The sequence below is a fragment of the Glaciecola punicea ACAM 611 genome (assembly GCF_000252165.1).
GTDB classification, from domain to species: Bacteria; Pseudomonadota; Gammaproteobacteria; order Enterobacterales; family Alteromonadaceae; genus Glaciecola; species Glaciecola punicea.
The window spans coordinates 1-57,671 of the sequence record NZ_BAET01000022.1; the positions used below are offsets into that span (position 1 = coordinate 1).

Sequence of the window (57,671 nt, forward strand, 5' to 3'; positions counted from 1 at the left end):
GGGCGGACACTAAAAATCTGCACTTAATATCCCGTCAACTCAATAAATCCCTCACCTCTATGACTACCCTCAATCCTAACCATTCCCTCATAATAGGGAATAGAAGCATCATTGTATTGATCATCTTTAATAGAAGTAATGGTAATGTCAATACTTTTACTAGGGATCGATAGGCGCCATTTCAACGGAAACTCTTTCTCACGAACAATAGTAGTATTAACAGGCCTCAAATCCAAATCGCTAGGTAATAAGGTGGTCTGCTTACCAGCAGCATCCATATACGAGCCTGTAATATAATCTTTTTGATCATTTAAACGCATTCTAAAAGCCATAACCTTCTCACCGCTATCTAGATGTAAAGAAACCCAGTCCCAACCTAAGGTATTGTCATCTAAGAGTTGCGACGTCCATTCTTGATCAAACCAAGCCTGTCCACTGACCTCCACCTCTTTTTGAGGCGCTCCTTGAGTACTTATTACAAGCTTTCCGGCTATATCTATAAATGGCGCACTATAATAATGAGATGCATGGCCAGCGTTGGATTTAATGCTATAGCCATTATCTCCGTGCAGAACAAATGGCCCTGTCTGCTGCAGATTTAACGATGCGGTAATTGTCGAATTTTGCTTTGATTTACCCACTGCAGAAAAATTGAGTGCAGCAGGCAATAAACCACTAGTGTTAATAGTATTAACCCAAGACCAATCATCAATAGCTAAGGTAAAAGGGAACGAAGATACCTCAGCATTGCCTACTCCACCACGGGCAAATTTTTCGGAAAACCAATGATCTTGCAAAGAATGAACAGACGCATGCGCCATAAACATTTGATCGTTATGCCAAGTAGAAATCTCACTTGCCTCATTATTTACCGGCGCACTTGGATTACGAAACCTAAACAAAGTCCACTGCAGGCCATAGGGATTGCCTTCAATATCCCTCAAGTTAGCAGTTAAATACCACCATTCAATATCAAATAGTGCATGTGAACCATGATCTTGCGGCAAATTAATAACATAATCTGGATCAGCAACTTGTCCTATTTGACCATCAGCGCTATAAACGTTACGCCCAAAAATCGAAGAAGTGGCCTCATCAACTAAGGGCTTATAAGTGAAAAGCGCGATTAATATTAATATTATTAGCGCACAGGCAAATAACAGCCATGTTGTTCGTGTTAATTTAACCATCGAATATCCTCAATAAGCGGCCGTTTGCCTGCACGTATAATAGGAATACAAATAACTACTATCACCACTGCTAAACTCAAGGCATAAATGAACGCAATTTTGAAAAAGTTAATTTGCAGTGGGTAAGTCCACTGAAAAGCGGTGAGGTTGATGTCATAAATTAACACCCAGCTAAGCAGTATCCCAAAGGGTGTGGCAAAAATAAGGGCTATTAAACAAAGTAGCAAATATTGAAACAAGGCGAGGACCTGTGTCTTAAAAGCGGACACGCCTAAGCTTCTAATTAACATATTTTGTGGTCTTACATCATTCATTAATACAACAATAGCGCATGCCAATGACAATGCAGCCACTAGCAAAGTAACGATATTTAGGCCATCGGTTATCACAAAAGTACGGTCGAAGGTCTCTTTGGATATTGCTAATAATTCTGCACTGTTTAATAAAGAACGCTCATAGTCAATATTCGCCCCAGCCAAGACAATTTTAAAACGCTCTAGACCGAGTTCATCTGTGTTAATAGAGTAAATTGAGCTTTTAGCTATAGCACTATCAAACGAGGACAGTGGAAATAAAACCTGCTTGCTAGGATTTCCAAAGTCATAAAAAATCCCCCGTATAGAATACGATTGCATAAGTCCCGTTGCGGGATTAGCCATACTAACGGCATCACCAAGACTATAATCAAATGCGAAAGCGAACTGCTGATTAACCAATATCGCCTCTTGTGCTTCAAACTGTTGCCATAAAGCATCTTCATTTCCTAACTGATAAAAAACCATCGCCTGCTTAAATTGCTGAGTCGTTGGGTAACTATACTGCTGTAGTTTTTGCCCCCTAAAGCTAATTGTATTTTCAAAGCGTTGATAAATTTCTACATCAGCAGTATTAGCCAGCGCTACGATGTTCTCTTTGCCCTCGTAATACAAATAATAATCGGTAGTCAGGCGCGATTCTAGCCAGTTTACTGTTGCCCCTCTAAAACTGTCGACCATTAAATTCATACCAATATTACTAGTGGCGGCAATAAAGAATGCGCAGCAAGCTACTTTCGTTTTTCCTGACAAGGCAATGCTTTGTTTTGTGCTTAATCTTAATAAAACAAAACGCGTGGGAATTAGCCGGTATAGGCCATTTATCACCTGCGGATAGTTGGCCAGCAATAAGCTACATCCTGAAAGTATCAATACCGCCGTGGCGACTAGTAGTAACCATAAGGTGGACGAGAAATGCAAGATTGAAAAGGCTAATAATGCAAAACCTACGCTCAAAAGCCAAAAGGTGCGATACCACATTCTTTCATTTTGTTTGAAATTATCACTGCTTTTTGTGGTGCTAAGTGACTTGTTGCTGATACTAAAAGGAGCAAGCGTTGCCAATAAACTTCCGCATAGGCTAATGCCAAATACTTTTACAAAGAGAACCACTAAAGCGCTGCTTCCATAACCCACTTGTACACCATAAAGACCTTCAAGAGTCGCTTGAATTGATGGAGCAACTAGGTTAGATAAATGAATGCTAGCATAAATGCCTAGGCAACAAGCGATAAATGTAATGAGCGAAATTTCTACTATTTGGCTTATGAATATTTTATATCGCGATATGCCCAATTGACGACAAATTTTAAACCATGGCATGCGCGCATTTATCACTAAATTAACTGCATTAATGACGATAAATAGGCACACAACAAACATCAACAGCGCCATAGCAAGTAAGTTCATATGGAAACTATCGGTTAACTCTCCTTGTTCATTATTGTTGCTTAACGGCATCAGCGTTAAATGAGCAGGCAAATAGCCTTTAATCATATTAACTAATTGTTCAAGCGACTCGCCTGATGCATCACTTACCAGCAGTAAACTGCTTAGTTTACTAGCTGGGAACAGTCTGAAGTATTCACCAATATCGGTAATTACATCATTGCCTAAGCTTGGATCTTCAAAGGATACCAAGTCAGGCAAGAATGTAGTAGCTGCACCTTGCTGACTATTATCGCTACTTTGTCTATCTATATAAATAGACAGCTTGTTTGTGCCGCCAACCTGCCTACTGCTTCTTGCATCATCATTTAGCTGCTTTAGTAAACTAGGATGAACAATACCCACAGGTGCAGAGAAAGGCATTGCACCAAGAAATGGGGTTGATTGATTTACTGTAGAGTTCGCGTTATTTGAATTTTGCGCAGAATTATCATTTAACGCCCCCAATAAAGACACGGTATCTATACCTGTAATCATCACGCGCCTTGAGCTCAGCCTAATATCGTCTTGATAAATATGCGCAGAAGACTGTGCAATGGCAATCAGTTGACTAAAACCTTGCCGGCGAAGTGTCACATAATCTTGCTTGGTCAGCGGTGTTTTAGGGTTTTCTGCCAGTACCTGATACTGCACGTTATCAATTAATAAGGTGTTGGTATTGGAATAACTTTGCTTAGCGCTGGCATTAATAATAAGCACGGTTGACAAACCACAGCTTGCAATGATCAACGATGCTATCAGCATAAGCACACTAAACTTTGTGGCTTTGTAGCTTTGCATGAGTAAAGTAAAAAATAAGAAGTGCGTTTTCACAGTATCGTTAACCACTTGTTGAGACCAAACGGCCTTGTTCTAAAAAGACCTGCTGGGAAGTCAGCGCTGCTACTTTTTCACTGTGAGTGACTAAGATTAAGGTGGTGTTGTGCTTGCTGCAGGTATCTATCAATAAGCTGCTGACTAATTCAGAATTGACGCTGTCAAGATTGCCCGTAGGCTCGTCAGCGAGCAGTAACCTTGGCTTGTGCGCGAGTGCTCTAGCAATTGCAACGCGCTGCTGCTCACCTCCTGAAAGCTGATGCGGCAGTTTGTCGGCGTGTTTTAATACACCCAAGTCGGCCATTAATTTTGTAATGTAGTCTGTATCTAAAGGTACGCCTTTTTGGGCATTGAGTTTTGCTGGCAAAAAAATGTTTTCTTTGACTGAAATTACATCAATTAAATTATATTTTTGAAAGACAATGCCTATAGTAGACATTCGATAAGCGTTGGCTTGGGCTTCTGAAAATGACGCGATGTCTAGCTTGCTGGCTTGTATGGTGCTATCGCTAAACCAAATACGCCCTTCGTCGGGTGTATCAAGCGCCGCGAGTAAATGCAATAAGGTTGATTTTCCAGAGCCTGATGCGCCTCTTATACTCACGCTTACACCACTTTCAATTGAAAAGGAAAGTTGGCTCAGGATATGCTGCTGTACTGTTCCATCTAGGTAAGATTTTGAGATAGCGTCTATTGTTAACATGACTCATTGCCGCCTTTTAGTTAAAAGCCATGCTAAATATAAGCCGCTTACAAATCCGAACAAATGCGACTCCCACGATATGTAAGGCTGGTTTGGCAACACTCCCCACACCATTGTGCCGTAAAAAATGGCAACCAACACTGAAATAAGGATTAGCACGAGTTTCTTACTCAAAAACCCCGCCAGTAATAGAAATCCAAAGTATCCGTAAATTACGCCGCTTGCACCAAGATGAAAGGCATTCCTGCCGAATAGCCATACCAATAGTCCAGTGCCAATAACGAGACCAAGCGATAGCGTGACAAATTTGCGTTCGCCAAACTGCAGTACTAAAAAGACAAATACACACAAGGTCGCTATGTTTGATAAGAAATGTTGTAGGGTTGCGTGTAGAAGGGGCGCCGTAAATATAAAAGGCAGTGAATAAAGCGCGCGCGGTACTATGCTAAATTGATTTAGCAGTCGGCCTGTGAAAATGTTGATTACTTCTATTATCAGCAGCGCTACAAAAATGTAGCCCACAATAAGAAGGCGTTTTTTTAATAAGGACTTTGACTGTGGCATTGAGTAAAAAGGCATGCGGTGAGTGAGCGTAGACACACTTTACCTCATTGGGCATAGCATCGTCATCTCATTTGCCTAACCAAGCACGATAAGCCATTAATAAACGTGCGTCTGTGTAAACCTAGTGATAAGTTAATCAAATAAATTCTGTTGGATAGAAAATAAACCTTGTAGATGATTAACTACATGGCTTATAAGTAGTATCTGCTTAGCTGAGGTATTTAGAGGCTTGTGTGGTATTTCACATAAAATCACAAGAGATTATCTTGATTCTAGCGTGATGGAAGTGAAAATAATGAGGCGGGTGTTCAATGTCTATTCTTAGCCTACAAAACAAAATCGCGGGCTTTTTAAACTGTAAGCTTGATTGCAATTCGGGCCACTTGAGTGTGGATGGCGATGCGCAAAAATTAGAGCCTATGGTGCATCAATTTTTGTCATTGCTGATTCAGCATCAGGGCGAGTTAGTCAGCAAAAAAATAGTAATAAAAACACTCTGGCCGGACAAAGAACCTAGTGATGACACTTTACGTGCAATGGTCAAAAAAGCGCGCAAAGCACTTAAAGATAATGCACGTAAACCTCGCTATATTAAGACTGTGCCTACCAAAGGATATTTGTTCATTCCACCTGTTAACTTGGTTTCTCCAGGACCTAAGTTCTGGTGGCAACTACACGCTAAACTGGTCGGTTCAATAGTGGTACTGGTAACTTCAATGTTATTGCTACTGCTTTGGTATACCTTAATTTATTCAGGTGCTAGTGACATAGGTAAAGCACCCATTATAAAAAAGACTGAATTAAGCGTGCTGAAAAACAATGACGTGAGCACTCACTATATTAATAAGGTTGTAAATAACGTTTGGGTTGAAAGCGCCGATACTCATGATGCAAGCCAGATTATAATTGAAAATATTGAGCAAAAATCTCAGCAGAAAATAGTTTTCCCTGCGCCACTGCAGCGTAAGTTTTGGTATTCACAGGGTAGCCAGCGACTGTTAGTGCAGCGCATAGACAAGCAAAGTTTCTATGCCATTACGTTTATGGCGCAAGACAATGAACCCGTTATTAATGAATACAAAACAAGCTTGCCAAGCGATAGTGAAATACTGGCACTGGATTTTACAGGCAATATGCTATTTGTTGCGCTTAATGCATTAAATCAAATCGGTATGTTTGATTTAGAGAATAGCGTATTAATTGCGCCCGCTTTGCTGCCACCCGCGCTGTTAAATATTTCTCAGCAAATGGAACAATTGTTAGAGCAAGATGAAAACGCCATACCAGACTTGTCGGTGCAAATTTGGCCGTCGCCTGTGTCTAGTGCTTTTATAGTAAATTTAAGCAGTGAAGCTCATAGCTCTCTTATTTATTATAAATCATCCCTTGATGAAGTAGCGTCAAGCGAGCTTACTCTTCCTAATGGCCTGAAAAGCGGGGTGTGGAATACCCGAGGCGATCGCTTTAGTTTTACCGACAATAACGCTGGGCTTATTGCTTTTCAGGCAGAGGAGGGACGACTTACAACCTTTAATACCAACGGTGAGCTAATTAATCAAGTCGTGGCTGACTGCGGTCCTAATTGCTTTGTGATTTCAAACACCCAAGGTATGCCTAAACTTAATGAGATTACCTTTACTTTTGATGCACTGCACAATGAGACAGGCTTTAATCTAAATGTTTTTGCTAGTGAGCAGAATGCGCAAGTAATAAGGACTAACTTAATGGTAAGAAACGAATCATTACCGCAGTATACGCAGCGCGGATTATATTTTGTGAGTCAGCATAACGACAGCGCCAGTATTTTATTTAGAGACAACAAAAACATTGAAAGTACACTTTATACATTCGCTGAACAGGCAAGTGTAGAGGAACTAACAATTGATGCTGATGACAGTCTAATTGCTGGCATTGTAAACGAGCGTCTTTTTGTACTGGACTTGAACACCCTGAAAATGCAGTATATTTTGCTTAAGTTTCCAAAGCTTAGCCACATAGCCTTTAGCCAAGCACTAAGCAGTGATGCCAATAATGCTAATAATGAGTCAAATAGCACGAATATTGTTTTTTATGCGCAAAGTAATGTGTTTGGGGAAGCCACTAATGCACGCCAGCCAAACGGACTTTATCAGTATAATATCAACACGCAGCAAATTAGCCTGCTAAAAGAAAACGTTAAGGCGCAAGTATTGTTGGCCTTAGTGGATGAGACTAGTCAGGGTGCAACTCGCAACCAAGGACTGTTCACCTTGTATGATAACGATGTTGCAAGCGTCAATTTTCAAAGCAATAAGCCTGCGATTAAGGTGAATATGCTTGATTGCATTAGCTGTTGGCGGATCAAAGGCAATTATTTATATCAGTTACAGCCAAATAAAAACACGAAAGCATCGGCACAAATAGTGCAGACCAGTTTGCTAACAGGCCAGCAGCGAAAGCAATCACTGTTGTTTAATGACGTGGAGAACCACTTCAGCCTGCATCCTTCATCCAATCAAATGGTGCTGACGTCACGCCAACAGCTGCAAACGCAATTGACTAAAATTGAGGGCTTATCACAAATATATTAATCTAAGCGCTATCTGAATTCACGGGCGCTCACATCGAGCTTTTGTAAAAGGGGCGTTAAATCGACCAGTTTACCGGCAATAATATGTTCAACACCGCCGTTGCCGCGTTCTAAAATACCTTTCACTTGGAGTATTTTGGCGTTTAAGTAAGCTTTCTTTTGCGCGCGTGCGCTGCGCTGCCAAATGACTACATTGGTATTGCCAGTATGGTCTTCTAAAGTAATAAAGGTAACGCCTGCTGCAGTGCCAGGACTTTGCCTGCAGGCTACCACGCCAATCACGCAAATATATGACTGATGGGCTACAAGTGCGATTTCTTTAGCATGCGTAAATTTAGGTAATAAACCCGCATTGCTTAGCATTTCAACGGGATGGTGCTTAACCGATAAGCCTGTACTTGCATAATCTTCTACTAGGTCATCGAAAAGAGTAGGCTGACGTATAGCAACAGGCCTATTAGGTGTTTGAACTGTGCTTGAACCTTTATGTATTGCCTGATTAAACAAAGGCAGATCGGGAATATCATTCATAAGCTCCCATCGGCTGTTAAACCTGTCTTGCCCAAAGCAAGCAAATGCGTTGGCACTGGCTAGCGCCTGTAAACACGGCTTTGGTATTTTTAAACAGCGAATATCTTGAATACTGGTAAATAGTTTCGCTTGTCGAGCGCGCTGTAGTGTGTCAATTGAAGATGATTTAAGTCCTTTAACTAGCCTTAGTCCCAAACGGATGCCGTAAGTACTACTAGCAGCTTGTTTTTTAGTCGCAGACGCGCGCGATGTAATTGTGTTATGAATACTGATGAGCGTGTGATCGTAGTTAGATTGATTAACACACACCGGCAGTATTGCAATGTGGTGGCGTTTCGCATCTTGAATAAGCTGGGAAGCAGTATAAAAACCCATAGGCAAACTGTTTAATAAGCCTACATAAAACACTGCGGGATAATAATGTTTAAGCCAAGCAGACACATATGCAAGTACCGCAAAAGACGCCGAATGAGATTCTGGAAAACCGTACTCGCCAAAGCCACATATTTGCTCAAATAAGCGCTCGGCGTAGGCTTGACAATAATGCCGTTTAGTCATACCGCTGATGAGTGTTTGCCTGAATTTGTTTAACTCGCCGTTTTTTTTCCAACTTGTTATTGCACGACGTAGTTGATCGGCTTCGCCACCGCTAAAGCCCGCGGCAACCATGGCAAGCTGAATCACTTGTTCTTGAAAAATAGGCACACCCATGGTGCGCTCTAATACGTTTTTTACTTCTTGAGAGGGATAGTCTATTGCCTCTAATCCGTCGCGGCGCTTTAAATACGGATGCACCATGTCACCCTGAATGGGCCCAGGCCGAACTATCGCAATTTGCACCACTAAGTCATAGTAACATTTTGGTTTCAAGCGCGGCAGCATAGACATTTGTGCGCGTGACTCTATCTGGAAAAGCCCCACGGTATCGGCGCTTCTTATTTGTTTATACACCTGTGGATCGTCGCCTAATGCGGTAATAAAAGCGATACTACAGTCTTGCTTATATTCGTCTTTAAGCATGTCGAAACATTTTCGAATGGCGCTTAACATCCCTAAGGCAAGCACGTCGACCTTGAGTAATTTAAGGGTTTCAAGATCGTCTTTATCCCATTGAATCACTGTTCGCTGCGCCATGGCGGCATTTTCAACGGGCACTAATTCGTATAAAGGCCCCTGTGAAATAACAAAGCCGCCGACATGCTGTGATAAATGCCGGGGAAACCCAATGAGTTGTTCCACCAGGTGCACAAATTTATTGCCCAATGACGAGTCGGGATCTATGCCTAACTCTCCAAGCTGTGACTGCCAGCTAATTGCTTTGTCGCGCCGGTTTACATTTTTGATGAAAAAATCTAGATCGGTCGTGTTTACGCCCAACACTTTGCCTACTTCACGAAGCGCACTTTTAAAGCGATAACATACCACGGTAGCGGCAATTGCGGTGCGTTCACGGCCATACTTGTTATAAATATACTGGATGATTTCTTCGCGACGTTCATGTTCAAAGTCAACGTCTATATCGGGCGGTTCGTTGCGTTCCTTTGAAATAAACCGCTCAAACAAAACGTTTATTTGACGGGGATCTACCGCTGTTATTTCTAAGCAGTAGCACACCACAGAATTTGCTGCTGATCCGCGTCCTTGGTATAGAATATTTTGGCTTTTGGCAAACATAACAATGTCATGAATGGTTAAAAAGAAATGCTCATAGCGCTGTGATTTTATAAGCAGTAGCTCTTTTTCTATAATGTCTCGAATATTGTGAGAAACGCCATGAGCAAACCTGTTTTTGATACCTTGTTCAACCAGCAAGCGTAAATATTGGGTAGGAGTCATGCCTTTTGCGACCACTTCACTTGGATATTTATAAGACAGGTCGCTCATATCAAAAGTGCAGGCACTCGCTAATAAACAGGCATTGTTTAACCACTGCACAGGATACAAAGATTTAAGTTTATTGATAGAGCGCAGGCTTGCCTCGCCGTTAGCTTGGGCGTGCCTGCCAAGCTCGTTAATACAACAGCCCATACTAATGGCTTGTAAACAATGCTGTATTTCAAGGCGAGAAGCGTCGTGCATAAGTGCATTTGAGCTTGCAATAATGTCTAATTCAAAGGTCTCGCTAAGATCTTGGCAGTGAGCAAGGTAGTCAAGCTCGTTTGCGCCTAACCAACGCTTTACCACTAAGAAAAGTCGTTCTTGAAAATGCTTGCATAGCCAGCTTGCAAAACCGTGGTTTGGCTTGGATAAAGCGCCATCACTGCTAGGCTTTGCGCTTTTCGTATGAGCAGGCAGCGCAGGTATCCATAAACAAAAGCAGTGCTTTATAGACGTTAAGTCCCATCTAGATAGCGCATATTGGCCTTTTTCAGCACGCCTGCGGGCATTGGTAATGACACGGCAGCATTCTTTATAAGCGTCATGGGTAGGGCAAATGAGCACAAGCTCTTGCTCCTCAAACACAAATTTACTGCCGACTATTAGCTTAATCGGCAGGTGGTTGTTTTTGATTTCAGCATATGCACGCACCACGCCAGCCATGGAGCATTCATCGGTAATTGCAATAGCTTGATAACCTAAGAAGTAAGCTTGACGCACTAGCTCTTCAGGATGCGAGGCACCTTTTAAAAAAGAAAAATTAGATTGGCAAACCAATTCTGCAAAGCCCAATAAGGACGCATTATCGGTAGGCGAGCCGTTAAATGAAATAGCCATGTAAAAACCATTCCTGCGTAGGTGTCTTGAATATCCATACCTGTTGACCGTCTTCGCTTTGGCCTATGTAATAATCCCTATTGATAGGGCGGTCGTCCCACCAGCCCGTTTGTATCCGCTCAGGCCCTTTTATAACCTGCACTTTTAAGCGTAAAGGCTCAGGCGTAGGCAACAGCAGGCCTGGCCTATCAGCAAATATGCTTGTAGAAGAATAATCGTTCTTATATTTTTGTGCGCTGTTTTGTGCGTTTTTGTGACGATTTCCAGAATCAATCGCGCAGGTCTCGGTGTTATGCTCTGGCCTAAAGTCGCCCACAAAATGAAGGTGATTAACGCCCTTACTGCCTAATTTACTTTGCAGGCGCGAGAGTAAAGTAAGCGACGCCAAATGTGTCGATTTTTGCGCAAACATGTCGTCGTTTGCCACTTCCGCTATTTCATACTGCTTGCAGCTCAACGATAGCGCGTACACCGGTGACTCAAATTTGACCGACTCAAGCCCCAGGCCAATTATATCGAGCCAGTCTTGGCTTTTGTATATGGGCCTAATACTGGCAAAAGTATGCGTTTGTGGCGCGTGATCGCGCTGGAAAAACTGCATGTCGATAGATAAACAATGCGCGTTTCGTAAGCGTAAAAACTCGCTTAGCTTGTCAATGCATAAACCTATTACGGGCAGTAATTTTGCCGTAAGACTTATTTCGTAAAGCAGCTCCATATAGTCATAGTAGCGTGTTTTAGGCTGGTAGAAGCTAACGCGCGCGGCTTGTTTCCCCTGCAGCTCATTTATAATACTCATGCTAAAACGTGATACGCGGTTGGCTAATTCAGCTACCGCAAGGGCGCGCATATCGGCGTATGTTTTTACCCCAATACGCGCGAGTTTTGTAAGATCTTTGGGGTCAATATCGCTGTGGCTTAACGCGCACACATCAAGCTGGGTGGCAATACATTTACGATCATCGCTTATTATCGCCCTATTATTTAGCGCAAGTACCTTTGCGCCTTGCACTGAGTAACTTGCTGCCGCAGTAAATTGCACTTGCTGAGCAATAAGCACTTGTTTAATAATTTGCCAATATTGGCCTAAGCCCCCATATAAGCTCAGCATGTTTTGCACTCTTAAAATAATCGCTTTAGGCGGCGCTAACACAATGTCAGACGTGACTAAGTACAAATTATCGGCAATATTGACAATATGCTTACTTTCTATGTTTTCACTGTATTCATGCAGTTGAAGACTGCTGCAGCTTAAACTGGCACTTGCTAAGCCCATATTCACATTTAAACCTTGTTCAAGCGCTTTTTTATTGAGTTGACATAGAGTATTTGTGCGCGCATCTACTATGGCTCTTGGGGCATCATTCGCTTTATTTGAGGTGTCCATTTGGGAATTTCGCTTGCTCTGCGGTAAAGCCTGGGCATGCGAAGATTTAGCCACATTGAAAGACTTAAGCTGCGCAGCCTCAATTAAATCGAGCTGTAGCCTAGGAAAATGCAGGTAAATCCATAGTGAGCGAGTGTCAAACTGCATACTTTAGCTACTGGCTTGAATAGGCACAACTTTATCGCTGCCGTGCACATCATATTTACGCTGCTTAATCGAATTATGTGTGCGACAAGCAAAAGGTAAGGCTATATTAACGGCCTTTTGCGCCCAGCCTATTTTTTGTTTATTAACGGTAATACTTAAATTGTCGGCCCGCCTAGTAATACTTAAGGATAGACTGAGCGGTAAATTGCTCAAATGAGCGCTGTTATTTCCCTCGTTTTGGGCTTTTGAGCTTGCCGCTTGTGAAGCATTGTGCAGCCAAACACAGTAAGCGCCTCCTTTTTGCGCGGCATGTTCAAGCTTACGCACTTGAATGTGGCTAAGTTTTTGCTGCCATATAAACACAGCGCAGCAAGCACCGCTTTTAGCAGACTGTTCAGCGCTCCATAGCGCGTCATCTATCCTATTCGTTCTTACAACCACCAGTTGCGCCAGTGAAATGTTTTGCGCCAGCAAAAACTCGGCGTTCAGGCTAAATGGCGGATCAATAAACATATATATTTTATGCGGGCCATTTTCGCTGTGCTGGCGCTGTAAAATAGACAGCATGAAGCGTATTTCACCGCAGCCTAGTGCACTTTGTAGGTGGATCATACCTGCAGGGGGAAACCCACTTGATAGCACATTATCAAGGCTTTCATAGCCTGTGCCTAGCCTGTTAGGGCTAGCTTGATGCTTAGCATTTGCGGCTGTCCATATCCATTGCTTATTTTGTAAGTCATGCAAAATAGGATTCATAATTAGCTTAATTTATACTGTATGGATATACAGTATAAATACAATTAAAATAGACGCAAGCGCGAAATGTACCCCTTGCTGATGTGGCTGTTTAATTGTTTGTTTTGGAATGGGTTTTTGTGGAAGCCTGAGCGTAATGAGACATAATGGTGGCCGTCGTTCACGGCTGAAGGTGACATGTGTTTAGTAGAGTCATTAATAAGCTACTAAGAACAGGCAGAATAATAAGTCATTGCCAAGGTGGTCACTAAGCTTGAGCAATGCGTGTATTTTCTGTGATAAAGAGAACAGTCAAGCGGCTGCATAAAATGACCCAAGTACAAGCTAAAAAAGAAATGAGCCCTGTCGGCTTAACGTGGGTACGTACCCACGACTATTTACCGCAGCAGCACGTCATGGCGTTCACCAAAGAGTAAGAAAAACTGTTACCTTATTCGATAGTATTAGCCCAAAGGAATTTGATTATCATTTAACATTGCCACGCCTTCCTGCAGGCTAAATGCTATACGATAGTTTTCGCCCTCACGTGTCACCATACCTTGCTGCACCAGTCCTTCTAATGTGCCTTGTACCTGCTGGCTTATTATAGCGGCTTGTTCCTGTTCACTTAAGGCGGCAAAGTTGGGATTCATCGATAACTGCCTAGCCATCATGGTGGCCGCAATAAATTCAGCCGCGTTTTTTTCTATTAGCATGGCGCTAGTGACGACGGCATTTTGCATCCAAAAGGCAGTGTCTTCTAATGATCTAGGCAGTTGGGTAAGCTCAGCTATGGAGACTAGAATGTTACCGCTAAATTCACTGTCGTTTATCTTACCGCTAATGTTACTGAAATTATATTCCGGTTTTGCTGTGAGTTGGTCTAGTAAATAAGTGCTGATAAACGTGTCCAAATCAATTTGTACCTGCTCTGGGTTTGAAATATTTTCTATCATTTTGTTTGAGAAATCTTGGTAGGCGAGCAAAAATTTAGCTTGGATATTATTAATTTCAATCACGCTTAACAAATCGCTAAGCTGTATTTTCGTCGCATCAATTTGTGCCACTTTGCTGGTGATTGTTATGCCGCCTAAGTCACTGCTTTTGTCGTAGCGGGTAAGACCTTCTAATTCAGTATCAGTAACGCGCACCTGTGTGCCTTTACTTAAATCGTCAAAGATCATGGCACTGGCTGATATACGCGAATTTGAATCGTATAAGCCTTGAGACATCATAGTGGCAATAGATTCACCCGACTCAATGCTCAGCGCTAGGCCTTGAATGTCAAAATTTAAGATGTTTTCTACATTCATACTTAAGCCTCGCGATACGGCGTTGTACATTACTTTGCTATTTGACAGTTCGCCCTTACCTTGCAAACCGGTAAAGTTGACCTTGCCTTGGGTCTCAGGATCGATGTAGGTCAGCGCCGCTATCGCGTCTTGATAGGTGGTGGTGCCAAATATGCCGGTTAAACCCTCAAACTTATACAGATTCTCAGCATTTGATAATACTAAGCCTGCTGGCAGCTCGCTTGATTGTGTTTGCACAACACTGCGCAGCCAGCCAATCGCAAATCCGTCGTTTATAATGAAAGGACCGTGACTGCCTGTTACTTCTATATTGACTGAAAAAACGGGTGGTGATTGGCCAGTCATACCAGACATATCAGGTATATCCATACCCACGGTGACTAGTGCTTGCGTGTTAAACCAGCCGCTTTGAATACTGATCACCGAGGCTGTATAAGCCGGGTTTTTATTCACCGCGTTCACCGCGTTTTGAATACCATTTGCAAGCTGTACGCTCACAATTTTAGGTCCAATAAGTACTGTGGCAAGCACAAGTACTACTACGAATATAAGGACTTTTTTCATGAGTATTCCTTGTTTAACTTAAATGATATAGGTGTCGCAATACAGCTTTGGCCTGCATCACGCAGCGCGTATAGTACCCAAGTCGATACACAAACAAAAGCGCTGCTTATATCTCACTATAACGCAGCGCCTTAAGCGCAAGTTTTTGCGTCTTCTCTTGCGCCCTTTATTGCGATATTTCTTGCGACACTATAAAGGCCTCAATTTTTTCTTCGAGTATAAAAAGAGGGATAGAACCGTTCGCTAACACAGCGTCGTGAAAAGCGCGCAGGTCAAAAGCATCACCTAGTCTAGACTCTGCTTTTGCGCGTAGCTCTTTAATTTTAATTTCACCAATTTTGTATGAAAGGGCTTGCCCAGGCCAAGAAATATAGCGGTCAATTTCGGTGCGTACATTATGTTCAGATAAGGCGGTATTTTCAAACATATAGTCTAATGCGCGCTCCCGGCTCCAGCCAAATACATGCATACCGGTGTCGACCACAAGGCGAGCTGCACGCCACATTTCGTAGCTTAGGCGGCCAAAGTCATCGTATGGGTCTTCATACATACCAACTTCTAAGCCTAAAAACTCTGCATATAAGCCCCAGCCTTCTCCGAACGCTGAAATATAGGTTGAGCGGCGGACTTCTGGTAGTTCAATCATTTCTGCTGCTAGTGAGATTTGCAAATGATGGCCCGGCACCGCTTCGTGTAAAGTAAGCGCGGGAATGGCGTAAAGTGGGCGTTTGTTAAGCGCATAAGTATTCACCCAATAATAACCAGGCTGGTCGTCGCGTCTTGGTGAAATATAACGGCCGGTGGTGTATTTAGGCGCAATTTCGTCAGGAACAGGGGCAACCCCATAGGGTGTACGAGGCAGTTTATAAAATAATTTCGGTAGCTTTGCATCCATCTTTTTTGCCACATAAGACGCATATATAATAAGGTCTTTGGGTGTTTTTGCATAAAACTGCTCATCAGTCCGTAAAAACGCAATAAACTCGTTTATATCACCCGAGAATTCGCCTTTTGCAATTAAGCTATCGACTATGCTTTGCATGTCGGCGCGAATACGTGCCACTTCTGCAAGACCAATGTCGTGAATTTCTTGCGCGTTTAACGAGGTGGTTGTGTAGTGCAGTATGCGATTGTTATAAAACTCCATGCCCATGGGCCACGTATTAACCGCTATGTCGGTTTTGGCATTAGGTACATATTCTTGTGTAAAAAAGGTGTAGAAATCTTTATATACATCATTTGCTTGCATAACTAAGCTCGCAAGTGTGGCTTTATCCGTGGCTGACATCACACCTTCTTTAGCGTTAGCAATTGGCTTATAAAACGGATGCTGTTCGATGTTAGCAGCACTAAGGCCCTCAATAATATAGGCGCTAATAGTGTCTTCGTAGCCTTTAAGCACTACTTGGGGCTGAGTGTGGCCTAGGCTAATGCCTTCTTTCATATACATAATATTATGCGCAAATTGCTCGGGCAGCTCTTGCAGCATTCGTTTATAAACGAGTACATCGCTTGCGTTATTAATACGCGTACCGCCCACTGATGAGCCTAAGCTACTATGAAAACCAAATTCTGACGTGATAGGCACTCTGTATTCTTTAAATTCAAACTGAGCAATGGTGTTGTCAAGTCGATACATTTGCATTAACAGCGTAATACGCTCGCTTTTATTTAATGTATTTTCATCTATTTTTGCAAGTGCTTCACGAAAACTCACAAAGCGAAGGTGTCTGGCCTGTAGGGCAGGTAGGCTAATATCGGTAAATTGTCTGGTTAACTCAAGGGCCTTTTTTCCCTTCGACTTTGCTAGGCTTGGGTATTGGCTAAGCTCATATTGCCAGATTTCGTCAATCAGCTTGGTAAATGCTGCTGACTGAGGCGCTATTTGGTTTGAAGAAAGGCTAAGCGCTGGACTTGTCGAGGCAGTAGATGACACATTTTGCTGTGCACATCCCATCAGCGCTAAGGTAAAGGCGGTAAAGGTGAGTGTTAAAGGAAAGGTTTTGAACATGCTTTTCTCCATGGTAATTAACTGACGCTAGGCTGAGCGGCTGCTTCTTTGTTACATCAATCGCGATTTCGTAGCATTATTTTCTGGGGGTGTAAATCGGACTGTGAATAGATATGACTTTGCCTGTCTTATCTGTAAAAGGTCGAATTTTGGCGCTGCCTTTTTCTTTTACTTGATCTATTCTAAGCACATTATGCATCGGAATAAAGGTTCGGTCTACGCCGAGAAACTCATCTTTTAGCCTCTCGTGGCTTGGATCTACTACTAATCCGGTGCGGGTGTCCCACACAAAATCGGCTATTTCGATGAAGCCAAAAATAGAGCTGCTCATTAACTCCTTTACATATAGCTCGTAGCGTTCGCCGCCACTGATAAACTCTACTCTATAGAGCGTGCTTTGCTTATTCATGATAGGTTTGTACTTCTGGGTAAAAGAAAGTATTAATAGCATTAATTAGGCGAGTTCAGCAAATAAAGTTTCAGGCACAATTACGTCTCAAGCACTTTGCAGCGAGGACTTTCTTGCTCATGCTCTTTTAGAAGGGCGTGACACTGGTTCATGAGGCCATGAAATGCGCAGACTAGTGCATCGGCACTGTTAGTATTTTGCAGATGTAATTGCCTTTGGCGTGAGCCACAGCACAATGAGTGAAAAAGTAGCGGCAGCGGAGGGCAATGCCGGCACAACATTAAATAGAAACCCTAAAAATACCCTTCGCGTTTTTTCTTTTCCATTGAGCCAGTTTGATCTTTGTCTAAAAGACGCCCCTCTCGTTCACTCGTTTTACTCAAGATCATCTCTGTGACAATTTCTTCTCGCGTGATGGCCTTACTTAATACGGCACCGGTTTGCGGATAACAACCCAAAGTTCTAAAGCGTATCCAGCGCTTTTGTAAACTGTCTTTTTCTTTTGCACTTAAGTGGGGCAGCATTCTATCGTCGTCTAAGCCAAGAATTTGCCCGCTGTCTCCATCTATCCAACTCATGCGTTCTTGCGCGAAATAAAGGGGCACTATGTCAATTTGCTCCTGCAGTATGTATAGCCAAATGTCTAATTCAGTCCAATTAGACAATGGAAACACACGTATCGATTCTCCCTGGTCTACTTTAGTATTGTACAAAGACCATAATTCAGGGCGCTGTTGTTTGGGGTCCCACTGATGGTCTGCGTTTCGAACGGAAAACACACGCTCTTTCGCACGCGACTTTTCTTCATCGCGACGTGCGCCGCCTAGCGCGGCATCAAACTTATATTTGTCAACCGCTTGCTTTAGCGCAATGGTTTTCATATGGTCATTGTATTTGACCGAACCTGAGGTAATTGGGTGAACCCCTAAATCGAGCGCTTCTTGATTAATATGCACAATAACATCTACGCCAAGCTTTTTTTTCAGCTTATCGCGAAAAGCGCCCATTTCGTGAAATTCCCATGTGGTGTCTATATGCAGAAGAGGAAATGGCACTTTGCTAGGGGCAAATGCTTTGCGGGCTAAATGCAGCATTACCGTGGAATCTTTACCAATAGAATAGAACATGCACGGGTTTTCAAAGCTAGCGGCTACTTCGCGCATTATATGGATTGCTTCTGCTTCTAAGAGTTGAAGATGGTTCATGTGATCCCTTTACCGGTAAGTTATAAAAACATAAGGCAATAATATAAGTAAATAAAGTCTTTAGTAAGTCGTTATTTTCACCATTGTTGTTCCGCTTTCCCAGACAAAGTATTTTTACCCGTTTTTTTCTTATGTAACGCCCAATATATCGCACTAAATAACAAAGAACTTTCAATTGCTCAGTCTACCGCGCTACAGCTACGAGCGACTAGTTCGGAAATTAAATACTGCACCACCGGTTCGCGCCAAGGCACTCATAAGGTGGCAGCATCCTGAGTTAGGTTTTATGATGCTGAATGACTTTATCCTCAAGATTGGCCAATGGGTAATTCAGGGGTCGTGCGCAGTACTAGCTAGGTTTGACAAACTGCACAGCACAAAGCTAGCACTAGCCCTTAACCTATTTACAAAACAAATTGAAAATGATCAACTGTTTGACCAAGTTAAAACGGCTATTGCGCTTAATAATATTGACACCGTCAGTTTTGGTATAAATAATACTTCGCCCATTCTTAAATACTCACAGGGACTAAAAAGCGATGTCTATTATCACTTTAGCGCTAGACTGGACACCCAACATCAATCATATTGGATTTTTTATTGCCCAAGCCAAAGGCTATTATTCTGAACATGATTTACAGGTAACTATTACCGATCCCCGTGAAGATAACTATGCAATAACGCCGGCTAAAAAAGTAGAATTGGGGCTAGCCGATTTTGCGCTGTGCCCAACTGAAAGCGTGATTAGCTATCGCACCAAGTTAGTGCCCTTTAACCTCAAAGCTGTAGCGGCAATTTTACAGCAAGATTTAAGCGCCATTGTGGTGAAAACAAGCAGTAATATTGTGACTCCCAAAGATTTAGACCATACCTTATATGCCTCATACGAAGCCAAGTATGAAGACGAAATTGTGCGTCAAATGATCCGTAACGACGGTGGGCAAGGTGATATTAAGATCAGCTACCCTGACAAACTAGAAATTTGGGAGCACCTGCTCGATAACCGCGCAGATTCCACATGGATCTTTTTGAATTGGGAAGGAGTGTCGATAAATAACAGCAAGTACGATATGCGCTATTTTAAACTGGAAGATTACAACATTCCTTACAGTTACTCGCCCGTTCTGGTTGCCGATGAAGCCCTCATTACAACAAAAAAAGATGCGTATCGGCAGTTTCTGCATGCTACCGAGCAAGGTTTTTTGTTTGCCTGCAAGCATCCTGAGGAAGCGGTCGATATTTTTGCTCAATTTGTGCCAAAACAAGATGCCAACATTGATCTAAAAAAAGCCTTAACGGCGTCATCTAGTGCATTTACCGAAAAAGGCCGGTGGGGCCTTATGGATGAAAAAAAGGTAAGTGCTTTTTTAGATTGGCTTAGGTTAAGAAGCTTAGAAATAGCGCCATTTACTGCGGCCGACATCTGCACAAACGAACTGCTGAACGTTTTTGACACAAAGTCTATCCACTGAGGGGTGAACAATATCATGGCTAAGAAAGGTAAAAGAGTCTTAATGGCGAGTTTGAATGCGCTTCTTCCAATTTCCTTCATGCTCGCGTTCACACGCTTGTTCAGTGTCAAACAGCACATGTTTTTTCGGATTTTGCAGCAAAATGCCGGCGTTCAATAAGGCCTTGTGAATGCACCTAATAATAGTTAGGTCGTGGGCTGAATCTTTAGCTTTGTGCAGTGATGCGTCATCATCAAAAATGCATCGTATCAGTAAGCTCTTAGGAAAATTCGAGTATTCGGCGGTATGAGTTAGCCATTCGAAACCGCTTACCTCTAGCTTTGCTTGCTCGCAGGCTACAGTGAGCGCTCGCACTAAGTTACTTTCCAATTTCTTAACTGTCTTATTCATATTGCCTGCCTTTGAGATGTAAGGAGACGGTGCTCATTTCGCTGGTTGATGTGCTAAGTGAAGGGTTCAAGACTAATAGATATTAAGTAGACCTGCTCCCATTAGTTTTAGCCTAGATAGTGCTCACGAATATGGGCCCAGTGCTCGGTAAATTGTGCTGTAGGGCGGCGTTGGAATTGGCTGCGTACGTATTGGTTAATTTTGCCGTCAACGAAGCAAATTAGCATGTTAGCCAGCAGGGCTTCATCTACTATGGCTTCTTTACCTTCGCGCAGTTTGCGTTCTCGTAGTATTTGCTTAATTTGTATTTCTAGACGGTCAAAGAGCTGCGCGATGCGTTCGCGTAAGCGTTCTTGTTCGCCCATAAGCGCATCACCGTTTAGGATGCGTGTTATGCCGGGATTTTTTTCTGCAAAGCCCAAAATAAGATGTAGTACCAGTTGGCAGCGGTTAGCGGCATCTTTTTCATCCGCCATAATTTTATTGATGCGTGAAAAAAGCGTTTCTTCAATAAAGTCAATCAAACCCTCAAACATACGCGCTTTGCTGGGGAAGTGCCGATATAAAGCGGCCTCTGACACGCCTACAGTAGCGGCTAGCTTAGCCGTGGTGATGCGTTGACCGTGGTGGGTCTCTAACATTCCCGCCAGCGCCTCCAGAATTTGCGCTTTGCGATTAGTTTTTTTGGGTGCTGGCATGATAAAAGTCTTCTTCTTATGTGCGTCACGGCGAGCTTTTACGCAAACCTTAAACAGTGGTATTATTTATTAAATAGACAACATGACGTTAGCTACGGCTGTATTCTTTATGTACTAGTTTCATCAATTCCATTGCCAGTAAGCTTTTATTATTTGGCGCTAAATGCTGTGTGCTGCTACTCGTTAAAACTATAAGCGCGTTTCGATCAGAATTAAAGCCTAAAGTAGAATTTGATACATCATTTGCGGCAATCATGTTCAATTTTTTCTTTTCTAACTTAGCTCTTGCGTAAGATTCAACGTGCTGTGTTTCTGCAGCAAATCCTACTGTGAACGGTGGTTTTTCTAAAAACGCGACACTACTTAATATATCAGGGTTTTGGCTTAAGGTTAACGTAATATTTTGGCTCTGTTTTTTTAATTTTTGCGCGCTTATCTTATTTACTTTATAGTCAGCAACTGCTGCGCAAGCGATAAAAATATCCTGCGTAGCAATGGTTTCGTGTACTGCATTTAGCATGTCTTGTGCGCTGTTTATGTCTTTGCGAATGACATTTGGCGGCGTAGGAAGCGACACCGGTCCAGCAATCAAAGTGACCTTCGCGCCCAGCTGTTGTGCAACTGCAGCAATGGCAAAACCCATTTTGCCCGAGCTGTGATTACTTATATAGCGCACGGGGTCAATTTCTTCACGGGTAGGACCTGCAGTTATCATGATGTGTTTATCTTTGAATAAAGCTTCAACAGCGCGATTAGCGTCGGCAAATTCTCCAATGGCGTCGGCTAGTTCGTGTGCTTCAAGCATACGCCCGTAGCCTATGTCGCCGCAGGCCTGTTCGCCAGCCGCTGGGCCAAGAACATGAGCGCCTCTGAGTGCTAGGGTGTTCATATTGTGCGTGGTGGCGGCACTTGCCCACATTTGTTGATTCATGGCCGGAGCAATAAACACAGGGGCCGTGGTAGCGAGCGCTAAGGTAGTGAGTAAATCGTCTGCTAAGCCCAAGGCCAATTTAGCGACAGTATTGGCTGTGGCGGGCGCGACCAAAAAGTAATCGGCCCAGCGTGCTAGCTCTATATGGCCCATGCCGTTTTCGGCGTCTTCGTCTAATAAGTGGATGCTTACCTTGTTGCCTGAAACAGCCTGCAGTGACAAGGCACTTACAAAATGCGTGGCAGAATTGGTAAGTACGACTCTTACATTTGCACCCTTAGCGGTTAATTTACGCACTAAATCGGGGGTTTTATATGCCGCTATTCCGCCACTTACCCCTAATAAAACATTCTTTTGTACAAGTTGCATATTGCTCATAGATAAGTATTAATAAACGAGGTTTAATGCTGTTATTAAACCACTGTTAACCAAGGAATGGAAACATGAAAATTCAAGATTGGCCCTTACATGAGCGCCCGCGTGAAAAATTATTGCAATTTGGCTCACAAACACTCTCCGACGCTGAACTTTTAGCGATATTGATTAATACCGGTATTAAAGGGCAGTCGGCAGTAGAGTTGGCGCGCAATGCCATTAATCAGTTTGGCAGCGTGCAGGCTTTGCTGTTTGCCTCACAGCCACAGTTGCTTAAATTACCGGGTTTAGGCAAAGCCAAGTTTGCGCTACTGCAGGCATGCACAGAGCTTTTTAAGCGGGGTCTGGCCGAGAAACTGCGCCAGCAAGACAGCTTCACCAGTGCCGACACCGCATCTGACTATTTGCGCGCCCAGCTTTCGCAGCAAAAGCGTGAAGTATTTGCCATGCTCATGCTTGACAGTCAGCACCAGCTAATTGCGTATCGAGAAATGTTCAAAGGCACTATTAACAGCGCAGCTGTTTATCCGCGAGAATTAGTCAAACAAGCTATGGATGATAACGCCGCAGCTGTTATACTTGCACATAATCACCCCAGCGGCGTTGCTGAACCATCCCAAGCCGATATTCAAATAACGCAAAGAATAAAGCAGGCTTTCGCGCTGGTTGATGTGACCGTGCTTGACCACTTCGTGATTGGTCATTCGTGCGCGGTGTCTTTCGCTCAAAGAGGATTACTATGAAAATAGTTACGCCCTTGTGATCGAAAGTGTTTGTATTTTGTGCTTATTTACTGTATAAAATGCGCCCTCTTAATTAACTACGTTTAACTGCAATTTCTTTGCAGATGTTAAACGGAATAACAGCTGTTCTGGAGACTAAAATGTCTAAAATTTGTATAGTAACCGGTAAGCGTCCAATGGTTGGTAACAACCGTTCACACGCTAGAAACGCGACTCGTCGTCGCTTTTTACCAAATCTTCACACACACCGTTTTTGGGTTGAGAGCGAAGAGTGTTTTGTTAAGCTTCGTTTATCTACCAAAGGTATGCGTATTATTGATAAAAACGGCATTGATTCAGTATTAGCTGATATCCGTGCACGTGGCGAAAAAATCTAAGGAATCTGATCATGCGCGATAAAATTAAGTTAGTGTCATCTGCGGGTACCGGTTTTTACTACACCACAGACAAAAATAAACGCAACATGCCTGGCAAAATGGAGATCAAAAAGTTTGACCCAACAATTCGCCAGCACGTTATGTTTAAAGAAGCTAAAATCAAGTAGTTGATATTCATGTAACAAGCACCAAGTAATGAAAAAAGTACTAGTTTCGCGGATTAATTGATTTGTCTCCAGATTGACCCGTAGCGTCACAAAATTCATACTTGTAAGCTCAAATGCATAAAAAAATCCCAGCTAAAGGCTGGGATTTTTATGTTTGCTAATATCGTTTTTTATACTACAAACCCACCGTTGTCGCCTTAACTATAATCGAAAATCAGTTGTTTTTTGTCATCGACAAACAAGTTTATGTGTTAAATTCACCCACTATTAAACAGTTACTTGAACTAATAGTGCAGGTAACGCAGTAGCAAGCACTAGCATTATTTTATAGCGCGCGTTTTGTCTTTTTTACTCGAGTGGCGATGCGTTTACACGACCAATGGAAGAACACTTTGCCAGAACTGCCTGAAGTAGAAGTCACACGACTGGGTATATCTCCCTATTTAATCAATCAAACCATTAAAAAGGTGCATGTGCATCAGCGTCAACTAAGATGGAAAGTACCGCTGCAGGTGCATCTAAGCGAAGGCTTAGTCATTAACGACGTGACCCGCCGCGCTAAATATTTATTTATTCATACCGACGCAGGCGAAATGGTGCTGCATTTAGGGATGTCAGGTAAAATGCGGGTAGTCGACGCGCAGCTTGCGCGTAAAAAGCACGATCATATTGAAATTGAACTGCACTCGGGCAAGAAGCTGGTGCTCAACGATGCCCGTCGTTTTGGCAGTTGTTTATGGCAAGATGTTCGCAACAGCCAAGCCCTTGCGATGCTCGATAACTTAGGTCCTGAACCATTAACCGATGATTTTGATAACAAGCGCCTGTTCGCTTTAAGTCGTGGCCGCAAAGTGCCGGTAAAAAGCTTTATTATGAACAACGCCGTTGTGGTAGGCGTAGGTAATATTTATGCAAACGAAAGTTTATTTAACACCGGCATCGACCCACGTCGGGCGGCCGGGCGCGTTAGTCTAAAACGCTATAAGTTGCTCACCCAGCAAATTAAAATAGTTCTAGCAAAAGCAATCGAGCACGGTGGTACTACTTTAAGAGACTTTGCCCAAGCCGACGGCAGTCCGGGTTACTTTGCCCAACATTTACATGTGTATGGGCGAGTGGGGGAAGAGTGTGATGTTTGTAAGGCGCCAATATTCTCAAAGGTGATTGGTCAGCGCAACACCTTCTTCTGCAAGATGTGTCAGCGCTAAGCAACTATTCATAATTTATGGGATTGAAAATAAAGGCCATAGCCTTCATGACTGTTTGTAAACAAAGACTTTGTCTTACCTTGCAAAGTGTGATTTTTTAAATAGTGAAGCGAACATGATGTTTCCCTGTCATGGGAGTAAAGTCATTATTTAATGCCAAATTTTTCATTCAAAGCTGCATATACAAGTGGGTGACAAAACTGCTCAACACTTCCCTTGTGCAAGGCCACTTCCTTTACCAAGGTAGAGGATATGAACGAATTTTCTTCTGAAGGCGTCAAAAACACGCTTTCTAAATCAGGGTTCAAGCGCCGGTTCATATTGGCTAGCTGAAACTCATATTCGAAGTCGCTCACCGCGCGTAAGCCTCGAATCAGAATGTGAGCGTTGTTAGTATCTGCAAATGCGGCAAGTAGGCCAGTAAAGCCAGTCACTTTAACATTTTTTAAATGTGCGCATACTTGCGTAATGAGCGCCACTCGCTCTTCTAAAGAAAACAGCGGTTGTTTGCTGGGGTTAGCGGCAATCGCCACAATAACTTCATCAAACATACTGGCAGCACGTTCAATTAAATCGGCATGGCCGTTGGTGATTGGATCAAACGTACCCGGATAAATTGCACGTTGCTTCGACATAAGCTTAATTCCTTTGCTAGCGGCAGCGATAAATAACTAATAGTTGATAATCGTAGACCCTTTGCCCAGCAATTGCTAGAGAGCATCCATCATTTATTGTAGCCTGCTAGTAAGGCGTCCCAATCGCGTTGACGATAATGATAGTGCGGTGATTTACTCACTTGTTTAAGAAGTGAGCGTTTAAAGCGCAGTAAGTTAGCGTTTTTCCAATCATCACCGCGTTTAATGGCACACTTATCGAAATCGAGCAAATGAATGCTTGGCGGTGTAGTTTGCCGACTCAGTAATATATTTTTCACGTTAATATCGCCATGATACACCTGCGCGTTGTGCATTTTTTTTATTTGTAGCCCAATTGCTTGCCACGTAGCCGCCACGACGCCTTCTGATAATAGTATTTCGTTGAGTTCAACGGCGTTTGAAATAACTTCGGTAATGATATCAGCGCTATAAAAAAGACCTTTGCGGGTAATTTTACCAGCGATTGGCTTAGGGACATTCACTTTTTTATCACGTAAGTGCTGCAGCACGCTCAACTCTTCATAGCAGCGAGTGTGCGAAATGCGGGTGAATATAAAGCTATCGTTTGACACCTTCGCGACTAAGCCACCTCTTTTGTAATGGCGCAGCACTAATTCAGTATTGCCTAAGGTAAAAAAGTAGACAATACCTCTGCCTTTTGCGATCTGTGTGATGAGTTTTTTTCGTTTTAAAAAGTCATTATCGAAGTGATCGTCACATAGGCCTAAGGCCTCAGCGCTAGGCGTGAGCAATAATGTACTTTTATTTAATTCAGTAACTTGTATCGTCATTTGCTCATTAACAGGCTTCATTTACACAATGTGGCGCTAATATATCAAAAAAGCGCATGATCACATAGTGGCCCCACCTGCTGCGATGGGCTGTCAGCCTATAAGCTGGTTATTTGGTGGTGTTTATGTGCACATTTACCTCACACCATGCTGTGAATAAGATATCGCTTATGTGCGCTGGGAACACTAAATTCACTCAACTGCTTATAAAATCAACAAAACGTTCATAAAAAGCAACTTGGCTGCAAAGTTTACGCAATAAACCGCCTATTTTGATGGTATCAAAGCGATTATTAACATTGTGTTTTACACTATGTCGTATACAATTTACTCACAGAAAAACGTGCCTTTTTATAACGCAAAGAAGCACTTTTTTTCACGTTTCACTTAGCACCTTGTTGTTTAGAAACAAGTGTGCACAGATATGGAGTACGCAATGTCACAGGCGTTTATTCAGCAACTACAGCAACAAATTGATGAGAGCAAAGCTCAAGGCCTATACAAAGAAGAGAGAGTTATCACTTCACAGCAGTGTTCTAAAATTGCGATTGCTAATGGCCAAAAAGTGCTTAACTTTTGTGCCAATAACTATTTAGGGCTGGCCAATCATGAAGACTTAATTAAGGCTGCTAAAGACGGCTTAGACAGCCACGGCTTTGGCGTAGCCAGCGTTCGTTTTATATGCGGGACGCAAGATATTCACAAGCAGCTTGAAAGTAAAATAAGTGAATTTTTAGGCATGCAAGACACCATTTTGTACCCTTCTTGCTTTGACGCTAACGGTGGCTTGTTTGAAACAATATTGACCAAAGAAGACGCCATTATTTCAGATTCGCTAAACCATGCCAGCATTATAGACGGTGTGCGTTTGTCTAAAACCATGCGTTATCGCTACGACAGCAACAATATGCAGGCGCTTGAAGAACAGCTTATACAAGCCACCAGCGATGGCGCTCGCTTTAAACTAATTGCCACCGACGGCGTGTTCTCAATGGACGGCGTTATTGCCAACCTAAAAGGCATTTGCGACTTGGCTGACAAATACGACGCCATGGTAATGGTTGACGACTGCCATGCCACCGGTTTTGTGGGTGAAAAAGGTAAAGGCAGCCATGAATATTGCGATGTAATGGGCCGGGTAGATATTATTACCGGGACCTTAGGTAAAGCCCTTGGTGGCGCTTCAGGCGGATTTACTTCGGCCAAAAAAGAAGTGGTACAATGGTTACGTCAGCGCTCGCGACCTTACTTGTTTTCCAACTCAGTGGCGCCGCCCATTGTCGCAGCTTCATTAAAAGTATTTGAAATGATGGAGCAGGGCGACGCACTGCGCGTAAAATTAACTGAAAACGCTAAGCACTTTAGAACGCGCATGGAACATGCTGGCTTTACGCTATCGGGCAAAGACCACGCCATTGTTCCAGTAATGTTAGGCGATGCAAAACTAGCTAGCAGCATGGCCAATAAACTGCTCGAAAAGAATATATATGTGATTGGGTTTTCATTCCCGGTAGTGCCAAAAGATAAGGCCAGAATTCGCACCCAAATGTCTGCTGCACACACCACGGCGCAAATTGACGAAGCGGTAGATGCCTTTATTGAAGTCGGTCTTGAGCTTGGCGTCATTTCTGAAAAAAGTGGAGAAATAGCGTGAAGTCATTAGCCAAAACACAGCGTGAAAAAGGCATATGGATGATCGACAGCCCAATACCAGAAATTGGCCCTAACGATCTGCTGATCAAAATTCGTAAAACCGCCATTTGCGGCACCGACATGCACATTTTCAATTGGGATGAATGGTCGCAAAAAACTATCCCCGTGCCTATGGTAGTGGGCCATGAGTATGTGGGGCAGGTGGCTGATATTGGCAGCGAAGTAAAAGGCTTTACCCTAGGCGACAGAGTGTCCGGTGAAGGTCATATAACCTGTGGACATTGCCGTAACTGCCGGGCAGGGCGCGTACACTTATGCCGCAATGCTATTGGTGTAGGCGTTAACCGCCAAGGCTCTTTTGCTGAATATTTGGTTATTCCCGCTTTTAATGCTTTTAAAATTCCCGCGAATATTAGCGATGATATGGCGGCTATTTTTGATCCCTTTGGCAATGCAGTGCACACCGCCCTCTCTTTCGATTTGGTCGGAGAAGACGTGCTTATCACCGGCGCCGGGCCTATTGGTATTATGGCCGCTGCGGTAGCAAAACACGCAGGGGCACGCTTTGTCGTCATTACCGATGTAAACGAATATCGTCTAGACTTAGCCAGAAAGATGGGCGTTACGCGCGCGGTAAATATTAACAACGAAAATTTAGATGAGACCATTAAAATACTCGGCATGACGGAAGGTTTTGATGTGGGTCTTGAAATGTCGGGGGTGCCAAGCGCGTTTAGCGGTATGCTAGCCAAAATGAATCACGGCGGCAAAATAGCCATGCTCGGTATTCCGCCTGCAAGTGTCGCAATTGATTGGAATCAGGTTATTTTTAAGGGCTTAACGATTAAAGGCGTATATGGCCGAGAGATGTTTGAAACATGGTATAAAATGGTGAGTTTGTTACAAAGTGGATTAGACTTAAGCCCTATCATCACGCACTCAATGCCGGTAGACGATTTCAAAACAGGTTTTGAGATAATGGATTCTGGCCAATCAGGTAAAGTAATACTTGATTGGACAGCGTAGTTAGTTTTTATTAGGAGCGCTAATGGAACAGTTTCAGCATATTTCGCCGCAGGACACCAAGGCTAGGTTAGACAAAAACGAGATAAAAGTGCTTGATATTCGGGACGATCAGTCGTTTGAATCTGGCCATATTCCCAATTCTTTTCATTTAAGCAACGGCAACATTACTCAGTTTATGAATGAGAACGATTTTGATACGCCGGTGGTGGTATGTTGCTACCACGGCATTAGCAGTCAGCAGGCGGCGCAGTACCTGATTCATCAAGGCTTTAAAGAAGTGTACAGCATGGATGGTGGGTTTGAAGTTTGGCGCACTAGTTTTGCGTTTACTACCACAAGCTAAGGTATACTTATATCAGCGCTGGCTGCTTTATTCACTTCTATAAAACGCTGCTAGACGGTCTGGTCGCGCAGTTCACGAAATCGCTTCAGCATTTTTGTTTACCCGTGGTAAAAAACAAATTCAATGTGGTAGACTCAAGCTATCGGACAACTTAGCAAAAACTGTAGTATTGATTACGCCAAAAATGTTTCCTTATTCTATGCCTGTAAAGTGGCAATCACTACGCGACGTAACAGAACTGCGGCCATCGGTGGCTGATTGGCTGCTTAATACAGGTTCGCTTACTGAACGTTTGCAAGCGCTCACTAGTCATTTTAAAGTAGAACTTTTGGGGCAAAAAGTGGCCTGCCCGGATGAATCGGAGCGCCATCGTTTATCTCAAAACACTAACAATACTTGGCAAATACGCGAAGTTATATTGCAGGGTGTGCCGCTGGAAACTGCCAGTAAAGTAGGCACTAATAGTACTGTCAAACGTCAATCTATGCCCCAAGATTGGGTGTTCGCCAGAAGTGTTTTACCTGATAATTTATGCAATTCAACATGGGCGAATTTAGGTAATCAACCCTTAGGCAGTCGCATTTTCAACGATGATAAATTTGTGCGCGGTGAATTTGAAATTGGTAAACTTACTTATCATCCACTCAACCATAAGGCTTTTAGCCCTACTCAAGACTTTTGGGCAAGACGCTCAAAATTTACCATTGAAAACTACGAGCTGTTGGTGGCTGAAGCTTTTTTGCCTGACAGCCCTTGCTACTGGTAGCCGCATGATTGCACTTAAGTTCGTAAACAAACACCATTATTGGCAACTTATGCGTGCTCACAAACCTGTTGGTACATACTTACTTTTATGGCCAACACTTTGGGGCTTATTGTTTGCAGCGAAAGGCCTGCCGCCTTGGCACATTACCTTTATTTTTGTGCTGGGCGTAATCGTTATGCGAAGCGCAGGCTGCGTTATTAATGATTTTGCTGACCGCAAGATAGACGGCTCGGTGACGCGTACTAAAAACAGGCCCTTACCTTCGGGCGATATAAGCACTAAAGAAGCCAAACATCTCTTTGCCATGCTCATCATTATTGCTTTTGTACTGGTATTATTCTTAAATATTCAAACAATTGCACTGTCGGTGGTAGCGCTGTTCTTAGCCAGTATTTATCCCTTTATGAAGCGTTACACACATTTACCACAAGTTGTTTTAGGCGCCGCGTTTGGCTGGTCTATTCCCATGGCCTTTATGGCGGTTACCGCAGCACTGCCGGCTTGGATGTGGCTGTTATACACGGCTAATTTATGCTGGATTGTGGCCTATGATACGCAATATGCCATGGTAGATAGAGCCGACGATATAGAAATAGGCATTAAGTCGACCGCTATTTTGTTTGGACGCTTTGATGTGACTTTAATCGTACTGCTACAATGCATTACGCTGGTCTTATTAGCATGGGTTTATTATATTACTAATTTACCTGCAATGAGCTATTTGGGCTTATTGTGCGCAGCAGCACTTTTCATATACCAATTTACGCTATGCAAATCCCGAGAAGAACCCAAATGCTTTACCGCTTTTTTAAACAATAACTGGGTGGGAATGGCAATTACAATAAGCATCGCGCTTGCTTATGTTATAAGTGAGTAACAGCCACTATTAATAAATCCATGCTAACATTAGCAAATCAAGGCCTATTTACTATTGAAAAAGCTGACTGTTAACCAGCACTTGCAAAATCACGCAAAGCGAAGGATTACCGGCCAAACGGAAAAGGAATAATATCGTTCGCCCTGCTTATAAAAGTGTGCATTTTGTCACACGCAAGGGACCGGTTATATTCTAATTTGTTAACGAAGGCGTTTTGTGAATATATATTGACACAGTGATGGGCAAGTTGCGCGAGCTAATCGTCACAATGCATATTCCACACGTAACTATACCCAGAAGTAAGCTTCAATATTAATGATAGAAGTGCTTAGAAACGTCTATTAAAGGAGTGATTACCATGAGTCAAACACATGAATATTCATTGAAAAAAGATTTCGCAGATCCCTTAAGCAAACACCATACGCCGTCTGGATTTTCTGAGCGATTCGTTTTGCGCTTAACCAAGCTCTTACGTTTTTTTGCCAATCTTTTTTTTACCAGCTTTGTAATTTTATACATAATCCCTGGCCGAACGGCGCATAGATTAGTAGGATATTTCGAAGATGAAGACGGCATCAGAGATGTAAACCATCAATTTGCTGATAACTTCGATAAAAAAGCATAAAACCGGAGCACGATATGACCTCAAGCCTGCCTGATAAAAAAGCGAGTGCTCACGATATCCAGGCATTCATTGGCAAAGTCAAAAATACTGCGCTGGTCACGAGCGCAAGTAAAGGCAGATTGATATTTGCAATGGATGCCACAGCAAGTCGTGAGCACTGCTGGGATATGGCTAGTCAGCAACATGCAGCCATGTTTGCACAAGTCGATAAAGTGAGTGCACTGAGTGTTCAGCTTTGTTACTACCGGGGAATGGGAGAGTTTAAGGCGCTTCCTTGGACAAGCGGCGCCGATGAAATTAAGCAATCCTTGCTGTCGGTACGCTGCCTAGCCGGACAAACCCAGATTGCCAAAGTGTTATCACATGCATTGAGTGAAAATCGCACAAAAAAAGTAAACGCACTGGTATTTGTTGGTGATTGTGTTGAAGAAAACCCAGATTCACTAGGAGCCTTGGCAGGCCAGTTGGGAATACTCAATTTACCTGTGTTTATTTTTCAAGAAGGAAACGACTCAAACGTTGGCAGTATCTTCTCACAGTTAGCGACATTGAGTGGAGGCGCCCATTGTCAATTTGACCAAGGCAGTGCCAAACAGTTAGGTCAGTTGTTAGCCGCGGTTGCAGTATATGCAACAGGCGGTAAATCTGCTTTGAAAAGTAATTTATTGAGCAATGATGCGAGCGTGCAACGCTTATTGCAGCAGTTAAAGTAGTCGCAATGAGTAGCGAGCAACAATTTGACTATTCTCACTAAAATACCAATATCGTAAAATGTATAGTGATAGGCTTTAGGCCTTAACTGATACCTTAAATAAGTGAAAACTCTATGATAGGACTTGTTGTTTTAGTAGCGGTTATCACCATCGGCTATATTACACTAGGATATATTCGCGGCTTAAGACTGAAACAAAAAAAGAAAGTGGGCGCAAAAGTGGGTGCGCTTGCGTTTATCTCGACACTGCTCTTGCTAACGGTTACTGGAAAGCTTTATCTTTTGGCAGCACTGGGGACAGGTTTAGTAGTATTTGCTAAGCGCTTATTTCCATTTCTACGCTATTTTCCGTTTTTAAACGGGCTTTACCAAAAGGCTAAAGCTAAACACAGCTCAGGTTCAGCGCAGCATTCTACGGTCGAAACTAGCTTGCTCAGAATGACTCTTGATCACGAAAGTGGAAATTTAAATGGTGAATTACTAGATACTGTTAGCAAGGGCAGATATCTATCTGAATTTAGTCAGTCAGAATTAACTTCCCTTTATGTTTTAGCAGAAAAGCAATATCCGGATTCAATCGAAGTTTTGGCTGCCTATCTTGATCGCCAGTATGGCGCTGACTGGCGCGAAGCTGCTAATGCCGAGAACGATCCACCAGGCAGTGAACAAAACGCAGGCGCAAGCGATGGCGCTAAGATGACTGAAGGTGAGGCTTATGCAGTACTTGGCCTTGACCAAAACGCGACGAAGGAAGAGGTCATTTCAGCGCACCGTAAACTAATGCTAAAGCTTCATCCAGATCGAGGAGGCAACAATTATTTAGCCGCAAAAATTAATCAGGCGAAGGATTTACTGGTAAGCCGCCATGGCATGTAAACTTAGAGCGTTCATGCGTTTGAAACCAAGGTGACGTGAAACTAAGGGTAGGGGTTCCTTGAAATAAGCAAACGAGGCGCGTCGTAAAAAACACTATTTAAGCGTTAAAATACGCTGACTCAAGGCACTCGCCCATTCTTTGTAAATATCAATACCCGGGTGAAAACCGTCTTCGGCCATTGCGCTATTCTGTAGATTAGGCGATGAAGCTTCGTAAGATGTGCGCCCTTGTTTAGCTAATTTACTTTTTTGAAGTGCGTCAAGCTGCTTTGCTCTGCAGCCCATGACCCATCTTAATGGTTGGGGCAGCAAAGCAAAAGCATGCATAGGTGGCATGCCACTCACAATTATATGCTTGGCGCCCAGGGTTTCGAAACAATATTCATGTAGCTTGTGTTGTTCGTTTATCCAATGTGTTGAGCGCTGCAAAGACGTAGCGTCATTAACGCCCAAACCGGTAATGACAACATCAATGCGCTGGTTGCAGTGGGCGCTCGCTATCATGTCAATCATATCTTGGGTTTGCGCGCCTGTCTTAGCCACTAACTGCCACGATACACTGCGTTGAGTTTTTAAATTGGCAATAAGTTGACCCAGCAGGGCGTCTTTTTGATGCGTAACACCCACCCCCGCTGCCGCTGAGTCACCTACTATAAGAATGGAAAGGCAGGGACAATCTTTACGATAAACAGTACCTTTACGCTCACCTATTGCTTCGGGCAGCCTAAGCGCTCGCTTGCGCACTTGTTTCGCTTGTATCAACAATATGGGGAATACCAGAAGCGCAAATACTTTATACAGCATGAAACTCCTTGAGTACGCTAAGCACTGGCAATGCCCTTAATACTTGGCCAAAAAACATCTTATTTGTCTTCCATCAAATACAGGCTATAAATAGTACGATTACGCCTCAATTTTAAAGAATTTAATGCTCAAAGGATAAGGCCATAGAATGCCGCCGTTAGCTTTAATTGCGCCCATAACAATAAAAATAAGACCACAAATAAGGAGAGCGAAGTAACCTAACACGCCAATAACGATGAACGTGAGAATAAAACAGATGAAGAAATAAATGAGTGCACTTAGCATCCAGTTAAAAATAACCTTGCCATGGTTATCTATGTCTCGGCTATGTTCTTTGTTAGTGGCCCACATAATAATTGGCACGACTAGTCCGCCAAAAGGAATAATAAATCCTGCTAACTGGCTTAAATGCATAAGCATCAAATATACTTTGAGTTCCATGCCCCAAGGTTTGAAGTCTTCCATTGTATTTCCTCTTTACACTAGCTGAACTTAATTCACGCTTAACGCTAACCGGCTAATATTGACAGCATTGGCCATGATAGTGAGCATCGCGACAATCACTGAAACCTATCGGCTTTTGATACAAGCAGGTCAATCAGGGTGCTCGCTTCGATGTTTTTTTATTAACGCGATGAGTAAACACTTATATTTATTTTGAAGAGCGGTTTTTTCATTCACAACAATGCGACAGTCGTCTTCAGCGAATGTGTTAATCTTATAGTCTTTGTGCGCGCTAAACAATGGCTTCTTCACAACTCACATTAGGACTTACTCAAAGAGACGTATGACGATTTTTGCAGTATCTAAATAGCGCTTGATTCTGAAGGTTTCTCTGTTACTCTTTTATTCAGTTAATATATAAACAAAAGCTATATAAAATGAAGAAAAAGTTACTGAGAAACTCCGCACTATGCTTAAGTTTTGCAATGGCGTTTAGTCTGCAAGCTTACAGCGCGAACACCGACGTTAAAACCGCCGTTGAAAAAGATTACGATAGCTATCTCAAAGACCTGTTTATTCATTTTCATAAAACCCCAGAATTGTCCTTGGTAGAAACCAAAACCGCAGCACGCTTAGCGAAAGAGTTAAGACTGGCCGGCTTTGACGTCACACAAGGTGTTGGTGTGGCCGTTGAAGGCAATCCATCAACTGGCATTGTGGCTATTATGAAAAATGGAGAAGGCCCGCTGGTGATGATGCGAGCCGATATGGATGGCCTGCCCGTAGAGGAAAAGTCTGGTTTGGAATATGCTTCAACTGCCACCCAAATCTCGCCTATAACGGGCAAAGAAGTATCGGTAATGCATGCCTGTGGTCACGACGTTCACATTACTAGCCTTGTTGGCACCGCTCGCTACATGGCGGCTACAAAAGATCAATGGTCGGGTACCTTAATGCTAATTGGGCAACCCGCAGAAGAGCGTCTTAAAGGCGCTAAGCAAATGATGGATGCCAACATATGGGACACATTTGGACAACCCGATTATGCACTAGCGTTTCATGTGGGCTCCTCCGGGCCAACGGGAATAGTGAATGTAGTGGGCGGAGCGCCTTACGCAGGCTCTGACAGCCTTGATATTATTATACATGGTGTTGGCGCTCATGGTGCCAGCCCGCATGCAGGCAAAGATCCTATCGTGCTTGGTTCCCAAATTGTAATGGCATTACAAACCTTGGTTTCACGTGAGCTTAGCCCTCGCCAGCCGGGTGTGGTTACGGTTGGCTCATTTCACAGTGGCACCAAACATAACATTATTTCTGATAGAGCCGTGCTGCAGGTAACGGTTAGAAACACCAATTTAGAAACCCGCAAAATACTGCTTGATGGGGTTAAGCGCATTGCTGAGAATATGGGCCGCGTCGCCGGTATGCCAGAGGATAAGTTGCCAGAGGTTACGATTGTTTCAAGTACCCCGCCCACGGTAAACGATACTGCACTAGCGATGCGTTTAAAATCAGTGTGGATTGATAATATGGGAGAAAGTGTTGTGACCAGCCAAGAAGCAACGGGTATGGGCGCCGAAGACTTTCCCTATTTCACCACCACCCCACTTATTAAAAGCGTTTACTGGGGTATTGGCGGCACTAACCCAAAGGTGTGGGCAGCGGCGCAAAATGGTGGTGAGCCTATTCCGTCGCATCACAGTTCATATTTTAAAGTAGAGCCTGAGTCAGTCAAGGTGGGTGTTGTAAGCACTGTTCATGCCTTGATGGAATTAATGCCAGCTAAATAGTGCTGGTTAGAAATTTAATGGGGTAAAAGAAGGGGCCTAGCGCCCCTTTTCAATTAGAGCCTATAAATCGGTAGACCCATCATCATTTGCCTCAAGTGTAGCAAGGCGAACTTCTAAAGCTTCCAGCTTTTCACGCGTTCTAATTAGGACTTGGCTTTGCACATCAAATTCTTCACGGCTCACAAAATCAAGTTTGCTTAGCTGTGACTGCAACACCTGTTTGACTTTTTCTTCGGCATCGCCCGCCATGCTTTTCATGCCCGAGGGAATAACGTTTGAAATATTCTTAGCAATCTCTTCGAGTTTCTTAGGATCAATCATTTTTGCTTCCTTTAATTCTTAACCTGACTCTATTGTAGACGCAAAGCTAAAAGAAAACAGTCTCTATTGCCATTGTTTTGTTATAATTCGTGTCTAATAAACTCATAGCAGTGTAAATTTTCATGCGATTAAACCCAGCCCAGCAGGCAGCGGTAGAATATATTAGCGGACCATGTTTGGTACTTGCTGGTGCCGGCAGCGGTAAAACCAGGGTAATTACCCACAAAATTGCCTACTTGGTGAACGTGTGCAAGTACAAGCCTAGTCAAATAGCCGCGGTTACCTTTACTAATAAAGCGGCGCGGGAAATGAAGGAGCGGGTGTCGCACACTCTTGGCAAAAAAGAGTCGCGCGGGCTGAAGGTGTCTACCTTTCACACCATGGGCCTCAATATCATTAAAAAGCATGTTACTACCTTGGGCTACAAAGCAGGGTTTTCCTTATTTGACGATAAAGACAGCTACGCGCTGTTAAACGATTTAACGCATGATGAGTATGCAGGCGACAAAGAAGCGCTTAAACACCTGCAGCGCAGTATTTCGAATTGGAAAAACGAGCTTATAATGCCCTTAAACGCGATGCAAATGTATGAAAAAAGCACGGGTATAGAGAGTGAGCACGCTAAGTATTATCAAGAATACGCGCGCCACATGCTCGCGTATAATGCGCTTGATTTTGACGACCTAATTTTATTACCTACGGTACTCCTTCAGCAACATCAAACCATTCGAGAGAAATGGCAAAATACCATTCGCTATTTGTTAGTCGACGAATACCAAGATACCAATACCAGCCAGTATCAACTGGTACGACTGTTGGTGGGTGAGCGCGCTAGGTTCACCGTGGTAGGCGATGACGACCAGTCTATTTATTCATGGCGTGGTGCGCAGCCTAAAAACTTAAGTCTGCTAAAAGAGCATTATCCGCAGCTTAAATTAGTCAAGCTTGAGCAAAACTACAGAAGTAGTCAGCGTATACTGCACAGTGCCAACATTCTTATTCAAAACAACCCGCATTTATTTGATAAGCGCCTGTTTTCAGAGCTCGGTCAAGGCGATAAGCTAAAGGTGCTAGTGGCTAAAAATGAAGAACATGAGGCTGACAAGGTTACTGCCGAGCTAATGGCGCAAAAATTCATGAATAACACCCATTACAAAGACTATGCCATATTATATAGGGGGAATCATCAGTCGCGCGTGTTTGAAAAAGTCCTCATGAAAAACCGTATTCCCTATAAAATTAGTGGCGGCACATCATTTTTTGGACGCCCTGAAGTGAAAGACACCATGGCTTATTTGCGCGTGTTGACCAATCAAAGCGATGACAATGCAATACTGCGCGTAATCAATACGCCAAGCAGAGGCATTGGCCGAGTCACCTTGGCTAAAATAGGCGAGTTTGCCAATCTTAACGGCTGCGGTCTTTTTGATGCTATGGTTCATCCTCAAATTAATGCTGTGTTAGGCGACAAAGCAGGCCAAAGCGTACAGCATTTTGCCAAGCTCATTGCCACCACCAGCGAAAATGCCGCCACAGGCGACACCCAAGGCGTACTGCGCGACTTTATAAAGGCCTTGCAGTATGAAGAATATTTGTACGCGCTATCGGCCAGCCCCAAAGCGGCTGAAATTGCTATGAAGAATGTGTCAACCTTATTTGGCTGGGTACAAGACTTGTTAAAAGGCGATGCATTAAATGCATCCATGAGCTTGCCCGAAGTAGTTCAGCGCTTAACCCTACGTGACATGATGGAACGCGGGGAAGACGATGCCGACGCCGACCAAGTGCAGTTAATGACCTTGCATGCATCCAAAGGCCTAGAGTTCCCATATGTGTTTATGGTGGGAATGGAAGAGGGTTTGCTACCGCACCAAAGCAGTATTGACGAAGACAACGTTGACGAAGAACGCCGGCTCGCTTACGTGGGAATAACGCGCGCTCAGCGCCAGCTGTACTTTACCATCGCAAAAGAACGCCGTCAGTACGGTGAATGTATTGAGCCAACGCCGTCTAGATTTTTGTATGAGCTGCCCGCCGATGATCTTGAATGGGAGTGGCAAAAAAAGCAAGATTCAGAAGAGGTGCGCCAAGAAAAAACCGCTAAGGGCATAGCGGCTTTGAAGAAAATACTAGAAGGATAAACCTTAGACGTTTATATACCTTCAATCATATATTCAATAGCGGCTTTAATATCGTCGTCGGTGCAGTCGCCACATGCGCCCATGGGCGGCATAGCACCAATTCCATCAATTGCGTTTTTCCAGACCTGGTCAAAGCCTTTTTCGTCAAGGCGAGGCTGCCACTCAGCGCTTACCTGAGTTTTAGGTGCGCCAAGCACGCCTATTGCATGGCACGCAGTACATGCGCCTGCATAAATATCTTTGCCAGAGCGTGGTCCTGCTGCAACTGCGGCTTGAGGTGGCGCAGCCCCTGCAATTTGTAATTTACCAACAGGTTTTATTCTTTCCAACAGCGCGCTGTTGTCTTCTTGTGCAATACTCACGGCAATGAAACAACAACTTGCCACTATAACTGCTATAAATGCTTTCACCTTCACGATAATCTCCGAATAATTGAAGTATATAAATTGCTCGATTATAAACACATACAGATGCTTAACAACTCCTACTTGCGTGTTTGGCTATATTTAGGTAATTTAGTTGGGCAGTGAGGTTTACGTTTATTTCCTGTGGCTACAGCGCCATAAAAGCCATAAGGCAATAATTTTGACCGTAAAAAGTGGAGCGATGAAATACTGTGACCATTGCGATACTTGCGCTGTTGTCTAATAAAGACGATGTCAACGCGTGAGGTGATCTTTGTGAGCGTTTTTTGAGTTTTTATAATATGAATATAAATGAATCAGTAAACCTTGTTACCCTTGTTGATAACAATGGCAATACTACCGGATATGCGGACAAGATTGAAGCTCACTTGCGTGGTGATCTGCACCTAGCTTTTTCTTTAATGATCATTCGTCGTCAAGGCGATTATGTAGAGTATCTTCTTCAAAGACGAGCCGCTGATAAATATCATAGCGGAGGATTATGGGCAAATACGTGTTGCTCCCATCCACTTCCACGCGAAACTGTTAAAGATGCTGCTCGGCGGCGGGTTGCTGAAGAATTAGGTATTAAGGCTAAGTTGAGTTTGTCTATTATTGGACAAATCTGTTATCGCCATAGCCTTGACAACAATATGATTGAACATGAGTTTGACAATATTGTGGTGGCTGAAGTTGATAATATAGAGTGGCGGCAAAATCCTGATGAAGTCATGGAAGTTCGTTGGTGGACTGAGCATGAAATTATAAAGACCCTAAAATACAATCCCAAGGTATTTACGACTTGGTTTGAAGAGGTATTTACTTATATAAGAGACGATCGTTCACTAAGTATTCCCAAGCTTTGACTAGTTGATTACGCAGCCTTTTCGTGGCGATGCCATACGCTTATTAGTATCATGTGTGACATGGTTAACCCAAATAGACCGATGAAAACCCAGCGCAAAATGACTGTATTTATACTAAGCCCACCCCTATATTGCGATACCCCATAATACACGCCTAAGGCGATAAACATGGTTGCTAATACAAATGGTATACTGAGTAAAACCGCCCTACTTATATCAATATTGAGTTTAGCGCTCACATCATGCAGATGCTTAGGCGAGTGAAGCAAACAAAAATAAAGTGAAAAATGCAGTAAGGGGGTCAGTACTAAGCTACTCATAATCAGGCAGATCCATTCTGCCAGACGCCACTTACCCTTGGCTTTCCTTGACATTACTAGCTTAGCTAAAAAATATAAGAACACGGCCAGTGTAGCAAAGAATAATAAGCGCATGCCCTGCATGACAAGGTTTGCTGCGTCAACACTAAGTAGTAGTGCAGTAAACAAGCTCGTGACAACATCTGAATAAATAACAGCAGGCCCGCAAATTACAATAGCCGCTAAGCACATACCGGCGTACTTTGGCATTGAAGTGCGCCAGTCTGCCGAAAAGTGAAAAATAGATACACATAGAAATAGTACTAATGCGCTTGCGGGAAAGCCGAGCCAGAATAAAATCGAAAGGACGGCAATAGTGGTGTATGCGCTAATAAAAAAGATGCCAGACTTTACGCTATGCACCAAATTCAACGACTTTGCAACGGCAAAGTCTAAAGCGCCATGTGGTAGGCCTAATATAGTTACCGCTGCGGCTAAGCCAATAATTAAATACTGCTCTGGGAGCGAAAAATTTGCTGCCACTAACAGCGCAAATATTAGCAAGGTGCCAATGTAAATTTGAGTGTAGCGTAGTTTTGTCACTGGTTTAAATGCCTTTGGCTCTTTGGAATTGATGCTAGCGCTTTTGCACTATTATTTTTTGTTAATTAATAACTTACAAGCAGCTATCAAGAAAGGTTTTTTAGGCATTGCCCAAATGACACTGATGAAATCTACAATGGTAGCCTGCTGAGTCATAAAGCGCACAAACCTTGCTGGCTTTACTTTTTTGAACATAAGTTCGAATATGCTTACCCCAATAGACATGTTGTCACGCAGGACTTTTAGCATGATCATGTCCACTACACAATAGACTCGTTTGATGGGGGCGGTTGGGGAGAACCTATTAAAGCGCATAAGTTCCCTTGCGCACTGTGTCGCCCAGCCCTGAGAGTTGAGAAAGCTGTAGCCGGTGGATGCTCGCATAGCACCGCCCGCTATGCCGCCATAGCAAATATTTTCGTTCTTTTTATGATGGTTCTGGTTTAATAAATACATAGGTAACACCGCATTTTCTGAACGTTCTACCGTATATTTACGTTGTTTAAGCAACTCTTTTATAGCCCCATGCAAGCGTAACTTTAAGGTATCTTTGCTAATAGCATGCAAACTAAAGCAGGTAAATTCGATTAGCGCTTGCTTAGTATTAAAGGGTAAAACATACACAAACTCAATCCCTAGTGCAGCGCTTTTTAGCTGATGCATGAGCTGCACACAAGACGGCTCAAAAAAATCCTCGCTGAGCGTAATTTCTTCGCCGTAAAAACACTGCAGTAAACCGGTATGATTTTTATCTATCGGCGGTGGTCGGGTATCAAGAACTTTGCGAGCGTTTATTGCAAAGCCATTGCTTGTCAATGTACAAATATTGTCTTGTGTACGTACTAATGTTACGTCACTGTTATAGATTATCCTGAAACGTGGGTTTTGATCTATTCTCTTTTGCGCAAGGCGGCTTAAGTCATCAGATCTAACGCAGCAATAGCGATAAACATCGCTGCGCATCACATAATTACTTTGGCTCGTTGACAAGCTCCAATGTGACCATCTGTGGGAGATAATTGATGCGATATAACGTGGAACATTCAGTAAACCCAATGAGATGTTTTGCGTATTAGTGCTCCAAAAACTCCAAATGCGATCATTTAGAGGGCCGCTGTTGCGCTCCAGCACGGTTACTGAGTGAGGGTAATTTATATCGTCAAGGGCAAGTAATAAGGATAGCCCCGCAGCGCCTGCGCCAATGATAATTAAGTCACTTGTCTGTTGGCTGACGAGTGCAGTTTTCATGTGCTAATTGCCAGCTTCGAAGCTTTAGCCTTTGCAAGGGGGATGGTTGTAAGATGTTTGTGCAGTTCTTGGGAATGCTTAATATGACCGTCAGCAATGTTACGCGCACTTAAGTCCCATAATGCTTGGCAAGCGAGAGTTACTTTTCTAGGTGTTGATACAATTACCCGGCCATTCCAGTATCGGCAGTTTTGCCGGAGTAGCTTTTTACCAATTTCTCTATACACGTACGCTGCAACGGCAATCGCTCTTTGATTACGTTTAGGTAAATAGTAAAGTCCGGCTAAACCACTTTGATAATATTCTTGGGCCAAGTGTAAGAGTTGTACTATTGCGTCTTGAATATTTTTTTGATCTTGGGCTTGATTCGCGGCAATTTGCTTGGCCGTAATTGAATTCACCCAAATGCCTGGAATATAGCGACGATTCATGCGTGCATCTTCCATAACATCTCTTGCTATGTTGGTGAGCTGCATACCTATGCCTAAATCGATCGCAAACTTTTGGCCTTGCTGATCTGCGCCTAGTATAGGTGCCATCATTAAACCCACTACACCAGCGACTTTGTAGGCATATTGGACTACTTCTTGCTCATTTACTAAGGCTTGCAGACTAAAATCTTCGCTAACGCCTTCAATGAGTATGATGCCGTTTTGTCTATCTATACTGTGTTCTTCGCACAATAATAAAAAATCGCCAATTAACGGGTGGTCTTTTTCATTTTGTATTATTGAACTTCTAATTTCTGCAAGCTGAATTTCAGCTTCTATTTTATCTTCGTTTTCGTCGGCTATGTCATCGATAATGCGGCAAAATCGATATAAACGCGCCGCTGCAATACCTGTTTCAGCTCCTAAAAACAGCCGCGCAAAATTAAATGACCTGCCATGCTTTTTTAGCAGCGCAGTAGGATCATCTACCATTGTTTATATACCTGTAGCGGGAATGAGTCTGTCAACCACCTTTGCTGAACATAACACACCTGGTAATCCAGCACCCGGATGAGTACCGGCACCACATAAATATAAGTTTTCTGGCCCTTCCGCTTTGTTATGAAATCTAAACCAAGCAGACTGCTGAAATGAAGGCGCAATTGAGAAGCCACTGCCTTCGACGCTGCTGAAATCTTGCTCAAAATCAGCTGGTGTTTTTGCAAATCTATGCACAATATGCTTAGATAAGTCGGGCATTATACTGCGTTCTAAGGCCTCAATTATCTTATCACCGTACTCATCCTGCTTTTCAGACCAGTTAATACCAGACAGATTATTAGGAACCGGCGCTAGTACATAAAATGAATCACAGCCTTGCGGAGCCATGTTGGGATCTGTCGCAGTTGGACGATGCAAATATAAAGAAAAATCATCGGCCAGCACTTTCTTATCAAAAATATCGATTAATAAATCCTCATACCGTTTACCAAGCCATATAGTGTGGTGTACCACATCGGTATATTGCTTAGTGGTACCAAAATGCAGGACATATAAACCCATAGACAGTTTTGCATGTTTTGTTTTTATGCGCGCGCTCATGCTCTGATTTTGTTTAGGAATGAGATTACGATATAGAAACTTAGGATCTATATTTGAGACCAACTTATCGCACAAAAAAGTCCCATTATTTGTATTAACGCCAGTGACCACATTATTGACTATACTTATGTCGTCTACGCTAGTATTGAGCTTTATTTCAATGCCTTGTTCTAGCATCAGCTTTTCTAAGCCGTTTATAATGGCGCCTGTACCGCCCATCGCGAAATGAACGCCCCATTTGCGCTCTAAAAAATGAATTAAGCTATAAATGCTGGTAGTGGCAAAAGGATTACCACCGACTAGCAAAGGCTGTATCGAAAATGCTTGGCGTAACTTGTCGCTCTTTAAATAAGCACTTACCATTTGATACACAGTACGATGACATTTTAACTTAATAAGCGCAGGTACTTGCGAGAGCATGGTCGAAATTTTATGAAAGGGTTTATCGGAAAGCTGTGTAAATCCAACGTCAAATATGGCCTCAGACTGCGCCAAAAGACCCAAGTAGCCAGCCTTGTCTTCGGGCTCAATATCGTCTATTCGTGCCAGCGTTTCTTCAATTGTGCCGCCATAGTCAAAGTGACTGCCATCGGGGTAAACGAAGCGATACCAAGGCTCTACGGGGACAAGCTCAAAGTAATCTTCTAATTTTTTGTCAAATAGTGAAAATAATTCTTCCAACAGAAAAGGAGCGGTAACGACGGTTGGTCCTGCGTCGAAAATAAACCCGTCCTTGTTAAATTGCTGAGCACGGCCACCAAGTCTTTCTCTTTGGTCAATTAACACAACTTCGTAGCCTTTGGCTCGCAGTCTAAGGGCCGACGCTATTCCCCCAAAACCGCCGCCAATTACAATAGCGTTATTACTCATAGGTGCCTTCGTTCGCTTTAACTAACAGTTTTTGTGAGGCTTTGATTACCGAATTGGCACAGTTAGCAGGAAGTAATTTAAGTTCTCTTTCACACTGCATGAGTAGATATTGTGCGCGCTTGCGCGCAAAGCTAATGGCTTCTGCGACGCTACACTTCGTTGCCAATAAATTTATTAAATTTAGATGCTTATGCTGCAAATCCTGCTGCCAATCGTTCAGGTCATCTACAATTTGATAGGCAATCGCAAATTTATGTAATGCTTTATTTGCCGTATTCACATGATGTTCGTGGCCTGACATAAGTAGAGGGAGACCCAGCGTTAATTGAATTAATGGGCCAGATTTCATTGCAGCGATTTCTTCATACTGCTGCTCGCTTATGTCGCTACTTGCGTCGATATCACGCGATTGGCCTTGAATTGTGATGGAAACAGCTTCATTTATATGTAGTAGAAGCGATGATAGCGCGGGATGCGCGCCTATATCGGCAAGAGTACCATAGGCAGCCGATATCATTGTGTCACCGGTGCATATGGCATGTGACTTACCGTATTTTTTCCACACCGACTGTCGGCCTCTGCGAGTAGTTTCGCAGTCCTGTAAGTCGTCATGGACTAAAGATGCGTTATGTAATAATTCAATACTGCAGGCCAAAGCAATAATGGCCTTAATGGGTAATTCTAAAGCAATGCCTGCATCAATACACAGTTTTGCCCGTGACCTGTTCCCACCGCTGTTTAAGTGAAATAAGCTAGGTGCGCTATGTTGCAGTCTAAAAACCATTTCCTCTTCACATTGATTGAGTAAGAGAGGTAACTGCGGTATAGGGTGCGAATTAGTTTGTATCATTATTGTCACTCTAACCTAAGAAATAGAGTTTGCAACCCCAAAATAAGGTCGCAAACTAGTGTCATAGTAAGTAGTGCTTTAGTTTATGCCTTACTTGCTACTGGTTCTGCTTGACTTTCAGTAGTCGCCGCGTACCAAATTAATAGGCCGAACGCTACTTTGTTTACTAAGTCTGCAAAGTTATAAATAATGTTAAGCGCTTCAGAACTGCCTACGCCCGTGTATCCTGCAACATAACCAATTGGGTAAATAGCCCAACCAACGGTTACAATCCAGCACATAGCTTTGTATGCGTACTTAACTGCCGGAGTGGCTTGTGTTTCAGCTGCTTTGCCTGCTTCGCCGTAGAATATTTCATACAGGATGTAGAACCATCCTAGCATACCAATTACGAAACCTACCCAAATATTGATGTAGCCAGATTCGCCTAAATACCCTGGAATTAACATGACCAAAGTACCTATCAATAAGCGCCAGAAAATACCAATAGATGCTACGCCGATAGCGCGTAGAATTAAGTAAAATTCAATCATTAGTAACGGAACGGTTAATAACCAGTCTATATATCTAAATACAGTTGGTGACTCACCTGTTGCCACCCACACGTCGCGCATGTAGAAATAATGCACTGCCGCAATGAATGTTACTAAAGCTGAAACGACCAATGACGTTTTCCATTTTGCGGTTACGCCTTGTGTTTCCCAAAGGAAAAACACGGTAGAAGCCATTAAAGCCATTGAAATTATCCAAAATGAAATACCTACGAAATCATCTTGAGCTAAGCCTGCTGCGGCATTTGCAAAACCAGCAAACGTTAATAAAAATAATCCTGTTACGATTAATTTTAATTTAACGCTGACTTGGCTTAACGAAAAGCCTTTTGTCTTTTTGTAAGCGTTTTTTATCATCATAATTTTCTCTATGTAGTCCTTCGTGAAACGTGTTTTAAAATGTACATGGATTGAAGGGTAATCCGACATCGGACTTCCTTACCCCTCCTTTTTACTGTGACTAGTTGTGTTTGTACACTTCTTTCGGTGCTGAGGACGTGAAGATAATGTAAAGTAAAAATTACACTTAGTGCTTCAGGCCAATGGAATCAGATGCTTTCAGGTTTGCAAGTGAATAAAACATTTTCATTACGTTTTTGTAACCTTTGCGTAACGTTTGATAATCAAGCATATTTCAATCATATTTTAAGCAGTTAATTTAGTAAGATTTTGCGAAATTAGTGTGTATCACCGTATTTCTAAGTGAAAGGGTGTAGGTTTTTTTATAATCGATTTAAAATTTTAAAGTAATTGGGTCTGTATTCTTAGATGGATCAGTAGTTTAAAAGTCTTGGCACGATTTTAGCTTACACAGCATTAGAAAACATTACAATATGCTCTTTTCCGATTAATCTATGTTCATAAGAATATTACCATACGAAATTAAATAAATTGATAGTGATGCTAGGCTTAGTGGCTACTGCCACTTTCGTTAAAGCTGACCTTTTTAATTTACATATGGTTAAGCGCCACTATGCAATTGTGCTAATACTACTGCCAACTCGACTGCTGTGAACGTCTATGCGCTTCGCCATCTGCTCCTTTAACTCAGTTACATGCGATATTATCCCTATCATGCGCCCGCTGGCTTGAAGATCAACAAGGACTCTGATTGCAGCATCTAAGGAGTCACTATCTAGACTGCCAAAACCTTCATCAATAAATAGTGTGTCAAGGTGTATGCCTCCTGCGTAAGACTGCACTACATCCGACAAGCCTAAAGCTAACGACAGTGCCGCCATAAATGACTCTCCGCCCGAAAGTGTGGCCACCGAACGTGGCTTGCCTGTGTTACCATCATGCACCTCAAGTTCTAGCCCAGACGCTTTATTGCCTTTTGCACGGTCTTCTTTGCGAATAAGCTGATATCGCCCTTTACTCATAATATGTAAACGCTGTGATGCTTGTATAAGCACATCGTCAAGAAGTACGCTAAGCACAAATCGCTGTAAACTAACTTTATTGCCTGTGTTGCCATTTGCAACTTCGCTTAAGGTGCCTATTACCGAATATTGTTGGTTAAGCGTTTCGTTTTGGGTCTCTGCTTTTACCAGCTTGTCACTCACATTGACTAAGCTAATATAGCGAGCCTCTAAGTCGCGCCATATTTTGTCTTTTTCTGCAGATATTTTAGTATTTGCGTTTAACCCTTGCTCAATACTGCTCACATCGCTTCGTTGTTTATTACTGAGTCTTTGCCAAAGTTGCTTTACAATCGCGTTTAAGCTGTCTAGTTCAGTTTGGTAGCTAGCAATGGCTTGCTTTAAGGCGTGCTGCTGGCTTTCATCCGCTTGCGCTTGCATAAAATGCTTGGTATCGCTAAATTCGCTGTTAAACAATGCCTGCTGCCAATCACTGGCTGCTTTGCTGCTTCTTATTTCTTGCCCATGTAGCCCATTGAGCAGTGTCTTTTGGGTGGCACTTGCCTGATCAAAGCTTGACTGTTTCTTAGCCAGGTCAGTTTGTGCTTCACGTAGCAGCACTGTGAGCTGCTCAATAGTAGCGCTTAACTGTTGTAAACTTTGTGAAAGCTGCCAGGCGTCATGATGCTCCTTGGGAATTTGCGCGGCTAGTTCATTCGCGCTTGTTTGCGCCACAATCATCGCATTGTTGTCGTTACTTGCTTTTGCTTCTAGCACTAACAGATCGTCTGTGCTGCTTGCCTGCTGCGCTTTAATTTGTATTATGCGTTTGTTCAACTTGGATTTTGTCAGCTGCAGATTCGTTAATGACGCCAGCTTCCGGCTTATATCTGCTTGCTGCTGCTCAAGCTGTGCAAGCGACATTTGTGCATACTGGCCTAATTGCTGTGAATGTTCTGCAAATCTGTTTTGTTGCGTTTCTAGCTTGTTACTTATGGTAGCAAGCGTGTCTTTCGCCTCTTGCATATTCTCTCTAGAAACAGTTTCTCGTTGACGATCTTCGCCTACTTGTTCTTTAGAAACCAACATGTTGCTGCCGTCTTCATGGGCTGGGTTTGGGTGATTTTTACTGCCGCATACCGGGCAGGGCTTGTCATGGCTTAATTCTTTTGCCAATAAGCTGGCTTGGCCCATGTGCCAAGCAATTTCTGTTTGGGTAGCAATAGTGCAGGCCTTCTCAAATACTTGTGCGAGATTGTCAAGTTGAGCTTGGTCAATGCGCTGCTGTTTGAGGCACTTTGCTATATCCGCTGAAATAGCATCTAGCATACTGCGTTCGTTATGTTTTTGAGCGAGTTTATCTAAAGCTTGCTGCAGCGGTGTCACTTGTTCAAGTGTGTGAGTGTGTGAAATAACGAGTGCTTCTTTTTTGAGAAGCTCGCTGGCTAATGCACCTAAGCTGCATTTTTTTTGTTCAAGCGCTTGGCTGCTACTTGCGAGCTTAGCTGTTGCCCCTGTTACGCGTTCTTTATTGTCGCTAAGTTTCGTGAGCTGATGAGAAAAGCGTTTTAATTCAATTTGTTGCGTTTTAAAATCATCTAGAGCACCGGCATTTAATTTGGCTGTTTCTACCCTGCTTAACGCTTGTCTATGCTGAGAACGCGCATTTGAAACCGCTAATTTTGCTTGCTCATGATATTTACTCGCACTCACATAGGCGGCCTGGCATTCCACATTATTTGTATATAAATGGTAAATTTTTTGTGCACTAAGTGCTTGGCTTAATAGTGCTTTCTTTACTTCAATATCATTATTTTGCTTATTTATTAAAGACAAGTCAGTGCGCTTCGCGTCTAACTCATCAAACTGCCGATTTATCGTTTTGGCTTTATCTATTTCACTTTGCTGTTTTTGCACTTCGCCATGCGCTTGATCTTTTTCAGATTTGGCCTGAAAAAGCGCAGGGATTAAGCTCTCAATTTCGATGTTAAGCTGCTCACGACAGTCTAGATTTGCACCTTCTAATATGCCGCGCACTTTGCTTTGATGAAGCTCGACCGCCTGTTTTATGCCTGAAGCTTGTTCCTTGAGCTTGTTTTCAATTTGCTTATAGATATGGGTTTCGAACAGTTGGCTAAAAATGCTCTCTCGGTCTTTTGAGTCGGCCATTAACAGTTCACGAAATTTATCCTGCGGCAATATCATGACCTGTCTGAACTGTTCAACCCCAATGCCTAATAATGTATTAATGTGGTTGGTAGCGTCGTTAACGCTTTTCGATACCCATAAAACGCCTTCATCAGAGCCGTCTAAGTACCAAAGCTTAGCTTCAGCTCTTTTGATGGTGACGCCTTCACCTCTGGTTCTTGGGCGTTCTTGTATAGGAGATCGCCAAATAGCATAGCGTTTATTGCCCAACATAAATTCTAGACTAACTTCACATAATACCTCTTCACTGGCGTGATCGCAGCGCATTTGCTGGGGATCGCGATCTGCTCCTGCGGTTTGTCCATATAAGGCAAAGCAGATAGCGTCTAAGATGGCGCTTTTACCAGCGCCGGTGGGGCCGTTGATCAAGAACAGCGGGTTGCTGCCTAAAGCGGTAAAATCAATCTCTTCTTTGCCAGCAAACGGTCCAAAGGCTTGCAGGCGTAGTTTAAGCGGCGTCATGCTTGCTGTTCCTGTTTGATAAGCGAAACGATGGTTTCTTTTACCGCCTTTTGTTGATCTGTGCTCATTGCTTGGCCTGACACCTGTTCAAAAAAATCGCTAAACATCTCTAGTTCGCCTCGCTTGAGTTTTTCGCGGTTCATTGCCTGATCGCCTGTTATTAACATGCCGGGTTTTTCTAGCATCAGCACATTTGGATATACCTCACGCAGCTTTGCCATGGGCTCTAGTATGGCATGGCGATCGGTCATTCTTATCAGCACATAATCTTGCTTGTGAGGGTCTAATTTACCTTGTTCAATAATAGTGGCAAATTCCCCTTCAATAACGCGCATATTTCGCAGCGGCGCTAATGGCAGGTGGGTAAATGAGGCTCTGCCGTCTTTGTCTAGTTCGACTAAGGTTATGCCTTTTTTCTGATGCTGTTCAGAAAAGCTATATTTTAAAATAGAGCCTGAATATCGAATATGCGGGGCGCCTTTTTGCTGCGGCGCATGCAGGTGGCCAAGCGCTACATAGTTAAAATCTTCACAGGGTTGATAACTTACTCGGTCAGAGCCGCCAATAGAAAGGGGCCTTTCTGAGTCTGATGTTTGCGCGCCGTCTATAAAACAGTGGCTAATTAACACATTTGCTTGATTAGCTAGGGTGGCCTTGCTAATTTTATTGACTAAAAAAGTGTGCGCTTCGTCAAAGCTTTTTACATCTTCGCTCCACACGTTACGCACCGTTTCAGGATCGGTATAAGGAATACCGTAAAAAGCAACGTCACCGGTTGACGACGCAATTACTACAGGCTCTGTAATTGCCGATAAATCCCCCATTATATGTAAGCCTGATTTTTTTAGCTGCCTGGAGCCAAAGCGCACGCGCTGGGCACTGTCGTGGTTACCCGGAATAAGAATGACGGGGACGCCCAAATCCATGGTTATTGCGGTGAGCACTTGGTCAAGTAAATCAACGGCACTTGCTGGCGGTATAGAGCGGTCGTAAATATCGCCCGCTATGATCACCGCGTCTACTTTTTCTGTTTTGATGTAATCTAGCAACTGGTTTAGCACATGGCGCTGGTCTTCAAGTAAAGACACATTGTGAAATTGACGGCCTATGTGCCAGTCGGAGGTATGAATAAACTTCATGTGTTTTTTGTCCTTTTTTGCGCTTAGCCTGTTTACAGATAAAGGGCAGTGCTACAGGTTTTCGTGCGCCTGAATGACCGCGTCTAAGAACGTTTTGCCCGCGGATGATAAAAAGTAATGATTGCTGCTGGTATCAAAGGCAAAACCGCGGTTGACCAAATACTCTATGGCTTTTTGCCAATTGGCGAATTTTAAGGCTCTGCAAATGCTTTTGTATTCGTCGCTTTCACCAAGGGCTTCAATGTCTTTGTTATTGAAGCCTAATGAATCGAGGCTTAAGCTATCGATGTTGCGGCCACTCATTTCAAAGTAACGCCCTAAAATAAGCAATATGGATTGGGTTCTTAGCGCGTGTTCATCGGCTTCGTCAATTTCGCTGTCAGCAAAGTTGTTGATGTAAAAAAATTCACCCTTCGCGTTATATTCAAGCTCTTTGCCAATCAATTTGTACAGCAGGGTGAAGGCGTCTACGTATCTGAATAGATACGTGTAGTCTTTGTCTTCAACATGCTGTGATTTCAACTTGTTATAGCTTAATTTGGTGATAACTCTACCTTGGGTAAAACGCTGGTAGATGCGTGCGCTAATGTTGTGGTTGAGTTCATCCATGGCGCCGTGTGCTGTATTCACGTGACTAGCGGGCTTGTTTGTCGCGTTAGCACTGTCATTATGTTGGTTGCTGTCAGTCATGTGGGTCTTGCGCCTTTAGCGGTGATTGATTGGCAATACAGCGAACTTTACGATAGCGATAGTTTTCGTGCATTTGAGAGGTGTCTTTTATAGTGTTATGGCTAACCCAGCCAAATAAATTGGTATGCTTTATTGTGAAACCGCGCCTACTGCCTTTTATAAAACCTATGCTTGAGATTAAGTCATACAAATGATAATCGTTAAACTTGTCTTGCAGGCGCATGTGCAGCATATTCACTAAGTCGTCTGTGTCGCGCAGCGTTACCTTTTCTAATACATCTACCAGGCGCTTATGCCTTTGCATTCTCTGCAATGCACGTTGGTTAGTACTCGCTTTTCCTAAAACCCCTAACAACTCATTAAAATGGGACACATCTAGCGTGCGCCCTTGAAGTTCGTTAAATAAATTTTTAAAGTAAGCGGGGGAATCGTTAAAACCATAGCCAATGGGCCGCACAAACGCCAGTATATTAGGTGAAAAGGAAGGTAAGATAATCGCTGCGCTGCCTATTCTACGCTTGTTTAAATTGTCGCTTAGGGTGCTTTGCAGTTCTGGCACTAGCTTATTCTGATAAAAATGCTCAATAGCGTTAAAGCGCTTTATGCTATCACGCTCCTTATGAATAAAGCGGTTTATGGTACTGGCGGTGGCCTCAATAGGCTGATAGTAGTTTAAAAAACTCAAGGCATAGCTTTGAATATTATTCGCTATCTGAGTTTTGTTGTGCGCAAGCAAAGCATCATGAATTTTTGAAACAACGCCATGCAGGCCTTCAAAGTCTTGATAAGTGGTATCAGGATTTAGGAATACCAGCAGCGGCATAATGTGGCGCTCATAAAGCTTCACTATTTGCTGCAGCCACTGCTGTTTAGCTTCTACATACTGTGCGCTTGTTAGGCTACTTTTTGCACTAGAGGACGTTAAGGCCTCTAAGTCTTTACTGAGTGACTGCATTTTAACGATATTTTGACGCACATCGCTGAGCAACCTGCCTATGTGCAAAAACAAGTTATCAATGAACTCAGCAAAATCATCATCGTCGTCTACAAAATTATAGTGACCGCTTACTATGCCCAGATGTGCTTTATTAAGTATTTGAAGATGGGTTTTAAGCTGTATATCAGTGAGTTTCTTAAATAGAGAGACGTCGCACAGTCTCACTACTGCAAGTACGGAATCTTGAAAATATAACCTATTCTCGCCTTGGCTATTGTCAACGTCCATCACAATATGTGCCTGCAGCAAATTACTCGTTGAAAAAGCGATGTTTATGCGCTTTCGGGTATCTGACTTAACATCTTCGGTGTATTTTTTGACCCGTGTGAAGATAGCGTACTCGGGAATATAATTAATGGCGGCAGCGTCCATCTCTCTAATGCACTGCGACATTATTTTACGGTGCTCAAGCAGCACGTTCAACGTTTCTACTGTGCCTAATGCCTTGTAGTCAACACTGCCCTTGTAAGTACTTACTTTCATATTTATATCAGCTTTTCTTGTGCTTGATTGGTTTCACCTGCAAAGCTATGTGTAAACTCCTCGCTGCCCTGCCAATAAACACGATGGCGTTCGTTATGATAAGGTAGCGCGGTAATCAGCGCGTCCATAACATGCCTTCTGCCTATTTTAGCCTGTAATTCAGGGCTGGTAGAGTGCGTGCCTGCGGCCATTAAATTAAACCCGTTTTGCGCTAAATCGGCCAACCACCAATCAAACTGGCCTATGTCTATATTGGCTATTTCATCGTGTACAATGGGGAATGAGGTTTCGCAGTTATGGTCAATTAGGCGTTTAAGTAGCAGTTGTACTAGCTTAATTTTGATTAAGGCGTTGGTTGAATTGCTTTGCTTTTTATCTTCTTTACCGGCTTTACCGCTTATCTGAACGCGTGGTTCGAACGATTCTATTACCTGGCTCATGGTTAAGGTAAAGTTGTCGTCTTGATCGAAAAAGCGCTCGGCGAAGGCCACTAAGCGCACGTAAAAATCATCAGACTGCATTTGCCTGCTGTATAAATTGGTTTCAGCAAACTCGTTTACCAAGGTTTCAAACTGTTTGTTTATACCGACTTCAAATTCTACCGACGCCACATTGTTAATGCTCAGTCCGCCAAAGGCCTGATTAATATCTTTTTCAAAAGATTTAATCACACGGTAGTTTTGCACAATAATTTCTTTTTTATTGCCGATGGTTTGGTTGTGCTCTTCTATTTGCTTGCCTAGCAATTCTCGCTGGGTGTCGATATTGGCGTACACTTCGCCAATATCGTCAAAGCAGGCGACTATTTCAGGCCAAAACGGGGTGTCGTCTTTTATGCCGTGTTTGTCTGATATAATTTTGCGATCGATAAAATCGCGCAGTCCACTTATAAGGTCAAATTGTAGCTGCTCTAAATTACGAGCGCATTGCGAGAACATTTGAATATGGTCGTCGTTTAAATAGCCAGCAAATTCTATGTTGTCATCAAGCATGTTAAGCCATTTGCTGTGAAGATTAGTAAAGCGGGTTAATTGCTGTGAGTAGTGCTTGTTTTGGGTGATACCCTGTTGGCAGTCGTCATAGTCGCTTTTCGTTTTAAATTGGCGAGTGGTCGCATCTATTAATGTGCGCTGCGTGCTATCTGTAGTCTTGTCAAAGGCTGTTATATTGATTTGCGCAGTGTCTATTTCGCCTAACAAAATGTCGCTGCGCTTGCTGGCGTAGTGCACGTTTTCCAAGACCTGAATATCGTTTTGGGCCAGTGCAATATCACGCTGAAGCTGTTTTAAGGATTGCTGTGCGTGCAAAGCATTGCCTTGCTGCGAGTCAATGTTGTTCTTCTGCTTTTCTAAAGCTTGAATTTCCTGCAGGTTTTTTTCAAGTAGGGCTTTATGATTAGTCTTGCTGTAAGGCCTAAACTGCAGTTTCGTGTCGAAAAACTGATAGTGACTTGCCTGTGTATCAAACAGTGCTGCAAAACCTAGCAGTGCTTCTTGCTGAGATTGTGAAAGCGCTTGGCCTGCGTTAGCATTAGCAAGCGATGGGTTAACGCTGTGCAGCCAGTCTAGCTGCTTTTTTGGTATCTGTTGTTCTAAGTCAAACTGCTTATTGTTAATAGCGTGCTGAAAATTTGCCTGCTCGCTTTTGAGAATATCTAATTTAACTTCGAGTTTCGACAGAGCTTCGGCGCGGCTAATATTACCTGTTTGCACCCCTAGCTGCGTTTCTTTTTCGTCTAAATCGTCTTGCAGGAACGCCTGTATGACTTCACTTGTTTGCCCTGAATATTCGGTTTGCAGGCGGCGAAAGCTATCCAGTGTCTCCTGATGCTGCTTTTGTTCCTTTTCTTTTTCTTTTAAGGCGCGTTTTTCTAGCGCGGTTTTCTCTTTAAGCTCAGACAGCACCCGCTGCTGTTTATCGTGTTTGTCTTTGGCAAGGGTATTTTTGCTAGCGAGCTCTTGTAGCTCTATACTTAAGTTTGCGCTACTGGCGTTAAGCCATGCAATAGACGGTTTCACTTGTTCAAGCGCGGTCAAGTATTCTTCAAAACTGGCTTTGTGCTTTAGTAGCTTATCGTAAAGTGATGTTTGATTCACAACCGCGGTTAGCTGCAGTTCTTGCGCTTTTAAGTTTTCGTGCTGTTCTTTAAACTCAGAAATACTAAAGCGCAAATGGTCTTGGGTACTTTTTTTACTGCCTTCAATAATATTCGCAATAGCATCGGTAAAAGGCCTTCTATTCTTACTTGAGGCAACAAACAAAAGCTTTATTAGCGCGCGCAGTGAGTTAATCGTTTGTGGCTCTTGGTTCTTCAGTGGAAATAGGGTGTAGCGGGTCGACTGTAAATCGCTTTCATATAGCAAAGCCGCCACTTTTGAGGGCTCTTTAGCCAGTACGCAGGTATTGTCATGGGTTTGAATATAATCGTATACTCGCTGCTTGCTTAAATTGCTCACGCGCTCACCAATACCGTCGGGGTCATTACCTTGCTGCCAAAACAAATGGCGCAGTTTGTCAAAAGGGAGTTGGGTGAACATACGTTCAAACTTTAAGCGGCCATTGTTGGCAGCGCTTAAAATTTGGCAGCAGTGCGGGCCGTCGTATACGCGTTTTTCATACTCTAATATAAGAAAGCTAAACTTACTGGGAAAGTAGTGATTAAAAGTTGTTTCAGACGCGTAAGTATCACCGTTGCTGTCGCAAAAACCAAAGTTAATGGCTTGCTTAGCCATAGAACACTCTGGCAAAAAGAACAGCCTAATAGCGTTAATTAAGCTAGATTTACCCACATTTCCCTCTGCAACCAGCATACAGTGAGCGTCTACGTCGAGCTCGGCGTAGGCAAATTCACTTGAATCTACGGCAATGATACGTTTCACGCCAATAAACAGCTTGCTCATGAATGTTCCTTTCCTGTTTGTGGGAGTCTATATTACGTTTTGATCCGGCAATTTGCTATTGCTAAGGACTGCTAAATTTGAAACCAAGGGATCAGATTCGTTGAAACCTGTTTCAAACACCTAGCGCTTTACTATCTCTTAAAGTGGCTTTGAAAGCTGATTAAGCGCATGCTCTATTTGAAATACATGTTGGTCTATTTCATCGTAATGCCTTAGCGCATCGGCGAGCATGTAAACGTAATCGCGATTAGGCCCGCTAGGCCCCGATGAATCAAAGATTTGCTTAGCAATGTCTTGCGTGCTTGCTTCGCCTAAATATGCTTCATTATCAGGACTTGCAATATACACTAAGCCTTGCACAGTGCGCGTGTCAGCCAAGCTAATGGTTACCTTATGACGTAAGTAGCCATTTTTCTCCCTGTGATCTAAATGATCAAACACGCTTGGGTTAACCTTAAATGCTTTGCCAAAGCATCTGGTATTTTCTATGGATGAAAGTGTAAGCACTCTGCCAGGATGTGCTACGGTGCCTCGATGGTCGTGACTCCCCTGCCAAAAACGGCGCTCAAAGCCACTAATATGCGCGTTTTCGCACTCAATAAACTTAAAATCGACCTTGTAAATAAGCGAACCGTAGCCGAACACCCAAATTTCGTCAAAGTCAGCTAAGTTTTGTCTTTGTTTATTTATCGCCTGTGTATCAAACACTATGCTTGTCATGCTCCTAATTCCGCATTTAGACACGTAACGTTATCATTAGCGAACAAACTTAGACACCTAAGTGCGCGGCAAAATGCGGCCCAATTGAGGAGTTTATTATTGATATATGAAAAAAGGCAGCTCTTTATTGAGCTGCCTTTTTTAAGTGCTGTACCTAGTTTTAGAATGAATATGAAATAGACGCACCAAAGGTTCTAGGTTGATTAGGGTAGCCATTGAAGCTACCGGTTTGAATGGGCGGTGGGAATCCCGATACGAAATATTCATCGTTATTCAAATTACGCACCCAAGCCTGCAGCGAAATACCATTTTCAAAGGTTAGGCCCGCGCTTGCGTTAAAGGTACTGACTTCGCGCGTAATCCTTTCGGGAACGTTATCCACTAATCGGGCTTCACTTTCATATATATAGTCGGTACGAACATAGCCAAAGGCACCGTTGGCGAAATCAAATTCGTATTTGATACCAAGTGTGAAGCTTCGCTCATGAATCCCCGCGGGCATTTTACCTGTTAAATCTACAACGATGGCGCGGTCGTTTTCGTCTACACCAGAAGCGCCCACAAACGAGTCATAGATAGGATCAAGTATAATACCGCCAAAGAGCAAGCTTATGCCGTCAAAGGGTCTGTACACCGAGTCAAATTCGAGACCTGTTGTAGACTGCTGACCCGCATTG

Annotated in this window: 51 protein-coding genes (1 of these 51 running past the window's edge); 18 read left to right on the forward strand and 33 right to left on the reverse strand. The window is 43.1% G+C overall.

The genetic code is table 11. The features are described from left to right. Positions 1-23: 23 nt before the first annotated feature. Genes GPUN_RS09155 through GPUN_RS09170 form a run of 4 tightly spaced genes read right to left on the reverse strand, consistent with a single transcriptional unit; the run spans position 24 to position 5,072 of the window. Entirely contained in the window at positions 24-1,190 is a 1,167-nt protein-coding gene (locus GPUN_RS09155) for a lipocalin-like domain-containing protein (RefSeq protein WP_006005929.1), read from the reverse strand. Further along, a complete protein-coding gene (locus GPUN_RS09160) occupies positions 1,178-3,766 on the reverse strand; it encodes an FtsX-like permease family protein (RefSeq protein ID WP_006005931.1) in 2,589 nt (862 codons plus the stop codon). Before GPUN_RS09160 ends, GPUN_RS09155 begins: the two co-directional genes overlap by 13 nt. Before the next feature lie 7 nt (positions 3,767-3,773). Continuing rightward, on the reverse strand, positions 3,774-4,472 hold the full coding sequence (locus tag GPUN_RS09165; protein WP_006005933.1) for an ABC transporter ATP-binding protein: 699 nt from the start codon (positions 4,470-4,472) through the stop codon (positions 3,774-3,776). 3 nt (positions 4,473-4,475) lie between these two features. Next, entirely contained in the window at positions 4,476-5,072 is a 597-nt protein-coding gene (locus GPUN_RS09170) for a rhomboid family intramembrane serine protease (RefSeq protein WP_006005935.1), read from the reverse strand. 275 nt (positions 5,073-5,347) lie between these two features. Between GPUN_RS09170 and GPUN_RS09175 the strand changes: the two genes are divergently transcribed. Then, positions 5,348-7,606: a winged helix-turn-helix domain-containing protein gene (locus GPUN_RS09175; protein ID WP_006005937.1), complete on the forward strand. Its 2,259-nt coding sequence runs from the start codon at positions 5,348-5,350 to the stop codon at positions 7,604-7,606. 8 nt (positions 7,607-7,614) lie between these two features. On the opposite strand, the gene GPUN_RS09180 is transcribed toward GPUN_RS09175, so the two are convergent. The 7 genes from GPUN_RS09180 to cysD all read right to left on the reverse strand — a co-directional run bounded on the left by GPUN_RS09180 (position 7,615) and on the right by cysD (position 18,622). Continuing rightward, positions 7,615-10,851: an error-prone DNA polymerase gene (locus tag GPUN_RS09180; RefSeq protein ID WP_006005938.1), complete on the reverse strand. Its 3,237-nt coding sequence runs from the start codon at positions 10,849-10,851 to the stop codon at positions 7,615-7,617. Beyond that, a complete protein-coding gene (locus tag GPUN_RS09185) occupies positions 10,835-12,385 on the reverse strand; it encodes a Y-family DNA polymerase (RefSeq protein WP_006005940.1) in 1,551 nt (516 codons plus the stop codon). The genes GPUN_RS09180 and GPUN_RS09185 overlap by 17 nt, the downstream gene beginning before the upstream one ends. A gap of 3 nt (positions 12,386-12,388) precedes the next feature. Continuing rightward, on the reverse strand, positions 12,389-13,141 hold the full coding sequence (locus GPUN_RS09190) for a hypothetical protein (protein ID WP_006005941.1): 753 nt from the start codon (positions 13,139-13,141) through the stop codon (positions 12,389-12,391). A 443-nt stretch (positions 13,142-13,584) separates the two neighbouring features. Further along, positions 13,585-14,997 (reverse strand): DUF945 family protein, encoded by a 1,413-nt coding sequence (locus tag GPUN_RS09195; RefSeq protein WP_006005945.1) that lies wholly within the window; start codon positions 14,995-14,997, stop codon positions 13,585-13,587. 166 nt (positions 14,998-15,163) lie between these two features. Continuing rightward, positions 15,164-17,008, reverse strand: coding sequence for a DUF885 domain-containing protein (locus GPUN_RS09200; protein ID WP_006005949.1), 1,845 nt, complete (start codon positions 17,006-17,008; stop codon positions 15,164-15,166). A gap of 76 nt (positions 17,009-17,084) precedes the next feature. Further along, positions 17,085-17,417 (reverse strand): DUF1820 family protein, encoded by a 333-nt coding sequence (locus tag GPUN_RS09205; RefSeq protein WP_006005951.1) that lies wholly within the window; start codon positions 17,415-17,417, stop codon positions 17,085-17,087. Positions 17,418-17,710: 293 nt separating this feature from the next. Continuing rightward, positions 17,711-18,622: a sulfate adenylyltransferase subunit CysD gene (gene cysD / locus GPUN_RS09210; RefSeq protein WP_006005953.1), complete on the reverse strand. Its 912-nt coding sequence runs from the start codon at positions 18,620-18,622 to the stop codon at positions 17,711-17,713. 175 nt (positions 18,623-18,797) lie between these two features. On the opposite strand from cysD, the gene GPUN_RS14255 reads away from it, so the two are divergent. Together GPUN_RS14255 and GPUN_RS09215 are read left to right on the forward strand one after the other, a co-directional pair. Then, positions 18,798-19,250 (forward strand): EAL domain-containing protein, encoded by a 453-nt coding sequence (locus GPUN_RS14255; RefSeq protein ID WP_158309269.1) that lies wholly within the window; start codon positions 18,798-18,800, stop codon positions 19,248-19,250. Further along, positions 19,162-20,094, forward strand: coding sequence for an ABC transporter substrate-binding protein (locus GPUN_RS09215; RefSeq protein WP_006005954.1), 933 nt, complete (start codon positions 19,162-19,164; stop codon positions 20,092-20,094). The genes GPUN_RS14255 and GPUN_RS09215 overlap by 89 nt, the downstream gene beginning before the upstream one ends. A gap of 39 nt (positions 20,095-20,133) precedes the next feature. Here the strand turns inward: GPUN_RS09215 and GPUN_RS09220 are convergent, their stop codons facing one another. From GPUN_RS09220 to coaBC, 3 genes are all read right to left on the reverse strand, one after another. After that, complete coding sequence (locus tag GPUN_RS09220) at positions 20,134-20,484, reverse strand: hypothetical protein (RefSeq protein WP_006005956.1); 351 nt, start codon at positions 20,482-20,484, stop codon at positions 20,134-20,136. 107 nt (positions 20,485-20,591) lie between these two features. Continuing rightward, positions 20,592-21,182 carry a nucleoid occlusion factor SlmA gene (gene slmA, locus GPUN_RS09225; protein WP_006005957.1) on the reverse strand — a complete coding sequence of 197 codons (591 nt, stop codon included), beginning with the start codon at positions 21,180-21,182 and terminating at the stop codon, positions 20,592-20,594. 88 nt (positions 21,183-21,270) lie between these two features. Beyond that, entirely contained in the window at positions 21,271-22,482 is a 1,212-nt protein-coding gene (coaBC, locus tag GPUN_RS09230; protein WP_006005959.1) for a bifunctional phosphopantothenoylcysteine decarboxylase/phosphopantothenate--cysteine ligase CoaBC, read from the reverse strand. A 74-nt stretch (positions 22,483-22,556) separates the two neighbouring features. On the opposite strand from coaBC, the gene radC reads away from it, so the two are divergent. From radC to mutM, 4 genes are all read left to right on the forward strand, one after another. Next, on the forward strand, positions 22,557-23,231 hold the full coding sequence (radC, locus tag GPUN_RS09235; protein ID WP_006005962.1) for a RadC family protein: 675 nt from the start codon (positions 22,557-22,559) through the stop codon (positions 23,229-23,231). 140 nt (positions 23,232-23,371) lie between these two features. Continuing rightward, complete coding sequence (rpmB, locus tag GPUN_RS09240) at positions 23,372-23,608, forward strand: 50S ribosomal protein L28 (protein ID WP_006005964.1); 237 nt, start codon at positions 23,372-23,374, stop codon at positions 23,606-23,608. 11 nt (positions 23,609-23,619) lie between these two features. Further along, positions 23,620-23,775, forward strand: coding sequence for a 50S ribosomal protein L33 (gene rpmG / locus GPUN_RS09245; protein WP_006005966.1), 156 nt, complete (start codon positions 23,620-23,622; stop codon positions 23,773-23,775). A 392-nt stretch (positions 23,776-24,167) separates the two neighbouring features. After that, on the forward strand, positions 24,168-24,983 hold the full coding sequence (gene mutM, locus GPUN_RS09250; protein ID WP_006005969.1) for a bifunctional DNA-formamidopyrimidine glycosylase/DNA-(apurinic or apyrimidinic site) lyase: 816 nt from the start codon (positions 24,168-24,170) through the stop codon (positions 24,981-24,983). Positions 24,984-25,129: 146 nt separating this feature from the next. Here the strand turns inward: mutM and coaD are convergent, their stop codons facing one another. Both coaD and GPUN_RS09260 read right to left on the reverse strand, forming a co-directional pair. Continuing rightward, positions 25,130-25,618: a pantetheine-phosphate adenylyltransferase gene (coaD, locus tag GPUN_RS09255; RefSeq protein WP_006005971.1), complete on the reverse strand. Its 489-nt coding sequence runs from the start codon at positions 25,616-25,618 to the stop codon at positions 25,130-25,132. Between the two features lie 89 nt (positions 25,619-25,707). Next, complete coding sequence (locus tag GPUN_RS09260) at positions 25,708-26,430, reverse strand: 3-deoxy-D-manno-octulosonic acid kinase (protein WP_158309270.1); 723 nt, start codon at positions 26,428-26,430, stop codon at positions 25,708-25,710. Between the two features lie 436 nt (positions 26,431-26,866). On the opposite strand from GPUN_RS09260, the gene GPUN_RS09265 reads away from it, so the two are divergent. The 8 genes from GPUN_RS09265 (at position 26,867) to GPUN_RS09300 (ending at position 33,308) form a co-directional block, all read left to right on the forward strand. After that, positions 26,867-28,084: a glycine C-acetyltransferase gene (locus GPUN_RS09265; RefSeq protein ID WP_006005974.1), complete on the forward strand. Its 1,218-nt coding sequence runs from the start codon at positions 26,867-26,869 to the stop codon at positions 28,082-28,084. Beyond that, positions 28,081-29,109 (forward strand): L-threonine 3-dehydrogenase, encoded by a 1,029-nt coding sequence (gene tdh / locus GPUN_RS09270; protein ID WP_006005976.1) that lies wholly within the window; start codon positions 28,081-28,083, stop codon positions 29,107-29,109. Before GPUN_RS09265 ends, tdh begins: the two co-directional genes overlap by 4 nt. Positions 29,110-29,131: 22 nt before the next feature. After that, complete coding sequence (glpE, locus tag GPUN_RS09275; protein ID WP_006005977.1) at positions 29,132-29,452, forward strand: thiosulfate sulfurtransferase GlpE; 321 nt, start codon at positions 29,132-29,134, stop codon at positions 29,450-29,452. A 169-nt stretch (positions 29,453-29,621) separates the two neighbouring features. Further along, the gene (locus tag GPUN_RS09280; RefSeq protein ID WP_238528965.1) at positions 29,622-30,218 is read left to right on the forward strand and encodes a chorismate--pyruvate lyase family protein; all 597 of its coding nucleotides are present in this window, start codon (positions 29,622-29,624) and stop codon (positions 30,216-30,218) included. A gap of 4 nt (positions 30,219-30,222) precedes the next feature. After that, complete coding sequence (gene ubiA, locus GPUN_RS09285; RefSeq protein WP_040520827.1) at positions 30,223-31,095, forward strand: 4-hydroxybenzoate octaprenyltransferase; 873 nt, start codon at positions 30,223-30,225, stop codon at positions 31,093-31,095. A gap of 358 nt (positions 31,096-31,453) precedes the next feature. Further along, on the forward strand, positions 31,454-31,720 hold the full coding sequence (locus tag GPUN_RS09290; RefSeq protein ID WP_006005984.1) for an alternative oxidase: 267 nt from the start codon (positions 31,454-31,456) through the stop codon (positions 31,718-31,720). Between the two features lie 14 nt (positions 31,721-31,734). Further along, the gene (locus GPUN_RS09295; protein WP_006005986.1) at positions 31,735-32,433 is read left to right on the forward strand and encodes a hypothetical protein; all 699 of its coding nucleotides are present in this window, start codon (positions 31,735-31,737) and stop codon (positions 32,431-32,433) included. A gap of 113 nt (positions 32,434-32,546) precedes the next feature. After that, positions 32,547-33,308, forward strand: a complete 762-nt coding sequence (locus GPUN_RS09300) for a DnaJ domain-containing protein (RefSeq protein WP_006005987.1) — start codon at positions 32,547-32,549, stop codon at positions 33,306-33,308. A gap of 93 nt (positions 33,309-33,401) precedes the next feature. Here the strand turns inward: GPUN_RS09300 and GPUN_RS09305 are convergent, their stop codons facing one another. After that, entirely contained in the window at positions 33,402-34,112 is a 711-nt protein-coding gene (locus GPUN_RS09305) for an SGNH/GDSL hydrolase family protein (RefSeq protein ID WP_006005989.1), read from the reverse strand. A 99-nt stretch (positions 34,113-34,211) separates the two neighbouring features. Then, positions 34,212-34,577, reverse strand: coding sequence for a DUF4870 domain-containing protein (locus GPUN_RS09310; RefSeq protein ID WP_006005991.1), 366 nt, complete (start codon positions 34,575-34,577; stop codon positions 34,212-34,214). A gap of 416 nt (positions 34,578-34,993) precedes the next feature. Here GPUN_RS09310 and GPUN_RS09315 point away from each other — a divergent pair, with 416 nt between their 5' ends. Beyond that, entirely contained in the window at positions 34,994-36,349 is a 1,356-nt protein-coding gene (locus tag GPUN_RS09315; RefSeq protein ID WP_006005994.1) for an amidohydrolase, read from the forward strand. A gap of 60 nt (positions 36,350-36,409) precedes the next feature. Here GPUN_RS09315 and ubiK read toward each other — a convergent pair whose 3' ends face one another. After that, the gene (gene ubiK / locus GPUN_RS09320) at positions 36,410-36,670 is read right to left on the reverse strand and encodes a ubiquinone biosynthesis accessory factor UbiK (protein ID WP_006005997.1); all 261 of its coding nucleotides are present in this window, start codon (positions 36,668-36,670) and stop codon (positions 36,410-36,412) included. Positions 36,671-36,792: 122 nt separating this feature from the next. Here ubiK and rep point away from each other — a divergent pair, with 122 nt between their 5' ends. Further along, positions 36,793-38,811, forward strand: coding sequence for a DNA helicase Rep (rep, locus tag GPUN_RS09325; protein WP_006005999.1), 2,019 nt, complete (start codon positions 36,793-36,795; stop codon positions 38,809-38,811). A gap of 11 nt (positions 38,812-38,822) precedes the next feature. Here rep and GPUN_RS09330 read toward each other — a convergent pair whose 3' ends face one another. Next, on the reverse strand, positions 38,823-39,179 hold the full coding sequence (locus GPUN_RS09330; protein ID WP_238528970.1) for a c-type cytochrome: 357 nt from the start codon (positions 39,177-39,179) through the stop codon (positions 38,823-38,825). A 338-nt stretch (positions 39,180-39,517) separates the two neighbouring features. Between GPUN_RS09330 and idi the strand changes: the two genes are divergently transcribed. Then, on the forward strand, positions 39,518-40,081 hold the full coding sequence (gene idi, locus GPUN_RS09335) for an isopentenyl-diphosphate Delta-isomerase (RefSeq protein ID WP_006006003.1): 564 nt from the start codon (positions 39,518-39,520) through the stop codon (positions 40,079-40,081). A gap of 8 nt (positions 40,082-40,089) precedes the next feature. Here the strand turns inward: idi and GPUN_RS09340 are convergent, their stop codons facing one another. The 13 genes from GPUN_RS09340 to GPUN_RS09400 all read right to left on the reverse strand — a co-directional run. Further along, complete coding sequence (locus GPUN_RS09340; RefSeq protein ID WP_006006005.1) at positions 40,090-40,983, reverse strand: Brp/Blh family beta-carotene 15,15'-dioxygenase; 894 nt, start codon at positions 40,981-40,983, stop codon at positions 40,090-40,092. A 51-nt stretch (positions 40,984-41,034) separates the two neighbouring features. Beyond that, positions 41,035-42,231, reverse strand: coding sequence for a lycopene cyclase family protein (locus GPUN_RS09345; RefSeq protein ID WP_006006007.1), 1,197 nt, complete (start codon positions 42,229-42,231; stop codon positions 41,035-41,037). Then, positions 42,228-43,154: a phytoene/squalene synthase family protein gene (locus GPUN_RS09350; protein ID WP_006006009.1), complete on the reverse strand. Its 927-nt coding sequence runs from the start codon at positions 43,152-43,154 to the stop codon at positions 42,228-42,230. Before GPUN_RS09350 ends, GPUN_RS09345 begins: the two co-directional genes overlap by 4 nt. A 3-nt stretch (positions 43,155-43,157) precedes the next feature. Then, a complete protein-coding gene (gene crtI / locus GPUN_RS09355; RefSeq protein WP_006006011.1) occupies positions 43,158-44,633 on the reverse strand; it encodes a phytoene desaturase family protein in 1,476 nt (491 codons plus the stop codon). Then, complete coding sequence (locus GPUN_RS09360; protein ID WP_006006013.1) at positions 44,626-45,483, reverse strand: polyprenyl synthetase family protein; 858 nt, start codon at positions 45,481-45,483, stop codon at positions 44,626-44,628. Before GPUN_RS09360 ends, crtI begins: the two co-directional genes overlap by 8 nt. Before the next feature lie 83 nt (positions 45,484-45,566). Beyond that, entirely contained in the window at positions 45,567-46,463 is an 897-nt protein-coding gene (locus GPUN_RS09365) for a bacteriorhodopsin-like (protein ID WP_238528966.1), read from the reverse strand. Between the two features lie 542 nt (positions 46,464-47,005). Further along, positions 47,006-50,065 (reverse strand): AAA family ATPase, encoded by a 3,060-nt coding sequence (locus GPUN_RS09370; protein ID WP_006006019.1) that lies wholly within the window; start codon positions 50,063-50,065, stop codon positions 47,006-47,008. Beyond that, positions 50,062-51,204, reverse strand: a complete 1,143-nt coding sequence (locus tag GPUN_RS09375; RefSeq protein WP_006006021.1) for an exonuclease SbcCD subunit D — start codon at positions 51,202-51,204, stop codon at positions 50,062-50,064. The genes GPUN_RS09370 and GPUN_RS09375 overlap by 4 nt, the downstream gene beginning before the upstream one ends. 51 nt (positions 51,205-51,255) lie before the next feature. Then, complete coding sequence (locus GPUN_RS09380) at positions 51,256-51,894, reverse strand: condensin complex protein MksE (protein WP_006006023.1); 639 nt, start codon at positions 51,892-51,894, stop codon at positions 51,256-51,258. Continuing rightward, on the reverse strand, positions 51,887-53,374 hold the full coding sequence (locus tag GPUN_RS09385; protein ID WP_006006026.1) for a hypothetical protein: 1,488 nt from the start codon (positions 53,372-53,374) through the stop codon (positions 51,887-51,889). The genes GPUN_RS09380 and GPUN_RS09385 overlap by 8 nt, the downstream gene beginning before the upstream one ends. Before the next feature lie 2 nt (positions 53,375-53,376). Then, positions 53,377-56,274 carry a coiled-coil domain-containing protein gene (locus tag GPUN_RS09390; RefSeq protein WP_006006028.1) on the reverse strand — a complete coding sequence of 966 codons (2,898 nt, stop codon included), beginning with the start codon at positions 56,272-56,274 and terminating at the stop codon, positions 53,377-53,379. A gap of 138 nt (positions 56,275-56,412) precedes the next feature. Further along, positions 56,413-56,994, reverse strand: a complete 582-nt coding sequence (locus tag GPUN_RS09395; protein ID WP_006006030.1) for a gamma-glutamylcyclotransferase — start codon at positions 56,992-56,994, stop codon at positions 56,413-56,415. A 160-nt stretch (positions 56,995-57,154) separates the two neighbouring features. Beyond that, on the reverse strand, positions 57,155-57,671 hold the 3' end of the coding sequence (locus GPUN_RS09400) for a TonB-dependent receptor (RefSeq protein ID WP_006006032.1). It continues 1,943 nt past the right edge of the window; the window shows 517 of its 2,460 coding nt (coding positions 1,944-2,460); its start codon lies off the right edge, out of view; it ends in the stop codon at positions 57,155-57,157.

Excerpts from the sequence above, each read along its gene's own strand:
- rpmB (WP_006005964.1), top strand. The coding sequence starts at position 23,372 with ATGTCTAAAATTTGTATAGTAACCGGTAAGCGTCCAATGGTTGGTAAC.
- GPUN_RS09315 (WP_006005994.1), top strand. The coding sequence starts at position 34,994 with ATGAAGAAAAAGTTACTGAGAAACTCCGCACTATGCTTAAGTTTTGCA.
- slmA (WP_006005957.1), bottom strand. The coding sequence starts at position 21,182 with ATGCCAGCACCCAAAAAAACTAATCGCAAAGCGCAAATTCTGGAGGCG.
- GPUN_RS09310 (WP_006005991.1), bottom strand. The coding sequence starts at position 34,577 with ATGGAAGACTTCAAACCTTGGGGCATGGAACTCAAAGTATATTTGATG.
- GPUN_RS09200 (WP_006005949.1), bottom strand. The coding sequence starts at position 17,008 with ATGTTCAAAACCTTTCCTTTAACACTCACCTTTACCGCCTTTACCTTA.
- GPUN_RS09185 (WP_006005940.1), bottom strand. The coding sequence starts at position 12,385 with ATGCAGTTTGACACTCGCTCACTATGGATTTACCTGCATTTTCCTAGG.
- GPUN_RS09350 (WP_006006009.1), bottom strand. The coding sequence starts at position 43,154 with ATGGTAGATGATCCTACTGCGCTGCTAAAAAAGCATGGCAGGTCATTT.
- GPUN_RS09290 (WP_006005984.1), top strand. The coding sequence starts at position 31,454 with ATGAGTCAAACACATGAATATTCATTGAAAAAAGATTTCGCAGATCCC.
- rpmG (WP_006005966.1), top strand. The coding sequence starts at position 23,620 with ATGCGCGATAAAATTAAGTTAGTGTCATCTGCGGGTACCGGTTTTTAC.
- GPUN_RS09260 (WP_158309270.1), bottom strand. The coding sequence starts at position 26,430 with ATGACGATACAAGTTACTGAATTAAATAAAAGTACATTATTGCTCACG.
- GPUN_RS09265 (WP_006005974.1), top strand. The coding sequence starts at position 26,867 with ATGTCACAGGCGTTTATTCAGCAACTACAGCAACAAATTGATGAGAGC.
- coaBC (WP_006005959.1), bottom strand. The coding sequence starts at position 22,482 with ATGCAACTTGTACAAAAGAATGTTTTATTAGGGGTAAGTGGCGGAATA.
- GPUN_RS09365 (WP_238528966.1), bottom strand. The coding sequence starts at position 46,463 with ATGTCGGATTACCCTTCAATCCATGTACATTTTAAAACACGTTTCACG.
- rep (WP_006005999.1), top strand. The coding sequence starts at position 36,793 with ATGCGATTAAACCCAGCCCAGCAGGCAGCGGTAGAATATATTAGCGGA.
- GPUN_RS09190 (WP_006005941.1), bottom strand. The coding sequence starts at position 13,141 with ATGAATCCTATTTTGCATGACTTACAAAATAAGCAATGGATATGGACA.
- GPUN_RS09305 (WP_006005989.1), bottom strand. The coding sequence starts at position 34,112 with ATGCTGTATAAAGTATTTGCGCTTCTGGTATTCCCCATATTGTTGATA.
- coaD (WP_006005971.1), bottom strand. The coding sequence starts at position 25,618 with ATGTCGAAGCAACGTGCAATTTATCCGGGTACGTTTGATCCAATCACC.
- GPUN_RS09370 (WP_006006019.1), bottom strand. The coding sequence starts at position 50,065 with ATGACGCCGCTTAAACTACGCCTGCAAGCCTTTGGACCGTTTGCTGGC.
- GPUN_RS09215 (WP_006005954.1), top strand. The coding sequence starts at position 19,162 with ATGTCTATTATCACTTTAGCGCTAGACTGGACACCCAACATCAATCAT.
- GPUN_RS09395 (WP_006006030.1), bottom strand. The coding sequence starts at position 56,994 with ATGACAAGCATAGTGTTTGATACACAGGCGATAAATAAACAAAGACAA.
- GPUN_RS09195 (WP_006005945.1), bottom strand. The coding sequence starts at position 14,997 with ATGAAAAAAGTCCTTATATTCGTAGTAGTACTTGTGCTTGCCACAGTA.
- glpE (WP_006005977.1), top strand. The coding sequence starts at position 29,132 with ATGGAACAGTTTCAGCATATTTCGCCGCAGGACACCAAGGCTAGGTTA.
- GPUN_RS09155 (WP_006005929.1), bottom strand. The coding sequence starts at position 1,190 with ATGGTTAAATTAACACGAACAACATGGCTGTTATTTGCCTGTGCGCTA.
- GPUN_RS09345 (WP_006006007.1), bottom strand. The coding sequence starts at position 42,231 with ATGAAAACTGCACTCGTCAGCCAACAGACAAGTGACTTAATTATCATT.
- GPUN_RS09390 (WP_006006028.1), bottom strand. The coding sequence starts at position 56,274 with ATGAGCAAGCTGTTTATTGGCGTGAAACGTATCATTGCCGTAGATTCA.
- ubiK (WP_006005997.1), bottom strand. The coding sequence starts at position 36,670 with ATGATTGATCCTAAGAAACTCGAAGAGATTGCTAAGAATATTTCAAAC.
- crtI (WP_006006011.1), bottom strand. The coding sequence starts at position 44,633 with ATGAGTAATAACGCTATTGTAATTGGCGGCGGTTTTGGGGGAATAGCG.
- GPUN_RS09300 (WP_006005987.1), top strand. The coding sequence starts at position 32,547 with ATGATAGGACTTGTTGTTTTAGTAGCGGTTATCACCATCGGCTATATT.
- GPUN_RS09165 (WP_006005933.1), bottom strand. The coding sequence starts at position 4,472 with ATGTTAACAATAGACGCTATCTCAAAATCTTACCTAGATGGAACAGTA.
- GPUN_RS09220 (WP_006005956.1), bottom strand. The coding sequence starts at position 20,484 with ATGAATAAGACAGTTAAGAAATTGGAAAGTAACTTAGTGCGAGCGCTC.
- GPUN_RS09175 (WP_006005937.1), top strand. The coding sequence starts at position 5,348 with ATGTCTATTCTTAGCCTACAAAACAAAATCGCGGGCTTTTTAAACTGT.
- GPUN_RS09385 (WP_006006026.1), bottom strand. The coding sequence starts at position 53,374 with ATGAAAGTAAGTACTTACAAGGGCAGTGTTGACTACAAGGCATTAGGC.
- idi (WP_006006003.1), top strand. The coding sequence starts at position 39,518 with ATGAATATAAATGAATCAGTAAACCTTGTTACCCTTGTTGATAACAAT.
- GPUN_RS09380 (WP_006006023.1), bottom strand. The coding sequence starts at position 51,894 with ATGACTGACAGCAACCAACATAATGACAGTGCTAACGCGACAAACAAG.
- GPUN_RS09180 (WP_006005938.1), bottom strand. The coding sequence starts at position 10,851 with ATGGCTATTTCATTTAACGGCTCGCCTACCGATAATGCGTCCTTATTG.
- GPUN_RS09360 (WP_006006013.1), bottom strand. The coding sequence starts at position 45,483 with ATGATACAAACTAATTCGCACCCTATACCGCAGTTACCTCTCTTACTC.
- cysD (WP_006005953.1), bottom strand. The coding sequence starts at position 18,622 with ATGAACCATCTTCAACTCTTAGAAGCAGAAGCAATCCATATAATGCGC.
- GPUN_RS09375 (WP_006006021.1), bottom strand. The coding sequence starts at position 51,204 with ATGAAGTTTATTCATACCTCCGACTGGCACATAGGCCGTCAATTTCAC.
- GPUN_RS09295 (WP_006005986.1), top strand. The coding sequence starts at position 31,735 with ATGACCTCAAGCCTGCCTGATAAAAAAGCGAGTGCTCACGATATCCAG.
- ubiA (WP_040520827.1), top strand. The coding sequence starts at position 30,223 with ATGATTGCACTTAAGTTCGTAAACAAACACCATTATTGGCAACTTATG.
- GPUN_RS09205 (WP_006005951.1), bottom strand. The coding sequence starts at position 17,417 with ATGAATAAGCAAAGCACGCTCTATAGAGTAGAGTTTATCAGTGGCGGC.
- radC (WP_006005962.1), top strand. The coding sequence starts at position 22,557 with ATGAAAATTCAAGATTGGCCCTTACATGAGCGCCCGCGTGAAAAATTA.